At 72.9% G+C, this 57468-nt stretch carries 53 protein-coding genes and 1 tRNA gene (1 of these 54 only partly in view); 40 read left to right on the forward strand and 14 right to left on the reverse strand.

The features are described 5' to 3' along the window. Positions 1-116 precede the first annotated feature (116 nt). The 9 genes from A4V12_RS27645 (at position 117) to A4V12_RS27685 (ending at position 11047) form a co-directional block, all read left to right on the forward strand. Entirely contained in the window at positions 117-1313 is a 1197-nt protein-coding gene (locus A4V12_RS27645; RefSeq protein ID WP_064072222.1) for an acyltransferase family protein, read from the forward strand. Positions 1314-1478: 165 nt separating this feature from the next. Beyond that, positions 1479-2810, forward strand: a complete 1332-nt coding sequence (locus A4V12_RS27650) for a nitrate/nitrite transporter (protein ID WP_064072163.1) — start codon at positions 1479-1481, stop codon at positions 2808-2810. Between the two features lie 89 nt (positions 2811-2899). Beyond that, a complete protein-coding gene (locus A4V12_RS27655; RefSeq protein ID WP_064072164.1) occupies positions 2900-4048 on the forward strand; it encodes a uroporphyrinogen-III synthase in 1149 nt (382 codons plus the stop codon). Between the two features lie 124 nt (positions 4049-4172). Then, the gene (locus A4V12_RS27660) at positions 4173-4718 is read left to right on the forward strand and encodes a CGNR zinc finger domain-containing protein (protein WP_064072165.1); all 546 of its coding nucleotides are present in this window, start codon (positions 4173-4175) and stop codon (positions 4716-4718) included. A 111-nt stretch (positions 4719-4829) separates the two neighbouring features. Next, positions 4830-5423, forward strand: coding sequence for a sigma-70 family RNA polymerase sigma factor (locus A4V12_RS27665; RefSeq protein ID WP_064072166.1), 594 nt, complete (start codon positions 4830-4832; stop codon positions 5421-5423). Continuing rightward, a complete protein-coding gene (locus tag A4V12_RS27670) occupies positions 5420-6238 on the forward strand; it encodes an anti-sigma factor family protein (RefSeq protein WP_064072167.1) in 819 nt (272 codons plus the stop codon). The genes A4V12_RS27665 and A4V12_RS27670 overlap by 4 nt, the downstream gene beginning before the upstream one ends. A gap of 59 nt (positions 6239-6297) precedes the next feature. Then, complete coding sequence (locus tag A4V12_RS27675; protein WP_064072168.1) at positions 6298-8586, forward strand: HelD family protein; 2289 nt, start codon at positions 6298-6300, stop codon at positions 8584-8586. 432 nt (positions 8587-9018) lie between these two features. Beyond that, positions 9019-10452 carry an NAD-dependent malic enzyme gene (locus A4V12_RS27680; RefSeq protein ID WP_064072169.1) on the forward strand — a complete coding sequence of 478 codons (1434 nt, stop codon included), beginning with the start codon at positions 9019-9021 and terminating at the stop codon, positions 10450-10452. Positions 10453-10765: 313 nt separating this feature from the next. Then, on the forward strand, positions 10766-11047 hold the full coding sequence (locus A4V12_RS27685; protein ID WP_017237029.1) for an HU family DNA-binding protein: 282 nt from the start codon (positions 10766-10768) through the stop codon (positions 11045-11047). Positions 11048-11446: 399 nt separating this feature from the next. Here A4V12_RS27685 and murA read toward each other — a convergent pair whose 3' ends face one another. Further along, entirely contained in the window at positions 11447-12787 is a 1341-nt protein-coding gene (gene murA, locus A4V12_RS27690) for a UDP-N-acetylglucosamine 1-carboxyvinyltransferase (RefSeq protein ID WP_064072170.1), read from the reverse strand. A gap of 264 nt (positions 12788-13051) precedes the next feature. Here murA and A4V12_RS27695 point away from each other — a divergent pair, with 264 nt between their 5' ends. The 10 genes from A4V12_RS27695 to A4V12_RS40045 all read left to right on the forward strand — a co-directional run bounded on the left by A4V12_RS27695 (position 13052) and on the right by A4V12_RS40045 (position 24356). Beyond that, a complete protein-coding gene (locus tag A4V12_RS27695; protein WP_064072171.1) occupies positions 13052-13612 on the forward strand; it encodes a YqgE/AlgH family protein in 561 nt (186 codons plus the stop codon). 182 nt (positions 13613-13794) lie between these two features. After that, positions 13795-14082 (forward strand): DUF3039 domain-containing protein, encoded by a 288-nt coding sequence (locus A4V12_RS27700; RefSeq protein ID WP_023588437.1) that lies wholly within the window; start codon positions 13795-13797, stop codon positions 14080-14082. A 189-nt stretch (positions 14083-14271) separates the two neighbouring features. Then, positions 14272-15573 carry an extracellular solute-binding protein gene (locus A4V12_RS27705; protein ID WP_064072172.1) on the forward strand — a complete coding sequence of 434 codons (1302 nt, stop codon included), beginning with the start codon at positions 14272-14274 and terminating at the stop codon, positions 15571-15573. 3 nt (positions 15574-15576) lie between these two features. Next, the gene (locus A4V12_RS27710; protein WP_064072173.1) at positions 15577-16629 is read left to right on the forward strand and encodes a carbohydrate ABC transporter permease; all 1053 of its coding nucleotides are present in this window, start codon (positions 15577-15579) and stop codon (positions 16627-16629) included. After that, a complete protein-coding gene (locus tag A4V12_RS27715; RefSeq protein ID WP_064072174.1) occupies positions 16629-17459 on the forward strand; it encodes a carbohydrate ABC transporter permease in 831 nt (276 codons plus the stop codon). The genes A4V12_RS27710 and A4V12_RS27715 overlap by 1 nt, the downstream gene beginning before the upstream one ends. Before the next feature lie 7 nt (positions 17460-17466). Next, positions 17467-19194, forward strand: coding sequence for a beta-N-acetylhexosaminidase (locus A4V12_RS27720; protein ID WP_064072175.1), 1728 nt, complete (start codon positions 17467-17469; stop codon positions 19192-19194). A gap of 294 nt (positions 19195-19488) precedes the next feature. Further along, on the forward strand, positions 19489-20364 hold the full coding sequence (locus A4V12_RS27725) for an FAD binding domain-containing protein (protein WP_064072176.1): 876 nt from the start codon (positions 19489-19491) through the stop codon (positions 20362-20364). Continuing rightward, entirely contained in the window at positions 20361-21644 is a 1284-nt protein-coding gene (locus tag A4V12_RS27730; protein ID WP_064072177.1) for a (2Fe-2S)-binding protein, read from the forward strand. Before A4V12_RS27725 ends, A4V12_RS27730 begins: the two co-directional genes overlap by 4 nt. After that, positions 21641-23953, forward strand: coding sequence for a xanthine dehydrogenase family protein molybdopterin-binding subunit (locus tag A4V12_RS27735; protein WP_064072178.1), 2313 nt, complete (start codon positions 21641-21643; stop codon positions 23951-23953). Before A4V12_RS27730 ends, A4V12_RS27735 begins: the two co-directional genes overlap by 4 nt. A 97-nt stretch (positions 23954-24050) precedes the next feature. Beyond that, positions 24051-24356, forward strand: a complete 306-nt coding sequence (locus tag A4V12_RS40045) for a hypothetical protein (protein ID WP_199831402.1) — start codon at positions 24051-24053, stop codon at positions 24354-24356. A 7-nt stretch (positions 24357-24363) separates the two neighbouring features. On the opposite strand, the gene A4V12_RS27745 is transcribed toward A4V12_RS40045, so the two are convergent. After that, positions 24364-24438, reverse strand: a tRNA-Cys gene (locus tag A4V12_RS27745). A 162-nt stretch (positions 24439-24600) separates the two neighbouring features. Between A4V12_RS27745 and A4V12_RS27750 the strand changes: the two genes are divergently transcribed. The 6 genes from A4V12_RS27750 (at position 24601) to A4V12_RS27775 (ending at position 30484) form a co-directional block, all read left to right on the forward strand. Next, a complete protein-coding gene (locus A4V12_RS27750) occupies positions 24601-26061 on the forward strand; it encodes an MFS transporter (RefSeq protein WP_064072179.1) in 1461 nt (486 codons plus the stop codon). 35 nt (positions 26062-26096) lie between these two features. Beyond that, positions 26097-26297, forward strand: a complete 201-nt coding sequence (locus A4V12_RS27755) for a ribbon-helix-helix protein, CopG family (protein WP_064072180.1) — start codon at positions 26097-26099, stop codon at positions 26295-26297. Then, on the forward strand, positions 26294-26674 hold the full coding sequence (locus A4V12_RS27760; protein ID WP_064072181.1) for a type II toxin-antitoxin system death-on-curing family toxin: 381 nt from the start codon (positions 26294-26296) through the stop codon (positions 26672-26674). The genes A4V12_RS27755 and A4V12_RS27760 overlap by 4 nt, the downstream gene beginning before the upstream one ends. Positions 26675-26785: 111 nt before the next feature. Continuing rightward, positions 26786-28570, forward strand: a complete 1785-nt coding sequence (locus A4V12_RS27765) for a DEAD/DEAH box helicase (protein WP_064072182.1) — start codon at positions 26786-26788, stop codon at positions 28568-28570. A gap of 282 nt (positions 28571-28852) precedes the next feature. Further along, positions 28853-29494 (forward strand): IclR family transcriptional regulator, encoded by a 642-nt coding sequence (locus A4V12_RS27770; RefSeq protein ID WP_064072183.1) that lies wholly within the window; start codon positions 28853-28855, stop codon positions 29492-29494. Between the two features lie 201 nt (positions 29495-29695). Continuing rightward, entirely contained in the window at positions 29696-30484 is a 789-nt protein-coding gene (locus A4V12_RS27775) for a S16 family serine protease (RefSeq protein ID WP_064072184.1), read from the forward strand. Here A4V12_RS27775 and A4V12_RS27780 read toward each other — a convergent pair. From A4V12_RS27780 to A4V12_RS27815, 7 genes are all read right to left on the reverse strand, one after another. Beyond that, positions 30414-31727: an MFS transporter gene (locus tag A4V12_RS27780; protein WP_064072185.1), complete on the reverse strand. Its 1314-nt coding sequence runs from the start codon at positions 31725-31727 to the stop codon at positions 30414-30416. The two genes, A4V12_RS27775 and A4V12_RS27780, sit on opposite strands and share 71 nt — an antisense overlap. A gap of 181 nt (positions 31728-31908) precedes the next feature. Beyond that, complete coding sequence (locus A4V12_RS27790) at positions 31909-32511, reverse strand: ArsR/SmtB family transcription factor (RefSeq protein ID WP_064072187.1); 603 nt, start codon at positions 32509-32511, stop codon at positions 31909-31911. A gap of 65 nt (positions 32512-32576) precedes the next feature. Beyond that, a complete protein-coding gene (locus A4V12_RS27795; protein ID WP_064072188.1) occupies positions 32577-33554 on the reverse strand; it encodes a glycine betaine ABC transporter substrate-binding protein in 978 nt (325 codons plus the stop codon). Further along, entirely contained in the window at positions 33551-34357 is an 807-nt protein-coding gene (locus A4V12_RS27800; protein ID WP_064072189.1) for an ABC transporter permease, read from the reverse strand. Before A4V12_RS27800 ends, A4V12_RS27795 begins: the two co-directional genes overlap by 4 nt. Beyond that, positions 34354-35544, reverse strand: a complete 1191-nt coding sequence (locus A4V12_RS27805; protein ID WP_064072190.1) for an ABC transporter ATP-binding protein — start codon at positions 35542-35544, stop codon at positions 34354-34356. The genes A4V12_RS27800 and A4V12_RS27805 overlap by 4 nt, the downstream gene beginning before the upstream one ends. Next, complete coding sequence (locus A4V12_RS27810) at positions 35528-36184, reverse strand: ABC transporter permease (RefSeq protein ID WP_064072191.1); 657 nt, start codon at positions 36182-36184, stop codon at positions 35528-35530. The genes A4V12_RS27805 and A4V12_RS27810 overlap by 17 nt, the downstream gene beginning before the upstream one ends. A 15-nt stretch (positions 36185-36199) precedes the next feature. Next, positions 36200-36670 (reverse strand): Lrp/AsnC family transcriptional regulator, encoded by a 471-nt coding sequence (locus tag A4V12_RS27815; RefSeq protein ID WP_064072192.1) that lies wholly within the window; start codon positions 36668-36670, stop codon positions 36200-36202. Positions 36671-36791: 121 nt separating this feature from the next. Between A4V12_RS27815 and hppD the strand changes: the two genes are divergently transcribed. Next, the gene (gene hppD, locus A4V12_RS27820) at positions 36792-37937 is read left to right on the forward strand and encodes a 4-hydroxyphenylpyruvate dioxygenase (RefSeq protein ID WP_064072193.1); all 1146 of its coding nucleotides are present in this window, start codon (positions 36792-36794) and stop codon (positions 37935-37937) included. A gap of 580 nt (positions 37938-38517) precedes the next feature. On the opposite strand, the gene A4V12_RS27825 is transcribed toward hppD, so the two are convergent. Next, the gene (locus tag A4V12_RS27825) at positions 38518-39960 is read right to left on the reverse strand and encodes a tetratricopeptide repeat protein (protein WP_064072194.1); all 1443 of its coding nucleotides are present in this window, start codon (positions 39958-39960) and stop codon (positions 38518-38520) included. Positions 39961-40069: 109 nt separating this feature from the next. Between A4V12_RS27825 and A4V12_RS27830 the strand changes: the two genes are divergently transcribed. Both A4V12_RS27830 and A4V12_RS27835 read left to right on the forward strand, forming a co-directional pair. Continuing rightward, on the forward strand, positions 40070-41437 hold the full coding sequence (locus A4V12_RS27830; protein WP_064072195.1) for an FAD-binding oxidoreductase: 1368 nt from the start codon (positions 40070-40072) through the stop codon (positions 41435-41437). Between the two features lie 289 nt (positions 41438-41726). Next, positions 41727-42110 (forward strand): VOC family protein, encoded by a 384-nt coding sequence (locus A4V12_RS27835; protein WP_064072196.1) that lies wholly within the window; start codon positions 41727-41729, stop codon positions 42108-42110. Positions 42111-42118: 8 nt separating this feature from the next. Here the strand turns inward: A4V12_RS27835 and A4V12_RS27840 are convergent, their stop codons facing one another. Next, on the reverse strand, positions 42119-42529 hold the full coding sequence (locus tag A4V12_RS27840; protein WP_064072197.1) for an SsgA family sporulation/cell division regulator: 411 nt from the start codon (positions 42527-42529) through the stop codon (positions 42119-42121). A 228-nt stretch (positions 42530-42757) separates the two neighbouring features. On the opposite strand from A4V12_RS27840, the gene A4V12_RS27845 reads away from it, so the two are divergent. Further along, positions 42758-44185 carry an RDD family protein gene (locus A4V12_RS27845; RefSeq protein WP_064072198.1) on the forward strand — a complete coding sequence of 476 codons (1428 nt, stop codon included), beginning with the start codon at positions 42758-42760 and terminating at the stop codon, positions 44183-44185. Positions 44186-44247: 62 nt separating this feature from the next. Next, positions 44248-45063 (forward strand): RDD family protein, encoded by an 816-nt coding sequence (locus A4V12_RS27850; RefSeq protein WP_064072199.1) that lies wholly within the window; start codon positions 44248-44250, stop codon positions 45061-45063. On the opposite strand, the gene A4V12_RS27855 is transcribed toward A4V12_RS27850, so the two are convergent. Further along, positions 45049-45297: a hypothetical protein gene (locus A4V12_RS27855; protein ID WP_064072200.1), complete on the reverse strand. Its 249-nt coding sequence runs from the start codon at positions 45295-45297 to the stop codon at positions 45049-45051. The two genes, A4V12_RS27850 and A4V12_RS27855, sit on opposite strands and share 15 nt — an antisense overlap. A gap of 216 nt (positions 45298-45513) precedes the next feature. Here A4V12_RS27855 and A4V12_RS27860 point away from each other — a divergent pair, with 216 nt between their 5' ends. From A4V12_RS27860 to A4V12_RS27870, 3 genes are all read left to right on the forward strand, one after another. Further along, complete coding sequence (locus A4V12_RS27860; protein WP_064072201.1) at positions 45514-47901, forward strand: immune inhibitor A domain-containing protein; 2388 nt, start codon at positions 45514-45516, stop codon at positions 47899-47901. A gap of 209 nt (positions 47902-48110) precedes the next feature. After that, entirely contained in the window at positions 48111-50567 is a 2457-nt protein-coding gene (locus tag A4V12_RS27865; RefSeq protein WP_064072202.1) for an immune inhibitor A domain-containing protein, read from the forward strand. A gap of 123 nt (positions 50568-50690) precedes the next feature. Beyond that, positions 50691-51023, forward strand: coding sequence for a hypothetical protein (locus tag A4V12_RS27870; RefSeq protein ID WP_064072203.1), 333 nt, complete (start codon positions 50691-50693; stop codon positions 51021-51023). Between the two features lie 42 nt (positions 51024-51065). Here A4V12_RS27870 and A4V12_RS27875 read toward each other — a convergent pair whose 3' ends face one another. Both A4V12_RS27875 and A4V12_RS27880 read right to left on the reverse strand, forming a co-directional pair. Continuing rightward, positions 51066-51653 carry a nicotinamidase gene (locus A4V12_RS27875; RefSeq protein ID WP_064072204.1) on the reverse strand — a complete coding sequence of 196 codons (588 nt, stop codon included), beginning with the start codon at positions 51651-51653 and terminating at the stop codon, positions 51066-51068. A gap of 175 nt (positions 51654-51828) precedes the next feature. Next, positions 51829-53157, reverse strand: a complete 1329-nt coding sequence (locus A4V12_RS27880) for a nicotinate phosphoribosyltransferase (protein ID WP_064072205.1) — start codon at positions 53155-53157, stop codon at positions 51829-51831. 90 nt (positions 53158-53247) lie between these two features. On the opposite strand from A4V12_RS27880, the gene clpS reads away from it, so the two are divergent. From clpS to A4V12_RS27910, 7 genes are all read left to right on the forward strand, one after another. Next, positions 53248-53553 carry an ATP-dependent Clp protease adapter ClpS gene (gene clpS / locus A4V12_RS27885; protein WP_064072206.1) on the forward strand — a complete coding sequence of 102 codons (306 nt, stop codon included), beginning with the start codon at positions 53248-53250 and terminating at the stop codon, positions 53551-53553. After that, positions 53553-54128, forward strand: coding sequence for a DUF2017 domain-containing protein (locus A4V12_RS27890; protein WP_064072207.1), 576 nt, complete (start codon positions 53553-53555; stop codon positions 54126-54128). Before clpS ends, A4V12_RS27890 begins: the two co-directional genes overlap by 1 nt. 313 nt (positions 54129-54441) lie before the next feature. Continuing rightward, entirely contained in the window at positions 54442-55866 is a 1425-nt protein-coding gene (locus A4V12_RS27895) for an amino acid permease (RefSeq protein ID WP_064072208.1), read from the forward strand. A gap of 80 nt (positions 55867-55946) precedes the next feature. Then, positions 55947-56369, forward strand: coding sequence for a Mov34/MPN/PAD-1 family protein (locus A4V12_RS27900; RefSeq protein WP_064072209.1), 423 nt, complete (start codon positions 55947-55949; stop codon positions 56367-56369). 86 nt (positions 56370-56455) lie between these two features. Further along, positions 56456-56572 carry a putative leader peptide gene (locus A4V12_RS39835; protein WP_344427954.1) on the forward strand — a complete coding sequence of 39 codons (117 nt, stop codon included), beginning with the start codon at positions 56456-56458 and terminating at the stop codon, positions 56570-56572. Between the two features lie 129 nt (positions 56573-56701). After that, a complete protein-coding gene (locus A4V12_RS27905) occupies positions 56702-56980 on the forward strand; it encodes a MoaD family protein (RefSeq protein ID WP_064072210.1) in 279 nt (92 codons plus the stop codon). Next, positions 56980-57468, forward strand: partial view of a PLP-dependent cysteine synthase family protein gene (locus A4V12_RS27910; RefSeq protein ID WP_064072211.1) — the 5' portion only. It continues 462 nt past the right edge of the window; the window shows 489 of its 951 coding nt (coding positions 1-489); the start codon lies at positions 56980-56982; its stop codon lies beyond the right edge, outside the window. The genes A4V12_RS27905 and A4V12_RS27910 overlap by 1 nt, the downstream gene beginning before the upstream one ends.

The raw sequence follows: 57468 nt of genomic DNA on the forward strand, positions 1-57468 counted from the left end.
ACACCGGCACCGGCCACGCGGCGGCCCACGGGGCCGGCGCCCTGGTGGCGGACGACCCGGGCACGCGCCGCGCCGCCCCGGGGAGCGCCGGCACGACGACCGCGCCGGAAACCGCCCTGGAGACCACCGGAGGCGTACCGCGCGCCCGGCACAAGGCGACCGTCGCGGGCGGCCCCGCCCCGGCGGCCGCGCGGCCCGGCCGTGACCGCTACCTGGACCTGCTGCGGGCGATCGCGCTCCTCCGCGTGATCGTCTACCACATCTTCGGCTGGGCCTGGCTGACCGTCCTCTTCCCGTCCATGGGCGTGATGTTCGCGCTCGCCGGGTCGCTGATGGCGCGCTCGCTGTCGCGGCCCGCGTGGGGCGTGATCCGGGGGCGTGTCCGACGGCTGCTGCCGCCCATGTGGGCGTTCTCCCTCACCGTCGTACCGATCATGCTCTACTTCGGCTGGAAGCCGCTGAAGGAAGAGGGCCTGTGGTGGTTCGCCAAGCTGGCCACCTACATCTTCCCGATCGGCGCCCCGCCGTTCCCCTGGCACAGCGGCAGCCAGTCCGGTCTGCTGGAGGACACCTGGGCCGTGCAGGCCGCCGGGCCCCTCTGGTACATCCGCGCCTACCTGTGGTTCGTCATCGCCTCGCCGCTGCTGCTGTGGGCGTTCCGCAGGCTGCCGTGGGTGACCCTGCTCGCGCCGCTCGGCCTCACCGCGATCGTCGGCTCCGGCCTGATCAAGATCCCCGGTGAGACCGGCAACGCCATCACCGACTTCGCCTGCTACGGCTCGTGCTGGGTGCTGGGCTTCGCGCACAACGAGGGCCTGTTCCAGAAGGTCCCCCGGTACATCTCGGTCTCCGTGTCCGCGCTGATCATGGCCTTCGGCCTGTGGTGGGCGTCCGGGCACCTGGGCCCGGACGGCTGGGACCTCAACGACATCCCGCTCGCCCAGGCCACCTGGTCGTTCGGCTTCTGCGTGATCCTCCTCCAGTACTCGCCGTCCTGGAAGGAACTGCCCGGAAAGCTCGCCGCGTGGGACTCGCTGGTGACCCTCGCCAACAACCGGGCCGTGACGATCTACCTCTGGCACAACCTGCTGATCATGGCCACGATCCCGATCATCGACCTGCTGTGGAAGATCCCGGGCGTCTGGCCGACCTACTCGGGCTACCTGGAGAGCGCGTACACCGTGCTCATGCTGATCGTCGTCTTCCCGCTGATCGGGCTGATGATCATGGCGGTGGGATGGCTGGAGGACGTCGCCGCCAAGCGCAGTCCCCGGCTCTGGCCGAACGGCGCCCCGAAGAAGGCGCGCCGCTGAGCAAGCCCGCGAGCGCGCCGGCGAGCGCGCCGCTCACAGTGAGCCCGAGCCCCGGGTGAGAGCAAGGTTTCAGCCCGGTCACGTCATATGACCGGGCTGAAACGCATCCTCCCTAGCGTCGGTCCTGACGGGATTCAGGACCTGACAGCACAGTGGAGGTACGCGATGAGCGGCCGGTGGATCGAGCAGTGGGACCCTGAGGACGAGACCTTCTGGCGGGAGAAGGGGGAGCGCATCGCCAAACGCAACCTGGCGTTCTCCGTCTTCTCCGAGCACATCGGGTTCTCCATCTGGTCGCTGTGGTCGGTGATGGTCCTGTTCATGGGGCCGGAGTACGGCATCGACCCGGCCGGCAAGTTCTCCCTCATCGCGGTCGCGACCCTGGTGGGGGCCCTGATCCGGATCCCGTACACCTTCGCCGTCGCCCGCTTCGGCGGCCGCAACTGGACGATCCTCAGCGCGCTGCTGCTCCTGCTGCCGACGGGCGCCGCCTACACGGTGATGGAGCCGGGCACGTCGTACACGACCTTCCTCCTCGTCGCCGCCCTCACCGGCGTCGGCGGAGGCAACTTCGCCTCGTCGATGACGAACATCAACGCCTTCTTCCCGCTCCACAAGAAGGGCTGGGCCCTCGGCCTCAACGCCGGCGGCGGCAACATCGGCGTGCCCGTCGTCCAGCTCATCGGCCTGCTGGTCATCGGCACCGCCGGGGCGGCCCAGCCGCGGGTCGTGCTCGGCATCTACCTCCCGCTGATCGTGGTCGCCGCGCTGTGCTCCGCGCTGTACATGGACAACCTGGCGCCCGTGAGGAACGACACCGGAGCCGTCAAGGAGGCCGTCAAGGACGCCCACACCTGGATCATGGCGTTCCTGTACATCGGCACCTTCGGCTCGTTCATCGGCTACAGCTTCGCCTTCGGCCTGGTGCTCCAGACCCAGTTCGGGCGCACGCCGCTCCAGGCCGCGTCCCTCACCTTCATCGGCCCGCTGCTCGGCTCCCTGATCCGGCCGCTGGGCGGCTCCCTCGCCGACCGGCACGGCGGCGCCCGCATCACGGTGGCGACCTTCGTCGCCATGGCCGCCGCGACCGGCGTGGTCGTCTACGCCTCCGTCATCGAGTCGCTGCCGGTCTTCCTCGTCGGCTTCATCGCCCTGTTCGTCCTCAGCGGGCTCGGCAACGGCTCCACCTTCAAGATGATCCCCGCCATCTTCCAGGCCAAGGCCCACGCCATCGGCCTGGAGGGCGAGGAGGCCGCGGCGTACGGACGCCGGATCTCCGGTGCCGCGATCGGCCTCATCGGCGCCGTGGGCGCCATCGGCGGGCTCGCCATCAACCTGGCCTTCCGGCAGTCCTTCCAGACCGCCGGCACCGGCACCGCCGCCTTCGTCGCCTTCCTCCTCTTCTACGCCGCCTGCCTGACCGTCACCTGGGCGGTATACCTTCGCCGTCCGCTGGAGGTGCCCGCCAAGCGGCAGCTCAGCTACTCCGAGGTGTGACGCGAGTGGCACGCCGCGGCGCCGTACGTAACGGGGGAGAAATGTCACCGATCCGGGACTGTCACGGACCCTTGCCACTCTCTGATGTCATGCACGAGCACGAGCATGGTTCCCACGGCCCGCTGGCCGGGTTCACCGTCGGCGTCACCGCGGCCCGCCGCGCGGACGAACTGGGCGCGCTGCTGGAGCGCCGCGGCGCGGCCGTCCAGCACGCCCCGGCACTGCGGATCGTGCCGCTCGCCGACGACGCCGAACTCCTCGACGCCACCAAGGCCCTCATCGGCCACGCCCCGGACGTCGTGGTCGCCACGACCGCGATCGGCTTCCGGGGCTGGCTGGAGGCGGCCGACGGCTGGGGGTACGGGGAGGAACTCCTCGACCGGCTGCGCGCCGCCCAGGTCCTCGCCCGCGGCCCCAAGGTCAAGGGGGCCGTACGGGCGGCCGGGCTGACCGAGGAGTGGTCGCCCGCCTCGGACTCCATGGCCGAGGTCCTGGACCGGCTGCTCGGCCAGGACATGACCGGGCGGCGCGTCGCGCTCCAGCTGCACGGCGAGCCGCTGCCCGGCTTCGTCGAGGCGCTGCGCGCCGCGGGCGCCGAGGTCGTGGTCGTCCCCGTCTACCGGTGGATGCCGCCCGAGGACCTGGCGCCCCTGGACCGCCTCATCGACGCCACGGTCTCCCGGTCGCTGGACGCGGTCACCTTCACCAGCGCCCCGGCGGGCGCCTCGATGCTGGCACGCGCCCAGGACCGGGGCCTGCTGCCGGACCTGCTCGACGCGCTCCGCCACGACGTGCTGGCCGCCTGCGTCGGGCCGGTCACCGCCCTGCCCCTCCAGGCGCACGGCATCGACACCGTCCAGCCGGCCCGCTTCCGGCTCGGCCCCCTGGTCCAGTCGCTGTGCCAGGAACTGCCCTCCCGCGCCCGGACCCTGCCGGTCGCCGGGCGGCGCATCGAGATCCGCGGCCACGCCGTCCTGGTCGACGGCGACCTGCGCCCGGTGCCGCCGGCCGGCATGTCCCTGCTCCACTCGCTGGCCCGCCGCCCCGGCTGGGTCGTCTCCCGCGCCGACCTGCTGCGCGCCCTCCCCGGAGCGGGCCGCGACGAGCACGCGGTGGAGACCGCGATGGCCCGCCTCCGGTCCGCCCTGGGCGCGCCCAAGCTCATCCAGACGGTCGTCAAGCGGGGCTACCGCCTCGCCCTGGACCCCGAGGCGGACGCCAAGTACGCCGACGCGTGAGCCCCGGCGGGCGCTCACGGCACGGGGCCGGCCCTCCCCGTCCGCCCCGCCAGCCCCGCCCGGCCCGCGCCCGGTCGGGCAGGCGGGGTTCCGGTGGCGCGTCCGGACGGGCACTCTGGGGCGCATGGTGGCATGGCGGTTCCACTCCGGGCGGCTCTGCCTGGACCTGATGGCCGACCCGCCGTCCGACGCGGGGCGGCTCGCGCGGTGGCTCCACGCCGCCGGGCTCGTACCGGCCGGCACCCCGCTCGACGGGGTCGACGCGCGGTGGGCGGAACGGTTCGCGGAACTGGCGCGCGACGTGGACCAGTTGGTGCGCGACCAGCTCGCCGGTCACGGACGGTACGCGGCCCCCCGGCTGGACCACCTCAACGCCCTCGCCGCCGCCCCGCCCCCCGCGCCCCTGGCGGTACGGGGCGAGGACGGCGGACTCGTACGGGCGTTGGCGGTGCCGCCCGACTGCGGCGCCCTCCTCGCGGCCGTCGCCCGCGACGCCGTCGACCTGCTCACCGACCCCGTCACCCTCTCCCGGCTGCGCCAGTGCGCCGGGGAGGGCTGCCGCCGTGTGTATCTCGACACATCCCGGGGGCGCCGCCGCCGCTGGTGCTCCAGCGAGATGTGCGGCAACCGGGAGCGCGTCGCACGCCACCGGGCGCGTACACACGGGTAGTTACGAAACTTCCTGAGAAAAAAATCTCCCCGCGTTGAGTAAACCTTCCCGCCCCCCACGTAGTGATGGGGGACAGCGAGTCAGATCAAGGTCTCGACCGGGAGGTTCCAGGTGCGCAAGGATGCCGCCGTGGCCGATGACCGTCGTGGGACGCATCGCGCCCGGCACAGAGCGGTGCCCGCACGCACCCAACCGGACGTCCCGGACGAAGAGTTGATGCGTGCTCTCTACCGTGAACACGCCGGGCCCCTGCTCGCCTATGTACTGCGCCTCGTCGCCGGCGACCGCCAGCGCGCCGAGGACGTCGTACAGGAGACGCTCATCCGTGCCTGGAAGAACGCCGGTCAGCTCAATCGGGCGACCGGCTCTGTCCGACCCTGGCTGGTGACGGTCGCCCGGCGCATCGTCATCGACGGCCACCGCAGCCGGCAAGCCCGGCCGCAGGAGGTCGATCCGTCGCCGCTCGAGGTCATGCCCGCGGAGGACGAGATCGACAAGGCGTTGTGGCTGATGACGCTCTCTGATGCGCTCGACGATTTGACCCCGGCTCACCGGGAAGTCTTGGTCGAGACATATTTCAAGGGGCGTACGGTCAACGAGGCTGCCGAAATCCTCGGCATACCCAGCGGGACCGTGCGGTCCCGCGTGTTCTACGCACTGCGTTCCATGAAGCTCGCGCTGGAGGAGAGGGGGATCTCGGCATGACGTCGCACCACGCTCCGCAGGGGAACGAGTCGGTGCACGACGCAGTCGGCGCGTATGTGCTCGGCATTCTGGACGGCGCCGAAGCCACCGCCTTCGAAGCGCATCTGGCGGGCTGCGACCTGTGCGCCCACCACCTGGAGGAGTTCTCCGGGATGGAGCCGATGCTGGCCATGCTCGCCGAGGCCCCCGGCCCGGCGTCCCGGCCCGTCGTGCTGCCGATGCCCGAACGGCCCGGGGCGCCGGGCGCCCCACCGGCACCGATGCTCGACCGCCTGGTCGACGAAGTCGCGCTCAAGCGCGCCCAGCGCCGCCGCCGCAGCCGATTCCTGGTCGCGGCGGCTGCCGCGCTGATCATCGCCGGTCCGGCGACCGCGTTCGTCGCCACCTCCGGCGACGACCCGGCCAACCGGACCAACCAGGCGCTCGACCCGCACCCCACCAGTCCCGCCGAGGACGCCTTCTTCAACCACATGGCCGAGAAGGTCCAGCACACCGACGCGTCGACCAAGGTCAGCGCGACCGTCGGCATGGAGAAGAAGGCCTGGGGCACCCACACGGTCCTGGAGCTCAGGAACGTCAAGGGCCCGCTCAAGTGCAACCTGATCGCCGTCTCCAAGACCGGCGAGGAGGAGGTCGTCACGTCCTGGGCGGTCCCGAAGTGGGGCTACGGCATCCCGGGCAGCACCCACGAGACGGGCAAGAACCCGCTGTACGTCCACGGAGGTGCCGCCATGGACCGGAACGACATCGATCACTTCGAGGTCCGCACCTTCGACGGGGAGCGACTGGTGGAGGTCCCCGCGGCCACCGCCTGACATATGCCCCTCCTGTGGCGTACGCTCGACGGCTGCCCAGCACGTCAGAAGGGGGCCCGGTGGCCGCGCAGGAAGCCGACCGTGGTGTGGACACGATCCGGGACCGCGAGATCGGTGTCGAACAGGACCACCTGGACCAGGTGTACCGCCGCCTCGAGGAGAAGATCCACGAGGCGGAGTTCCTGATGAACGACGCCGCCAAGCGCGGCCAGGTGGGCACGCCCGGCGCGCTCGCCGAGCGGGACGCCCAGGTGTTCCGGGCCGGTATCCACCTCAACCGGCTCAACAACGAGTACGAGGACTTCCTCTTCGGCCGGATCGACCTGCTGTACGGCAAGGACGGCAAGAAGGGCCCCGACGGCGCGTACACCTCCGTCGAGCCCGCCGACGACGCCGTACGGCAGGACGGCACCGCCGACATCGGGGAGACCCTCCACATCGGCCGCATCGGGGTCCTGGACTCCGACTACGCGCCGCTCGTCATCGACTGGCGCGCCCCCGCCGCCGCGCCGTTCTACCGCTCCACGCCGGTCGAACCCGGCCGGGTGGTGCGCCGCCGGGTCATCCGCTCGCGGGGCCGCAAGGTCCTCGGCGTCGAGGACGACCTGATGCGCCCCGAGCTGAAGGCCCGCCTCGGCGGCGAGGACCTGGCCGTGATCGGCGACGGCGCGCTGATGGCCGCCCTCGGGCAGGCGCGCAGCCACACCATGCGCGACATCGTCTCCTCCATCCAGGCGGAGCAGGACCTGGTCATCCGCGCGCCCGCCGCCTCCGTCACGTACGTCGAGGGCGGCCCCGGCACCGGCAAGACCGCCGTCGCGCTGCACCGCGCGGCCTACCTGCTCTACCAGGACCGGCGCAGATACGCGGGCGGCATCCTCATCGTCTCGCCGACCCCGCTGCTGGTCGCCTACACCGAGGGCGTCCTGCCCTCGCTGGGGGAGGAGGGCCAGGTGGCGATCCGCGCGGTCGGCAGCCTGGTCGACGGGGTGGAGGCCACGGCGTACGACGAGCCGGCCGTCGCCCGCGTGAAGGGCTCCTCCCGGATGCGGGCGGTGCTGCGCAAGGCCGTGCGGGGCGCCCTCGAACTGGGCGACGCGCCCGAGCGGCTGCGGGTGGTGGCCTTCGGGCGGCGCCTGGAGCTGGAGGGCGAGGAGCTGACCCGTGTCCGGCACGCCGCCCTCGGCGGCACGGCGCCGGTCAACCTGCTGCGCCCGAGGGCCCGCAAGCTGCTGCTCGACGCCCTGTACGCCAAGTCGGGCGCGGGCTCCCGGCACCCGGGCGACCCGGAGCTCGCCGCCGAGCTGCGCTCCTCGTTCGACGAGGACGTGACCACCGAGGACAGCTTCATCGCGTTCCTGGACGCCTGGTGGCCCGAGCTGACCCCCCGGCGGGTCCTGGAGGCGATGGCCGACGAGAAGCGGCTGGGCCGCTGGGCGCGCCGGGTGCTCAACCAGGGCGAGGTGCGGCGCCTCGCGCGCTCCCTGCGGCGCGACGGGTTCTCCGTGCACGACGTGGCCCTGCTGGACGAGCTCCAGACCCTGCTGGGCGCCCCGGCACGGCCGCGCCGCAAGCGGGAGCTCGACCCGCTGGACCAGCTCACCGGCCTGGAGGAGCTGATGCCGGTGCGCGAGGAGTCGCAGTGGGAGCGGGCCGAGCGGCTGGCCCAGGAGCGGACCGAGTACGCCCACGTCATCGTGGACGAGGCGCAGGACCTCACGCCCATGCAGTGGCGGATGGTCGGCCGGCGCGGGCGGCACGCGACGTGGACGGTGGTGGGCGACCCGGCCCAGTCGTCCTGGTCGGTGCCGGAGGAGGCGGCCGAGGCGCGGGACGAGGCGCTGGGCAGCCGGCCGCGCCGACGCTTCGAGCTGACCGTGAACTACCGGAACCCGGCCGAGATCGCCGAGCTCGCCGCCAAGGTGCTGGCGCTGGCGATGCCGGGCATGGAGGCGCCGCGGGCGGTCCGCTCCACGGGCGTGGAGCCCCGCTTCGTCGCCGTCCGGGACGGGGACCTGGCCGAGGCCGTGCGCGAGGAGGCGCGGCGCCTGCTGGACCGGGTGGACGGCACGGTGGGCGTCGTGGTCGCGATGAACCGGCGCGAGCAGGCGGCGCGCTGGCTGGCGGACCTGGGCGACCGGGTGGTGGCGCTGGGCAGCCTGGAGGCGAAGGGGCTGGAGTACGACGCGACGGTCGTCGTCTCCCCGGCCGAGATCGCCGACGAGTCCCCGGCCGGCCTGCGGGTGCTCTACGTGGCGCTCACCCGCGCCACCCAGCAGCTGACGGTCCTGTCGGGCCGCCGGGACGACCCGGACGAGGCCGGCGTCCCCGACCTGCTCCGGGACTGACGCCCGCTCCGCGCCGGACGCCCGGGCGGGGGCCGATCGGGGGCGGTCCGGCGAGGAGGGAATCACTTTCCGGGGCGGTTTGTTAGCCTGGGTGTTGGCACCGGCCCGATCCAAGCCCCCGGGCCCAACCTTCGTCGCTACGAGCGACCACTTGCCGCGAGGCGAGCATGGCGGGTCGGTGCCACTCAAGTCGTACACAGCAGGTCCGTGTCATCGTCCGATGGCACGGACCTGCTGTCGTTTCATGCCCCGGGACTTCCGCCGGAGCCATGATCTCTCGTATGGTGGAAAACAGTTTCCGAAATGCGTACGACCGAAACGACCGCTATTACCTGCTACTCGCAGGTAGGTGCGACCATCGGAGGGCTCCGCCCCGGCCACCCGCCGGACGCGGGGCGGCAACGAAACCAGGGAAAGCAGAGGAACACGGCCATGGCAACGGCGCCCAGCGTCTCGTACTCGATGACGGTCCGGCTGGAGGTGCCCGCGAGCGGAACAGCGGTCTCCCAGCTCACCACGGCTGTGGAATCCTCCGGCGGCTCGGTCACCGGCCTCGACGTCACCGCGTCCGGCCACGAGAAGCTGCGGATCGACGTCACCATCGCCGCGACCTCCACCGGCCACGCCGAGGAGATCGTCGGGAAACTCCGCGGCATCGAGGGCGTCGTCCTCGGCAAGGTCTCCGACCGTACGTTCCTGATGCACCTCGGCGGCAAGATCGAGATGGCGTCCAAGCACCCCATCCGCAACCGTGACGACCTCTCCATGGTCTACACGCCCGGTGTGGCCCGGGTCTGCATGGCCATCGCCGAGAACCCCGAGGACGCCCGCCGCCTCACCATCAAGCGCAACTCCGTCGCAGTCGTGACGGACGGCTCCGCCGTGCTCGGTCTCGGCAACATCGGCCCCAAGGCCGCGCTGCCGGTCATGGAGGGCAAGGCGGCCCTCTTCAAGAGGTTCGCCGGCATCGACGCCTGGCCCATCTGCCTGGACACCCAGGACACCGACGCCATCGTCGAGATCGTCAAGGCGATCGCCCCCGGCTTCGCCGGCATCAACCTGGAGGACATCTCCGCGCCCCGCTGCTTCGAGATCGAGGCGCGGCTGCGGGAGGCCCTGGACATCCCGGTGTTCCACGACGACCAGCACGGCACCGCGATCGTCGTCCTGGCCGCCCTGACCAACGCGCTGCGCGTGGTGGGCAAGGCCGTCGGGGACGTCCGCGTCGTCATGTCGGGCGCCGGGGCGGCCGGCACGGCCATCCTCAAGCTGCTGATCGCGGCGGGCGTCAAGCACGCCGTCGTCGCCGACATCCACGGCGTCGTGCACGCCGGCCGCGAGGACCTCGTCTCCGCCGACCCCGAGTCCCCGCTGCGCTGGATCGCCGACAACACCAACCCCGAGGGCGTCACCGGCACCCTGAAGGAAGCCGTGCGCGGCGCCGACGTCTTCATCGGCGTCTCCGCCCCCAACGTGCTCTCCGGCGACGACGTCGCGGCCATGGCCGACGGTGCGATCGTGTTCGCGCTCGCGAACCCGGACCCGGAGGTCGAGCCCGCAATCGCCCGCCAGACGGCGGCAGTTGTGGCCACCGGCCGGTCGGACTTCCCCAACCAGATCAACAACGTCCTGGTCTTCCCGGGCGTCTTCCGCGGTCTGCTCGACGCGCAGTCCCGCACGGTCAACACCGAGATGATGCTGGCGGCGGCGGCCGCGCTGGCGGACGTCGTCACCGAGGACGAGCTGAACCCGAACTACATCATCCCGTCGGTGTTCAACGACAAGGTCGCCGGCGCGGTCGCGGGCGCGGTCCGCGACGCGGCGAAGGCCGCCGGTGCCGGTGTGACGGCGCCCACGTCCGCCTGACCTCCGGCGCGTCGCGGGTCCCCGGGCCGTGAAGCCGCCTTTAGGGTGGCGGTTCGGCTCCGGGGAGTCCCGGCACAGTCGACTCAACGTCACCACGGCGGGGCTGTGGCGCTTTTCGTGTGACTCCGGAGGGTGCCGGATTGGCTTTCCCGCCGCTGGTGGGGGCAGGATGCGTATTCGGGCGCGAGGGTCTGACAGCAGACCCGGGTCCGGGGACTGTCCAAGGGCCCTGGCAGCATCGGCTTCGCTGTGCCCACTATGCGGCTTCGCCGCGTGGCACGCCTCAACAGCAAGAAGAACACGGGAGTACAACATGAACCGCAGTGAGCTGGTGGCCGCCCTGGCCGACCGTGCCGAGGTGACCCGCAAGGACGCCGACGCCGTGCTGGCCGCGCTCGCCGAGACCGTCGGCGAGGTCGTCGCCAAGGGCGACGAGAAGGTCACCATCCCCGGCTTCCTGACCTTCGAGCGCACCCACCGTGCCGCTCGCACCGCTCGTAACCCGCAGACCGGCGACCCGATCAACATCCCGGCCGGCTACAGCGTGAAGGTCTCCGCGGGCTCCAAGCTCAAGGAAGCCGCCAAGGGCAAGTAAGTCCCCAGGCGCTCGAGAAGGGCGGTCACCCCACCGGTGGGTGACCGCCCTTCCGCGTGTCCCGCCGCGTGCCCCCGCCGGCCGCCCGCCCGCGAGGCGCGTGGAGGCGGTGTGGAGACGGTGCGGCGGACGGGGCGGCCCGTTGGGGTGCGGTACGCCCTGTACGTCCCGTACAGGGCCTTCTGGGGCCCTCCGCGGGCCGGTCCGCCGCCGCCCGGCGGTCCCGGCCCGGGGGCGGGGCCGGCCGGCGGGGCGCGCGACCGCCGTCAACGGCCCCCGCGGGTCGCGCGGGTGGCCCGCGCAACGGCTTCCGGACGCCCGTACGGCCGTGCACGGGCCCGGGAACGCCCGACGGCCCCTCGCACGGGGCGAGGGGCCGTCGGTACGGCTCACGGGGCGTCAGACGATCGCGCTGCCCGGGAGTTCGACCTTCGCGCCGAGTTCCACGAGCTTCTCCATGAAGTTCTCGTAGCCGCGGTTGATCAGGTCGATGCCGTGCACCCGCGACGTGCCCTGCGCCGCCAGGGCGGCGATGAGGTACGAGAACCCGCCCCGCAGGTCCGGGATGACCAGGTCGGCGCCCTGCAGCTTCGTCGGGCCGGACACGACCGCCGAGTGCAGGAAGTTGCGCTGGCCGAAGCGGCAGTCCGAGCCGCCCAGGCACTCCCGGTACAGCTGGATGTGCGCGCCCATCTGGTTCAGCGCGGAGGTGAAGCCGAGCCGCGACTCGTACACCGTCTCGTGGACGATGGACAGGCCGGCGGCCTGCGTCAGGGCCACCACCAGCGGCTGCTGCCAGTCGGTCTGGAAGCCCGGGTGCACGTCCGTCTCCAGGGCGATGGCGTTGAGCGCGCCGCCCGGGTGCCAGAAGCGGATGCCCTCGTCGTCGATCTCGAAGGCGCCGCCCACCTTCCGGAACGTGTTGAGGAAGGTCATCATCGAGCGCTGCTGGGCGCCGCGCACGTAGATGTTGCCCTCGGTGGCCAGGGCCGCGCTGGCCCAGGAGGCCGCCTCCAGGCGGTCGGGGAGCGCGCGGTGCGTGTAGCCGCCGAGCTTGTCGACACCGGTGATCCGGATCGTCCGGTCGGTGTCCATGGAGATGATGGCGCCCATCTTCTGCAGGACGCAGATGAGGTCCTCGATCTCCGGCTCCACCGCCGCGTTCGACAGCTCGGTGACGCCCTCGGCAAGGACGGCCGTCAGCAGCACCTGCTCGGTCGAGCCGACCGAGGGGTAGGGCAGCCGGATCTTCGTGCCGCGCAGTCGCTGCGGGGCCTCCAGGTACTGGCCGTCCGCGCGCTTCTCGATCGTCGCGCCGAACTGGCGCAGCACGTCGAAGTGGAAGTCGATCGGCCGGCCGCCGATGTCGCAGCCGCCCAGGCCCGGGATGAAGGCGTGGCCGAGGCGGTGCAGCAGCGGGCCGCAGAACAGGATCGGGATGCGCGACGAGCCCGCGTGGGCGTCGATGTCGGCGACGTTGGCGGACTCGACGTGGGTCGGGTCCAGCACCAGCTCGCCCGGCTCCTCACCGGGCCGCACGGTCACGCCGTGCAGCTGGAGCAGTCCGCGGACGACGCGGACGTCACGGATGTCGGGCACATTGCGCAGCCGGCTCGGCCCGCTGCCGAGCAGGGCGGCGACCATCGCCTTGGGCACGAGGTTCTTCGCGCCGCGGACGCGGATCTCGCCCTCCAGCGGGGTTCCGCCGTGGACAAGCAGTACATCGTCTGTGCCGGTCATGAATCTCGCGTTCCGGAGAGGTCGGGCAGGGGGCCAGGGAAAAGGGTAAGGGGGCGGGGCGGCCTTTCCGGTAGCCCGGGGACGCCCGGCAGATGTAATGAATTCGGCACAACACCCTCCGTCCTCCACTCCTTGCGGACGGTTACGATCCGCTTTCGGCCAGGGGGGCCCACGGGTGCCTCATGAGCTGCGGTTCGCCGCCGGCCGTGGCCGAGTCGGCCGCTCGCCCCCCGCGAAGCGCCGGGATGCGGGATCATGTCTGGCATGACCGAGGTGTCCTCGCTCACAGGACGGCTGCTCGTGGCCACCCCCGCGCTGGCGGATCCGAACTTCGACCGCGCGGTGGTGCTGCTGCTCGATCACGACGACGAGGGCTCGCTCGGCGTGGTCCTCAACCGCCCGACACCGGTCGGTGTCGGCGACATCCTCGAGGGGTGGGCCCCGCTGGCCGGGGAACCGGGCGTGGTGTTCCAGGGCGGCCCGGTGTCCCTCGACGCCGCCCTCGGGCTCGCCGTCATCCCCGGTGACGAGGGCCCCCTGGGCTGGCGGAGGGTGTACGGCGCCATCGGCCTGGTCGACCTGGAGACCCCGCCGGAGCTGCTGGCCGCGGCCCTGGGCAGCCTGCGGATCTTCGCCGGGTACGCGGGGTGGGGGCCGGGTCAGCTGGAGGACGAGCTGGCCGAGGGGGCGTGGTTCGTCGTGGACTCCGAGCCGGGGGACGTCTCCTCGCCGCGGCCGGAGAGCCTGTGGCGCGAGGTGCTCAGGCGCCAGCGGAGCGAACTGGCGATGATCGCCACGTACCCGGACGACCCGTCGCTGAACTGAGCCCGGCCGGGGCGGACGTACGGTAATACGATGAATTTCGGCCATCTGCCGGACATGCGCACCGGGGGAGCGCGGGGCGCCCCGCGCGTGAGCGGCTTCACACCCCGTGCGCCGGCGGACACCGGTGGGGTGCGCGGGGCCTCGCTCCCGGGACGGCGCCGACGTGGGTACCCTTGGAGCTCATGAGCACTCTTGAGCCCGAGCGCGGGGCAGGTACGGGGACCCTCGTAGAGCCGACGCCGCAGGTGTCGCACGGCGACGGCGACCACGAGCGCTACGCCCACTATGTCCAGAAGGACAAGATCATGGCGAGCGCCCTCGACGGCACTCCCGTGGTGGCGCTGTGCGGGAAGGTCTGGGTGCCGGGCCGGGACCCGAAGAAGTACCCGGTCTGCCCCATGTGCAAGGAGATCTACGAGTCCATGGGCGCCGGTGGCGACAAGGACAAGGGCGGCAAGGACAAGAAGTAGGTCCACGGCCGCCGAGCCACGAAGGCCCCCGGGCCGCGTACACGCGTACGCGGCCGGGGGCCTTCGTCGTTCGATCACGGATGGTCGAGACCTCTTGTGGGCGTTCCCCGGCCCGTTCTAACCTCCTGCTGTTGTGCAGCACGAAACGACCGTTGCGTATGCTGCAACGCCTTCGGAGGGGAACCCGCCATGAAGCTTCCTGCCCGACTCGTCGCCCCCGTCGCCGCAGCGCTGGTCCTGGTGGCGGCCGCGTGCGCCCCGCAGACCTCCGACAACGGCGCCGAGGGGGACGACCGGACCGGCACGCTCCGCGTCTGGCTCTTCCAGGAGGTGGACAACCGGCCGAAGGAACAGGTCGTCGACGCCGCCGTCACCGCCTTCGAGAAGCGGCACCCGGGCGCCGACGTCCAGGTCGAGTACATCCCCGTCGACACCCGCGCCCAGCGGGTCAAGGCCGCCTTCAACGACCCCGCGAGCGCGCCGGACGTCATCGAGTACGGCAACACCGACACCGCCGGGTACGTCGAGGACGGCGGACTGGCGGACGTGAGCGCCGAGTTCGCGGCGTGGCCGGACGCCCGGGACACCGACCCCGCCGCCCGGGCGTCGGTCACGGTGGACGGCAAGGTGTACGGCGCGCCGCTCTTCGTCGGCGTACGGGCGCTGTACTACCGCACCGACGTGTTCCAAGAACTGGGCCTGAGGCCACCCAGGACGCAGACCGAACTGATAGCGACCGCGAAGAGGATCCGCGCGGCGAAGCCCGGCCTGTACGGCATCGCGGTCGGCGGCGCGTACACCTACGGAGCGCTGCCCTTCCTGTGGGCGCACGGCGGTGAACTCGCCACCCCCGGCGGCGGTTCGTACACGTCGGCCGTCGACGGCGCGGCCGCCCGCAGGGGCATCGCCGCGTACACCTCGCTCTTCGGCGACGACAACTGCCCGGCCGCCAAGTGCGCCTCGATGGGCGGCAACGCGACCGTCACCGCCTTCGCCTCGGGCAGGGCGGCCATGGCGATCGGCGGCGACTTCAGCCACGCGGCGGTGGAGGCGGGCGCGGCGAAGGGCAGGTACGCCGTCGTCCCGCTGCCCGGGGTGACGGAGGGGTCGATCGCCCCGGCGTTCGCGGGCGGCAACAACGTCGGCGTACTGCGCAGCAGTTCGCACCGGACGCTGGCGGTGGACCTGATGAAGTCGCTGGCCGGCAAGGACACGCAGCGCCGACTGTTCGACGCGATGGGCTTCCTGCCGACGTACACGGACGTGCGGGCCGAGGCGGCGCGCAAGCAGCCGTTCGTGAAGCCGTTCATCGACACGCTCGCCGCCGGGGCCAGGTTCGTCCCCGCCTCGCCCGCCTGGGGGCGGATCGACGCCTCGCTGGTGCTGCCGACGATGTTCCAGGAGATCGTGAGCGGCCGGAAGGACGTGGCGACGGCCTCCCGGGACGCGGCGCAGAAGATGGACGCGGCCTTCGCCTCGGCGGCGGGCTGACCCATGACGCACGACACCGGGCGCACCGCGCCCACCGCGCGACGAGGCCCCGGCCCCGGCCCCGGCCCCGGTTCCGGAACGGCGCCGGGCCCGTCGCCGGGACGGCCGCTCCCGACCGCGACCGCGTCCCCGTTCCCGTCCTCGTCCCGCCGCCGCCCCCGTCGGAGGCCGGCACGGGGCCTGGACGGGGGACGCGCTCCGTGGATCTACCTGGCACCCGCGCTCGTGGTGCTGGGCGGCCTCCTGGTGTACCCCGTCTACCAGCTCGGGCTCATCTCGCTGCTGGAGTACACCCAGGCCCAGGTCAGCGGCGGGGAGCCCACCTCCTTCCAGGGGCTCGGCAACTACGCCGCCCTCCTGCGCGACCCGCAGTTCCGGCAGGTGCTCCTCGCCACCGTCGTGTTCGCCGCCGCGTGCGTCGTCACCACCCTGGCCGTCGGCTGCGCCCTCGCCGTCCTGCTCACCCGCATCCGCGCCCTGCCCCGCCTCGTCCTCATGCTCGCCGCGCTCGGCGCGTGGGCGACGCCCGCCGTCACCGGGTCCACCGTCTGGGTGTTCCTCTTCGACCCCGACTCCGGCCCCGTCAACCGGATGCTCGGGCTCGGCGACTTCTCCTGGACGTACGGGCGCTACAGCGCCTTCGCGCTCGTCCTGTTCGAGGTCGTCTGGTGCTCGTTCCCGTTCGTGATGGTCACCGTCTACGCCGGCATCAGGGCCGTCCCCGCCGAGGTCCTGGAGGCCGCCGCGCTCGACGGCGCCTCCCAGTGGCGCACCTGGCGCTCCGTCACCGCGCCCATCCTGCGCCCCGTGCTGCTGGTGGTCACCATCCAGTCGGTCATCTGGGACTTCAAGGTCTTCACCCAGATCTACGTGATGACGAACGGCGGCGGCATCGCCGGCCAGAACCTCGTCCTCAACGTCTACGCGTACCAGACGGCCTTCGCGTCCTCCCAGTACAGCCTGGGCGCGGCGATAGGCGTCGTCATGCTGCTGATCCTGCTGGCGATCACGCTGGTCCACCTCCGGATCGTGCGGCGGCAGGGAGAGGAACTGTGATGCGTACGCACCGCCCCCGGCGCCTGGCCGCCGAGGCCGCCGCGCTCCTGATCGCGGCCGTCGTCGCCTTCCCGCTGTACTGGATGGCGCTCTCCGCGCTGAAGCCGGCGGGCGAGATCCAGTCCACCGACGCCCGCCCCTGGACCCTCTCCCCGTCGCTCGACTCCTTCCGCCGCGTCTTCGAACAGCAGGACTTCGGCCGCTACTTCCTCAACAGCCTGTTCGTCGCCGGGGCGGTGGTCCTCGCCTCCGCGCTGATCGCGTTCCTCGCGGCGACGGCGGTCACCCGCTTCCGCTTCCGGTTCCGCACCACGCTGCTGGTGATGTTCCTGATCGCGCAGATGGTGCCGGTCGAGGCGCTGACGATCCCGCTGTTCTTCCTCATGCGGGACCTGGGCCAGCTCAACACGCTCGGCTCGCTGATCCTGCCGCACATCGCCTTCTCCCTCCCGTTCGCGATCTGGATGCTGCGCGGCTTCGTCAGGGCCGTGCCCGAGGCGCTGGAGGAGGCCGCGTACGTCGACGGCGCGAGCCGCGCCCGGTTCCTGTGGCAGATCCTCTTCCCGCTGGTCCTCCCCGGGCTCGTCGCGACCAGCGTCTTCTCGTTCATCTCGACGTGGAACGACTTCCTGTTCGCCAAGTCGTTCCTCATCAGCGACACGTCGCAGTCGACGCTGCCCATGGCCCTGCTGGTCTTCTTCAAGCCGGACGAGAACGACTGGGGCGGCATCATGGCCGCGTCCACCGTCATGACCGTCCCCGTGCTGGTCTTCTTCGTACTCGTACAGCGCCGCCTGGTCTCCGGGCTCGGCGGCGCGGTGAAGGACTGACGCCCCGATGGATCGCCTGGACCTCGTCCCCGCCCCGTCCTCCCTCCGCTGGTCGCCGCCCGCCGGACACGTCCGCATCGACGGCGGGACGCCGCTGGAGGCCCGGCCCGGCACGGAAGGCGTCGCCCGCTGGTTCCGCGCGACCGTCGGGGCCGCCACCGGGCTGCCGTTCCCGAACGGCAACAGCAACGGCAACAGCAACGGCAGCAGCGACGGCAGCGGCGACGGCGACGGCAGCGGCGACGGCACACGCGCCACAGGCCACCACGGCGCCGGCAGCCGCATCGTGCTGGACATCGACCCCGGGCTGGCCCCCGAGGGCTACCGGATCGCCATCGACGGGCACGCCCAGCGCATCACCGGCGGCAGCGCGGCCGGCGTCTTCTGGGGCGCCCAGACCTACCGTCAGCTCCTCGGGCCCGACGCGTACCGCAGGGCGCCGGTCGGACCGCCCGGCCGGCCCTGGGAGGTCCCCGCGGCCGTCGTGGCGGACGAGCCCCGCTTCGCCTGGCGGGGCCTGATGCTCGACGTGGCCCGCCACTTCCGCCCCAAGGACGACGTGCTGCGCTACGTCGACCTCCTCGCCGCCCACAAACTGAACGTCCTCCACCTGCACCTCACCGACGACCAGGGCTGGCGCATCGAGATCAAGCGCTACCCCCGGCTCACCGAGGTCGGCGCCTGGCGGGCGCGCACCAGGCGCGGCCACCGGGCCTCCACGCTCTGGGACGACCAGCCGCACGGCGGCCACTACACCCAGGACGACATCCGCGAGATCGTCGCGTACGCCGCCGAGCGGCACGTGCGCGTCGTCCCCGAGATCGACGTCCCCGGCCACTCGCAGGCCGCCATCGCCGCCTACCCCTGGCTCGGCAACACCGACGTCGTCGACACGGCGGCCCTCTCCGTCTGGGACACCTGGGGCGTCAACCCGAACGTCCTCGCCCCCACCGACGAGACCCTCCGCTTCTACGAGAACGTCCTGGAGGAGGTCCTCGACCTCTTCCCCGCCGGCACGTCCCCCTTCGTCCACCTCGGCGGCGACGAGTGCCCGAAGGACCAGTGGCGGGCCTCCTCGGCCGCCCGGGCGCGCATCGAGGAACTGGGGCTCGCCGACGAGGACGCCCTCCAGTCCTGGTTCATCGGCCACTTCGACCGCTGGCTCACCCGCCGGGGGCGCCGCCTGATCGGGTGGGACGAGATCCTGGAGGGCGGCCTCGCGCCGGGTGCCGCCGTGTCCTCCTGGCGCGGGTACGCCGGCGGGATCGCCGCCGCCGAGGCGGGCCACGACGTCGTGATGTGCCCCGAGCAGCACGTGTACCTGGACCACCGGCAGGACGGCGGCCCCGACGAGCCGGTGCCCATCGGATACGTCCGCACCCTGGAGGACGTCTACCGCTTCGAGCCCGTACCGCCCGGGCTCTCACCGGCGGCCGCCGCGCACGTCCTCGGCACCCAGGCGAACGTCTGGACCGAGGTGATGGACTCCCGCTCCCGCGTCGACTACCAGGTCTTCCCGCGCCTCGCCGCCTTCGCCGAGGTCGCCTGGTCCACCGGGCTCCCCACCGACCCGGCCGCGCGGGACTTCGCCGGGTTCGAACGCCGGATGGCCGCCCACTACCGGCGTCTCGACGCGCTCGGCGTCGACTACCGCCCGCCCGGCGGCCCGTTGCCGTGGCAGAAGCGCCCGGGGGTGGTCGGACGCCCGATCGACGGGCCGCCCCCGAACGTGTGAGCCCCGAGGGGGCGCCCGCACCGCGGCGCCCCCCGCTCCCCCCGTCAGCCGCCTGGAATAAGTCGTACAAGGTCGCCGAGAAGTGGCAATCCGTACGTGCCTCCGAAGGTGTGGCAAACCGGTTCATCTCGCAGGTCACGGGATGTCCGGGGCGGATGTGTGCTTCGCGGACCCTCGCGCCGACCGGCCCGGAAGATGTGCCAGAGTTGCCACGTCGGGGCTGTGAGCACGTACGGTACGGCAACACAGGCGGGACAGCCGGGACAGCCGGGACACCGGGAAGGGGCAGCTGGGTTGACCACGCACGCACCGCAGGCGGCGCAGTCCGTGACGCTGCCGGCCACGCTCGGCGAGGCCGTGGCGGCGCTCAGCGCCATGCCCGCCGCCGTGCCCGTGGCGGGCGGTACGGACTTGATGGCCGCCGTCAACAAGGGCCAGTTGCGCCCCGCCGGCCTCGTCGGCCTCGGCCGCATCAATGAGATCCGGGGCTGGCAGTACCAGGACGGCCACGCCCTGCTGGGCGCCGGCCTCACCCACGCGCGCATGGGCCGCCCGGACTTCGCGGCGCTCATCCCCGCCCTGGCCGCCGCCGCCCGCGCGGCCGGTCCGCCCCAGATCCGCAACGCGGGCACCCTGGGCGGCAACATCGTCACGGCCGCGCCCACCGGTGACTCCCTGCCCGTGCTGGCCGCCCTGGAGGCGGACCTCGTCGTCGCGGGCCCGGGCGGCATGCGGGAGGTCCCGGTGACGCACCTGCTGGCCGGCCGCGAGCTGCTCGGCCCCGCCGAACTGATCGGCCACGTCCGCGTACCCCTGCTGCACGCCCCGCAGGTGTTCCTGAAGGCCACCGGCCGGACCGGGCCCGGGCGGGCCACCGCGTCCGTCGCGGTCGTGCTGGACCCGGCGCGGCGCGGCGTGCGCTGCGCGGTCGGCGCCATCGCCCCGATGCCGCTGCGGCCGCTGGAGGCGGAGCGCTGGATCGCGTCGCTGATCGACTGGGACGCCGACCGGGGCCTGGCGCCCGAGGCGCTCACGGCGTTCGGCGAGTACGTGGCGGCGGCCTGCATCCCGGACCCGCCGGGCGAGGAGCAGTTGCCGCCCGCCGTACTGCACCTGCGGCGCACGGTCGCCGCGCTGGCCCGACGGGCACTGGGGAGGGCGCTGTCGTGACCACCGACGAGAACGAGAACCCGCAGGGGCAGGGCGGCTGGCAGCCGACACCCCAGGGCGAGTACGACAGCGACGCGACCGCCTTCGTGCAGCTGCCGCCGGACATGTCGACGACCGGCGCCCCGCTGGAGGCCCCCGGCCACGGCTATGTGCCGCCGGAGGCCTGGGCGCCGCACGACCCGCACGCCACGGCCCAGTGGTCCTTCCAGGCCCCGCCCGCACCGGCGCCCGCGCCCACGGAGCTGACCGGCCAGTGGACGATCCCGGTCGCCCAGGGCGACCTTCCGGACGAATCGGGCGAGTTCACCACGTCGGCGCTCGCCTCCCAGTGGTCCGGCGGCAACCCGCCGGCCACCCTCCCCGGCGGCGCCCCCGCCCCCTGGGCGACGCCCGAGCCGCAGCCCGCGCACGAACCGGCCCCGCACGACGGCGCCGACACCCCGGAGCCCGCGCCCGCCGGCCCCGGGCAGGCGGACCCCGACCCGCGCCCCCACCCCGCTCCCGGCACGGACCCGGCCCACGACCCCGCCCACGCCCCCACGACCGCCCAGGGGCCCGCCGAGGGCCCCGACGGCACCCCGGCGCACCCCGGGCACGAGGGGCACTCGCACGACAACGGCGGCCCGCAGGAGGCCGGCGGCCCGCACGAGGACGCCGCCGCCCCCAGCCACGCCACCGACAGCGAGGAACACCCGCACATCTCGTACGTGCTGCGCGTCAACGGCACGGACCGCCCCGTCACCGAGGCGTGGATCGGCGAGTCCCTGCTGTACGTGCTGCGCGAGCGGCTCGGCCTCGCCGGCGCCAAGGACGGCTGCTCGCAGGGCGAGTGCGGCGCCTGCAACGTCCAGGTCGACGGCCGGCTCGTCGCCTCCTGCCTGGTGCCCGCGGCGACCGCGGCCGGCAGCGAGGTGCGCACGGTCGAGGGGCTCGCCACCGACGGCGAACCCTCCGACGTGCAGCGCGCCCTCGCCGCCTGCGGAGCCGTCCAGTGCGGGTTCTGCATCCCCGGCATGGCCATGACGGTCCACGACCTGCTGGAGGGCAACCACGCCCCCAGCGAGCTGGAGACCCGCCAGGCGCTCTGCGGCAACCTCTGCCGCTGCACCGGCTACCGCGGGGTCCTCGACGCCGTGCGCGAGGTCGTCGCCGGACGCACCGCGAGCGCCGCCGCCTCCGCCGAGGCCGCGGCCGAGGCCGCCGACGCAGCCGGGGCCACCGCACCGCAGCCCCGTATCCCGCACCAGATCCCCCACCCGCACGACGGAGGCACGGCGTGAGCAACGACGCGGCCACCGCCATCCCGGCGGTCGACGGCCCCCAGGGGCCCCAGCAGGAGCAGCCGGCCCACGGGCTCGGCGCGTCCCTCCCGTCCGCCGACGCCCGCGCCAAGACGGAGGGCACCTTCCCCTACGCCTCCGACCTGTGGGCCGAGGGCCTGCTGTGGGCGGCCGTCCTGCGCTCCCCGCACGCACACGCGCGCGTGCTGTCGATCGACACCTCGGCCGCCGCCGGGATGCCCGGCGTGCGGACCGTGGTGACCCACGCCGACGTCCCCGGCGAGGCGACCTACGGCCGGACGGTCGCCGACCGCCCCGTCTTCGCCTCCGACCTGGTGCGCCACCACGGCGAGGCCATCGCCGCGGTCGCGGCCGACCACCCGGACACGGCCCGCCTGGCCGCCGCGGCCATCGCCGTCGAGTACGAGATCCTCGACCCGGTCACCGACCCGGAGAAGGCCTTCGCCGCCCCGCCCCTGCACCCGGACGGCAACCTCGTCCGCCACATCCCGCTCCGCTACGGCGACCCGGACGCCACGGGCGAGGTCGTGGTCGAGGGCCTGTACCGCATCGGCCGCCAGGACCCCGCGCCGATCGGCGCCGAGGCCGGGCTCGCCGTGCCCCGCCCGGACGGCGGCGTCGACATCTACACCGCCTCCACCGACCCGCACACCGACCGGGACCTCGCCGCCGCCTGCTTCGGCCTCGGCCCCGAGCAGGTCAAGGTGGTCGTCACCGGCGTCCCCGGCGCCACCGGCGACCGCGAGGACCCGGGCTTCCAGATCCCGCTGGGCCTCCTCGCCCTGCGCACCGGCTGCCCCGTCAAGCTGGCCGCCACCCGCGAGGAGTCCTTCCTCGGCCACGCCCACCGCCACCCGACCCTGCTGCGCTACCGCCACCACGCGGACGCGGACGGCCGTCTGGTCAAGGTCGAGGCGCAGATCCTCCTCGACGCCGGCGCCTACGCCGAGGCCTCCTCCGAGTCGCTCGCCGCCGCCGTCGCCTTCGCCTGCGGCCCCTACGTCGTCCCGCACGCCTTCGTCGAGGGCTGGGCGGTACGCACCAACAACCCCCCCTCCGGCCATGTGCGCGGCGAGGGCGCGATGCAGGTCTGCGCCGCCTACGAGGCGCAGATGGACAAGCTCGCCGCCCGCCTGGGCCTGGACCCCGCCGAACTGCGGCTGCGCAACGTGCTCGCCACCGGCGACATCCTGCCCACCGGCCAGACCGTCACCTGCCCCGCCCCCGTCGCCGAACTCCTCCAGGCCGTACGCGACTTCCCGCTGCCCGCGCTCCCCAAGGACTCCCCGGAGGACGGCTGGCTGCTGCCCGGCGGCCCGGAGGGCGCGGGGGAGCCCGGCGCCGTGCGCCGCGGCGTCGGCTACGCGCTCGGCATGGTCCACATGCTGGGGGCGGAGGGCACGGACGAGGTCTCCACGGCCACGGTCAAGGTCCACGACGGGATGGCGACCGTCATCTGCGCGGCGGTCGAGACCGGCCAGGGCTTCTCCACCCTCGCCCGCCAGATCGTCCAGGACACCCTGGGCATCGACGAGGTCCACGTCGCCTCCGTCGACACCGACCAGCCCCCCGCGGGCCCGGCGACCCACGGCCGCCACACCTGGGTCTCCGGCGGCGCCGTCGAGCGGGCCGCCAAGATGGTCCGGACCCAGCTCCTCCAGCCGCTGGCCCACAAGTTCGGCATGTCCACCGAACTGCTCCAGATCACCGACGGGAAGATCACCTCCTACGACGGCGTCCTGTCCACCACCGTCACGGAGGCGCTGGAGGGCAAGGAGCTGTGGGCCACCGCCCAGTGCCGCCCCCACCCCACCGAACCCCTCGACGGCGCCGGCCAGGGCGACGCCTTCGTGGGCCTGGCCTTCTGCGCCATCCGCGCGGTCGTCGACGTCGACGTCGAACTCGGCTCGGTCCGGGTCGTCGAGATGGCGGTCGCCCAGGACGTCGGCCGGGTCCTCAACCCGGCGCAGCTCGCCACCCGCATCGAGGCGGGCGTCACACAGGGCGTCGGCGCGGCGCTCACCGAGAACCTGCGCACCGCCCGCGGCCTGGTCCGCCACCCCGACCTCACCGGCTACGCGCTCCCCACCGCCCTGGACGCCCCGGACATCCGCATCGTCAAGCTCGTCGAGGAGCGGGACGTGGTCGCCCCGTTCGGCGCCAAGGCCGCCAGCGCGGTCCCGGTGGTCACCTCCCCGGCCGCGGTGGCCGCCGCCGTGCGGTCCGCCACGGGCCGCCCCGTCAACCGGCTCCCGATCCGCCCCCAGGCGGCGGTCGCGGCGCCGTAGCCGGTCGCCGTGCCCGCCGTCGTGCTGGTCACCGGCATCATGGCCGCCGGGAAGTCGACCGTCGCCCAGGCGCTCCTCGTCCGCGTACGCGTCGGCGGTGGCGTCCGGGAGCGGTGCGAGGACCACGACGTACCGGAGCCGGGTCCTGACGAGGCGGGTGTACGCGGCGAGTTCGGGGCCCAGCACCACGTCCTGGACGACGGCGGAGAAGCCCGTGGTCGCCGCCCGCGAGGCGGGGCGCGGCAAGTCCGGCTACGGCGGCGGCCGGACGCCCGAGCGGCTGGACCGGGGGCTGCGCGAGGAGACCGCGCGGATCGGGCTGTGGCTCGACACGTCCGAACTGACGGTGGAGGCCACGGTGGACGCGATCCTGGCGGACCTGGACCGCGCCCTCGTGCCGTAGGGCGGTGTGGAGACCGTGGCGGGATTCGAACCCGCGTCACCGGAGTTGCAGTCCGGCCCCTGAGCCTCTCGGGCACACGGTCGTGGGTGGTGCTCGCGGTACGACCGTAGGGTGCGCTCCCGCGGGGGCGGAAGGGATGCAATCCGACTGCCACACGCTGTTCACGGACGTACGACCAAGGGCGGAGGCACGTCCGGCCCCCGGACAGGGGCCATATCCCTTGTCGCCCCTTACGGTTGGGTCCATGACCCTGGACGACCCCAGCCGCACCGGGACCCCCGCCGCCGGGCCGCAGGAACCCGGTGGTGTCCTCGACCGCGACCACCGCGCGCTCAGCGTCGGCATCGTCTCCGTCGTGATGCTCATCGCCTTCGAGGCGATGGCCGTCGGTACGGCGATGCCGGTCGCCGCACGGGAGTTGCACGGCGTCCCGCTGTACGCGTTCGGCTTCTCCGCGTACTTCACCACCAGCCTCTTCGCCATGGTGCTGTCCGGCCAGTGGTCCGACCGCGCCGGGCCCCTGGCGCCGGTCACCACCGGTATCGCCGCCTTCGGGGCGGGGCTGCTGCTGTCGGGGACGGCGGGGGCGATGTGGCTGTTCGTCCTCGGGCGGGCCGTGCAGGGGCTCGGCGGGGGCATGGTGATCGTGGCGCTGTACGTGGTCGTCAGCCGGGCCTACGAGGAGCGGCTGCGGCCCGCGATCATGGCGGCGTTCGCCGCCGGCTGGGTCGTCCCCTCGATCGTCGGGCCCCTCGCCGCCGGGACGGTGACCGAGCGGCTGGGGTGGCGGTGGGTGTTCGTCGGCATCCCCGTCCTGATCGTCCTGCCGCTGGCCCTCGCGCTGCCCGCGATACGCCGGACGGCGTCCGGGCCGGCCGACCCGGGGGAGCCCAGGCCGCCGTTCGACGGGCGGCGCATCCGGCTGGCGCTGGGCATCTCGCTCGGCGCGGGCCTGCTCCAGTACGCCGGCCAGGACCTCCGGTGGGCGTCGCTGGTCCCGGCGGCGGCCGGCGCGGCGCTGCTCGTGCCCGCCGCGCTGGGGCTGCTGCCGCGCGGCACCTACCGGGCGGCGCGGGGGCTGCCGTCGGTGGTGCTGCTGCGGGGGCTGGCGGCAGGGGCGTTCATCTCCGCCGAGTCGTTCGTACCGCTGATGCTGGTCACCGAGCGGGGACTGAGCCCGACCCTGGCCGGGCTGTCGCTGGCGGTGGGCGGTGCGACGTGGGCGCTGGGCTCGTACCTCCAGTCGCGGCCGCGCGTGGAACCGTACCGGGAGCGGCTGATGGTCCTCGGGATGCTGCTGGTCGCCGGGGCCGTCGCGGCCGCGCCGGGCGTGCTGCTCCCGGCCGTACCGGTGTGGACCGTGGGCGTGGCGTGGGGCGTGGGCTGCCTCGGCATGGGCATGGTGATCGCCTCGACGAGCGTCCTGCTGCTCCAGCTGTCGGCGCCGGGGGAGGCGGGGACGAACTCGGCGGCCCTCCAGATCTCGGACGGGCTCTCCAACGCGGTGCTCCTCACGCTGGGCGGTGCCGCCTTCGCCGCGCTGGGCGGCGGGTCGGCGGCCGGCCACGCCGCGGCCGGACCGGCCGCCGCGGGCGGCTCGCACCCGGCGGCCTTCGCCGCGGTGTTCCTGCCGATGGCGGCGGTGGCGCTGGTGGGGGCGTGGGTGGCGACGCGGCTGGGCAAGCCTGCCGCCGGCAAGAAGTAGTACCAGAATGACCCCATACGTGGTACCGTTCTGGTATGGCTATGAATCTCCGTCTCCGTGACGACCAGGCCGACGCACTCAAGCAGCGTGCCGAGCAGGAGGGCGCCAGCATGCACGCCATAGTCCTGCGGGCGATCGACGACTACCTGGCGCGTACCGCCCAGGAGGCCATCGTGCGCAAGACGGCCAAGGACCAGGCGGCCAAGTGGCATGAGCTCATGGAGAGGCTCAAGTGACGTTCCTCTACCTGTCCTCCGAGGACGTCCTGGTCATCGCCGAGTACGCGGTCGATGACCAGGTCGTCGTCGTGCGGGACGCGGGGCTCCTCGAATCCGCGGTGCACCGGCCCGCGGCGGCCATGTTCGGCGAGGAGGCGTACCCCGACCTGGTGGACAAGGCGGCCGCGCTCCTGCAGTCGCTCGCCGTCAATCACCCGCTCGTCGACGGGAACAAGCGCACCGCGTGGCTGTCCTGTGTCACGTTCCTGGCCATGAACGGTGTGGAACTGCGTCCGGACATCGACGCCGCCGAGCGGCTCGTCATCGCCGTTGCCACGGGCGAGGCGGACGAAGTGAAGGTCATCGCCCAGGGCCTGCGCGATCTGGTCGTGTGACGCCGGTCTCAACCGCGGCCGGTCCCGCCCGGTGCGGACCGGGCGCGGCCGGCGGCACCGGTAGGGTGGCCCGGTTGTCGTACGTACCGCCGAGAGACCGAGTCGGAGACCGTGACCACTACCGCCTCCCATCACCTCTCACCCGCCTTCCCCGGCCGCGCCCCGTGGGGCACCGCCAACAAGCTGCGCGCCTGGCAGCAGGCCGCGATGGAGAAGTACGTCCAGGAACAGCCGCGCGACTTCCTCGCCGTCGCGACACCCGGCGCCGGCAAGACCACCTTCGCCCTGACGCTCGCGTCCTGGCTGCTGCACCACCACGTGGTGCAGCAGATCACCGTCGTCGCGCCCACCGAGCACCTGAAGAAGCAGTGGGCCGCCGCCGCCGCGCGGATAGGGATCAAGCTCGACCCGGACTACAGCGCCGGGCCGCTGAGCAAGGAGTACCACGGGGTCGCGGTCACCTACGCCGGCGTCGGCGTGCGGCCGATGCTGCACCGCAACCGCAGCGAGCAGCGCAAGACGCTCGTCATCCTCGACGAGATCCACCACGCCGGTGACTCCAAGTCCTGGGGCGAGGCCTGCCTGGAGGCCTTCGAGCCGGCGACACGTCGCCTGGCGCTCACCGGTACGCCGTTCCGGTCCGACACCAACCCGATCCCCTTCGTCACGTACGAGGAGGGCAACGACGGCATCCGGCGGTCCTCCGCCGACTACACGTACGGATACGGCAACGCGCTCGGCGACGGCGTCGTCCGCCCGGTCATCTTCCTGAGCTACAGCGGCAACATGCGCTGGCGCACCAAGGCCGGCGACGAGGTCGCGGCCAAGCTGGGCGAGCCGATGACCAAGGACGCGATCTCGCAGGCCTGGCGCACCGCGCTCGACCCGCGCGGCGACTGGATGCCCAACGTGCTCCGCGCCGCCGACCAGCGGCTCACCGAGGTCAGGAAGGGCATCCCGGACGCGGGCGGCCTGGTCATCGCCTCCGACCAGGACTCGGCGCGCGCCTACGCCAAGCTCATCCGGGAGATCACCGGCACCAGGGCGACCGTCGTGCTCTCCGACGACGCGGGCGCGTCCAAGCGGATCGACGAGTTCAGCGAGGGTGACGACCGCTGGATGGTCGCCGTCCGCATGGTGTCGGAGGGCGTCGACGTGCCGCGCCTGGCGGTCGGCGTCTACGCGACCACGATCTCGACGCCGCTGTTCTTCGCGCAGGCCGTGGGCCGTTTCGTGCGTTCCCGCAGGCGCGGCGAGACCGCGTCCGTGTTCCTTCCCACCATCCCGACCCTGCTGACCTTCGCGAACGAGATGGAGGTCGAGCGCGACCACGCCCTCGACAAGCCCAAGAAGGAGGGCGAGGAGGACCCGTACGCCGAGTCCGAGAAGGAGATGGACGAGGCGAACAAGGAGCAGGACGAGGACACCGGCGAGCAGGACATGCTGCCCTTCGAGGCGCTGGAGTCCGACGCCGTCTTCGACCGGGTCCTCTACGACGGGGCCGAGTTCGGCATGCAGGCCCACCCGGGCAGCGAGGAGGAGCAGGACTACCTCGGCATCCCCGGGCTGCTGGAGCCCGACCAGGTGCAGCTGCTGCTCCGCAAGCGCCAGGCGCGGCAGATCGCGCACAGCAGGCAGAAGCCCGCCGAGGAGGCGGACCTGCTGGAGCTGCCGGCCGAGCGGCGGCCCGTCGTCTCGCACAAGGAGCTGCTGGAGCTGCGCAAGCAGCTCAACACGATGGTCGGCGCGTACGTCCACCAGAGCGGCAAGCCGCACGGCGTCATCCACACCGAGCTGCGCCGGGTGTGCGGCGGCCCGCCGAGCGCGGAGGCCACGGCGGGCCAGATCCGCGAACGGATCAAGAAGGTGCAGGAGTGGGCCACCCGGATGCGCTGAGCGGAAACCGCCGGTCCGCCCCGCGCCACAGGGGTGCATAACGGGGCGAAGTCTCCGTACCGAAAACGCTTGCGCCCGGATTCTGGACGAGGCCTTCCGCTGAGCGGAGCGGGTCGCTACTGTCCCGGCAATCGCAATGCAACGCCCCGTGGCAGCGCCGCCGCGGAGCGCAGCCGGTGTGCCATGGCCTGCCGGCGGCCTCTCCGTGCGTCGCCGATGGGACCGGTGGCGCGTCCGCCCTTGAGAGTGTCCGCCGTCACTCACTCCGAAGGAGAGGGCGTCGTGACCGCGGAGACATCCCAGACGCTCGACCGAGGACTGCGCGTCCTCAAGCTGCTCGCCGACACCGACCACGGGCTGACCGTCACCGAGTTGTCCAACAAACTCGGGGTCAACCGGACCGTGGTCTACCGTCTGCTCGCCACCCTCGAACAGCACGCCCTGGTCCGCCGCGACCTGGGCGGCCGCGCCCGCGTCGGCCTCGGCGTGCTGCGGCTCGGCCGCCAGGTGCACCCGCTGGTGCGGGAGGCCGCACTGCCCGCCCTGCGGTCGCTGGCCGAGGACATCGGCGCCACCGCCCACCTGACCCTCGTCGACGGGGCGGAGGCGCTCGCCGTCGCGGTCGTCGAGCCGACCTGGACGGACTACCACGTGGCCTACCGGGCCGGCTTCCGTCACCCGCTGGACCGGGGTGCGGCCGGCCGCGCGATACTCGCCGCCCGGCAGGGCGCGCTGAGCGAGCCGGGCTACACGCTGACGCACGGCGAGCTGGAGGCCGGCGCGAGCGGCGCGGCGGCCCCGCTGCTGGGCGTGACGGGCGTCGAGGGCAGCGTGGGCGTGGTCATGCTGGCGGACGCCGTACCGGAACGGGTCGGCCCCCGCGTGGTCGACGCCGCCCGCGAGGTCGCCGACGCCCTGCGCTGACGCCCGCGGCACCGCGCCGCCCCCGCGGCGCCCCGCCCTGCCTGCGCCGCACTCGCCGCAACCGCCCCGCGGCCTCCGCCGCGACCCGCCGCCCCCCGCCTCCGCCGCGACCGCCACGCCGCGGCCCCGCCCACCGCGCCCCGCCCGCCGCGCCGCACCCGCCCCGGCACGGGGCCGGCGGGCGGCGGATAGATTGGCACCGTGCTCTCCCGTCTCACGCGCCCCCGCGCCCTCGCCCTGTGCGCCCTGCCCGTCGTCGGCCTGTTCGTGGCCGCGGCGGTCGCGCCGCTGCCGTTCACCCTCGCGCAGCCGGGGTCGACCAGTGACGTCCTGGGGAAGCACAGGGGCCGGCAGGTCATCACCGTCTCCGGCACCCCCGTGCGGGCGACGGAGGGCAAGCTGCTGATGACGACCATCGTCGCCACCGGCCCGCGCACCGACGTCGACCTCGGGGACGTCGTGGACAGCTGGTTCCGGGGCGACCGGGCCGTGCTGCCGCACGGTTCCGTCTACCCGCCGGGCAAGTCCGACGCCGAGATCGAGAAGCGCAACATCGGCCAGATGCGCGAGTCGCAGAACACCGCGGTCGAGGCCGCCCTCGGCTACCTCGGCAAGAGCCCCGAGCAGGTGAAGGTCGACCTCGAACTCGCCGACGTCGGCGGGCCCAGCGCCGGGCTGTTCTTCGCGCTCGGGATCGTCGACAAGATCCAGGGCGACGGCGCGGGCGGCGACCTCACCGGTGGCCGCACCGTCGCCGGGACCGGCACGGTCGAGGCCGACGGCACGGTCGGCGCCGTGGGCGGGGTGTCCCTCAAGACGCAGGCCGCCCACCGCGACGGCGCGTCGGTCTTCCTCGTACCGAAGGACGAGTGCGGGGACGCCCAGGCCGAGAAGCCGGAGGGCCTGCGGCTCGTCCCCGTCACCTCGCTCCAGGACGCGGTGTCGTCGCTGCGCGCTCTGGAGCGGGGGAAGAAGGTCCCGAGCTGCTGACCGCGGAGGCGGCCGGACGGTCCATCTCCCGCCAGCAGGGGAACACCGCCGGCGCCAGCGTCACCACGAAGTACAGGGCGCCCACCGCCAGCAGCGTCGGGGCCAGACCGGCCTGCTCGACCAGGAAGCCCGCGCCCACCGCGCCCAGCGGCATGGCCATCAGCGCCCCGGCCGTCGTCACCCCCGCCACCCGGCTGCGGAGGGCGTCCGGGACCCGCTCGTACAGCACGGTCGTGAGGATCGGGTTGAGCGTTCCCGAGCCCACTCCGCCGACCGCCGCGGTCACCACCAGCGGCCACACGCCGTCCGTCGCCGCCGCCGTGACGAACGGGGGCGCCCCGCTGAGCAGGGACGCGACCGTGAACACCGTCCGGCGCCGGAAGCGGTGCCCCACCGCCCCGTACAGCAGGGCGCCCAGCAGCGCGCTCCCGCCCCACACCGCCGAGATCAGGCCGATCGCGGCCGCGCCGCCCAGGGCGCGCTGGGCGTGCACCGGCAGGAGCACCGCGCTCCAGCCCTGGCTCAGGCCGTTGGTGGCCATCACCATCAGCGTGATGCCCAGCAGCAGCCGGGAGCGCAGCAGGAAGGCGTACCCCTCGCGCAGCTCGGCCCGGTAGCGGCGCGGGGAGACCGGGGCGCCGTCCCGCTGCGGCTCGGCGGCCTTCACCCCCCGGACGCCGCCGAGGACCAGTAGCGCGGAGAGGCCGAAGGACGCGGCGTCCAGCACCAGCACGGTCTCCGCGCCCACCAGGGCGATCAGGACGCCCGCGAGGGCCGCACCCGTCATCCGCGCCCCGCGCGACACCGCGTCGAAGAGGCTGGCCGCCCGCGCGAGGGTGGTGCCGGCCCGTTCCGCGAGGTCCGGGACGAGGACGTGCCGGGCCGTTTCGCCGGGTGCGTGGAACAGCCCGGTGACGCCCATCAGGGTGCACAGCAGCCAGAAGTCGAGCCGGCCCGCGTGGTGCAGCAGCGGGATCGTGCCGAGGGCGAGGGCGCAGACCAGGTCCGAGACGACGCTGACGCGCCGGCGGCCGATCCGGTCGATGACCGGCCCGCCGGCGAGCGCCGAGACGACGACCGGCAGGGTGGCGCAGAAGGCGACGAGCCCCGCCTTGCCGGGGCTGCCGGTGGTCTGGAGGGCGAACCAGGGGACTCCGATGAGGGTCAGGGCGTTGCCGCTGATCGATATCGCGTTGGCCGCCAGCACGGTGGCGAGCGGCCGGCGGTCCGGGGCCCCGGTCATGCGGCCGGGGCGGTACGGGGCGGGGGAGCGACGGCCAGCCGCAGACCCAGCTCGACGAGCGTCCAGCCCAGGCGGGCGCGGACGGGGCGGTGGCGGGCGGCGGGCCGCCGGGGTGCCCGGTCCCTTAAGTCGGCGGCGCGCAGGGCGTGCAGGCTCAGGTGTATGTCGGGGTGCATGGCGGTCAGCGGTCCTTCCGGTCGTCGGCCTGCGGGAACGCGTGCAGGTGGAGGCGTACCTTGGCGGCGTCGTCGTCCGGCTCGACGTCGCGGTAGCCGTTGATGAGTTCGTGGAGCTTCTCGCCCAGCTCGCGGACCTGACGGGGGCCGAGGCGCAGGGTGAAGTCGCTCAGGTCCGCGTTCTTGGCCCACTCGGCCGGCCAGTCGCGCATCGTGCCGATCCAGGTGGACAGTTCCTGGCCGTGGATGGTGGCGATCTCGTGCATGAACACGTTGACCGCGCCGCGCGTCTCGGCGTCCTCCTCGTCGAAGAGCGACGCGTCCCAGGAGGTGCCCTGGTGCACGGCCTGCCACCAGCGTTCGCGCCCCTTGCCGCGCTCGGGGGCGTCCTCGACGAAGCCGTACGAGGCGAGTTGCCGCAGGTGGTAGCTGGTGGCTCCGCTCGACTCGCCGAGCCGTTCGGCCAGTTGGGAGGCGGTCGCGGGGCCGTGATGGCGCAGGGTGCTGAGCAGCCGGATGCGCAGCGGGTGGGCGAGGCCCCGCAGCGAGCGCGGGTCGAGCTGCCGGATGGGCGGGGTGCCGGGGGCGGTGCTGTCGGGCTCGGGCATGCCCCCACCCTAGAGTTGCAAAGGAAGCGTTGCAAGCACTTCTTTGCAACTCGCGGAGGCTGTGGTCACGGCTCCCTGATGAACCCCTGTTCCAGCAGCCACTCCTTCGCCACCTCGTGCGGGTCCTCGCCGTCCACGTCCACCCGCGCGTTCAGCTCCCGCGCCACCGCCGTGTCCAGCCGGGCGCTCAGCGGGTCGAGCAGTTCGGCGATCACCGGGTACTTCGCGAAGGTCGCCGCGTGCAGGGCGGGCGCCGCGTTGTAGTTCGGGAAGAAGTGCCGGTCGTCCGCCATGGTGTCCAGCCCCATGGCCGCGATCCGGCCGTCCGTCGTGTAGACCTCGCCCAGCAGGCACGAGCCCGACCCGGCCACCTGCGTGTAGATGATCCCCGCGTCCATCTTGCGGATGTTGGCCGCCGGGATGTCCATCCCGTACGCCCGTCGCATCCCCGGCAGCCCGTCCTCCCGGGACGCGAACTCGTTCTCCACGCACAGCGTCACCGCCGACGGGTCGCGGCGGGACAGCTCCGCCACGTCCGAGAGCGTCCGCAGCCGGTACGCGGCGTTGTTCCGCCTGCTGATCGCCAGCGTGTACGTGTTGTCCAGCGCCGAGGGCGGCAGCCAGGCGACGCCGTTGCGCACGTCCGCGTCCCGCACCGCCTCCCACTGCGCGCGCGGGTCGGCGATCGGCTCCTGCCTGCCCTGGTACGTGATCCACGCCGTGCCCGTGTACTCGTAGATCGCGTCGGCGTCGCCCTTGACGATCGCCTCCCGGCCGCTGAGGGACCCCGGCAGGTTCGTCCTGTCCAGCACCTCGGCACCCGCCGCCTTGAAGATCAGGCCGATCATGTGGCCGAGCACCAGGTTCTCGCTGAAGTTCTTGGACGTGACCGTCAGCGAGGCGCCCCTGAGCGGCTGCCCGCGCCCCACCGAACCGGGCAGGACGTCGTCGGCCATCGGCGAGCCGCTCTTCAGCCCGCACCCCGCGAGCACCAGCACCAGCGCCAGCGCCGTGCACCCCGCCGCCCTCCCGCGGTGCCTCATGCGTCCTCCAGCCCGCGCGGCGTCAGCACCAGCTCCGCCAGCGACGCCAGCCAGTCGACCAGCAGCGCCAGGGCGACGGTGAGGACGGAACCCAGCACCAGCACCGGCATCCGCTGCGTCTGGATGCCCGTCGTGATCAGGTCGCCGAGCCCCCCACCGCCCACGAACGTCGCCAGCGTCGCCGTCCCCACGTTCAGCACCAGCGCCGTGCGCACCCCCGCCAGGATCAGCGGCACCGCCAGAGGCAGTTCCACCCGCAGCAACCGGCCCGCCGCCGACATGCCGACGCCCCGCGCGGCCTCCACCATCAGCGGGTCGATCGTCCGCAGTCCGGCCATCGTGTTGGACAGCACCGGCAGCACCGCGTACACGACCATGCCGGTGATCGCGGTCGACGGCCCGATGCCCAGCCCGATCACCAGCAGCGCCAGCAGGCCGATCGCCGGGGTCGCCTGGCCCACGTTCGCCAGCGCCGTGGCGGCCGGCGCCGCCCGCCGCAGCCCCCGGCGGGTCAGCGCGACGCCGAGCGGCACCGCGACGAGGAGCACCCAGAACGTGGACACGGCCGTGAGCACGACGTGCTGCCGCAGCCGCAGCTGCACGTTGCCGCCCGCCAGCGCGTTCCGGGCGATCGCGTCCAGCTGGACGTGCGAGATCCACAGGTACGTCGCCGACAGCAGCACGGCCACCACGGCGGGCACGACCACCAGCTTCGCCGGCGGTACGCGCCGCCCGGGCGCGTCCCGCCGCGCGGTGCGCGGCCCGGCGCCGCGGACGTCCCGCGTCCCCGCCCCGGCCGTCACGCGCCGCGCTCCCGCTCCGCGCGGTGCGGGCGCCCCTCCCTCGGGCGCCCGGCCGCGGCCGCCCGGTCAGCCTCCAGCATCCCGTGCACCGCGGCCATCAGCGTCCCCATGTCGACGATCCCCGCGTACTCGCCGCGCCGCCCCGTCACCGCGACCCGGCCCGCCGGGTCGAGGAGCACCGCCTCCAGCGCGTCGCGCAGCGTCGCGTCACGCGTCACCGTGCCGCGCACCGCCCGCCCCGCCCGCGCCGGGAAGCCCTCGGCGCGCGCCAGGTCCCCGCGCCGCAGCCAGGTGCGGGGCCGCCGGTGCCGGTCCAGCACCAGCAGCTCGCCGTGCGGGCCGTCGGCCGGCCGGCCGAGGACCGTCCGCCGCGGGTCGTCGACGGACACGGTGGGGAAGGCGCCGATCCGCACGTCCCGCAGGCGCGTCAGGTTCAGCCGCTTCAGCGCGGCGCCCGCGCCCACGAACCCGGACACGAAGTCGTCCGCCGGGCCGGTCAGGATCGCCTCCGGCGTGTCGAACTGGGCGATGCGCGAGCGCTCGCGCAGCACGGCGATCCGGTCGCCCAGCCTGATCGCCTCGTCGAGGTCGTGGGTGACGAAGACGATCGTCTTGCGCAGCTCCCGCTGCAACCGGACGAGCTCGTCCTGGAGGTGGTCGCGGGTGATCGGGTCCACCGCCCCGAACGGTTCGTCCATCAGCAGCACCGGGGGGTCCGCCGCCAGCGCCCGCGCCACCCCGACCCGCTGCTGCTGGCCGCCCGACAACCGGCGCGGATAGCGCCCGTGGAACTCGCCGGGGTCGAGCCCCACCAGGACCAGCATCTCCTCGACCCGCTCCCGCACCCGCGCCCTGGACCAGCCCAGCATCCTCGGTACGAGGGCGATGTTCTCGGCGACCGTCATGTGCGGGAACAGCCCCGAGGACTGGATCGCGTACCCCACCTCGCGGCGCAGCCGCACCGGATCGATGCGGGTGACGTCCTCGCCGTCGATGCGGATGCGCCCCGACGACGGTTCGATCAGCCGGTTGATCATCCTCAGCGTGGTCGACTTCCCGCACCCCGAGGGCCCGACGAGGACCACCGTCTCACCCGGCCGGATCTCCATCGAGACGTCGTCCACGGCCGGTGACTGGCTGCCGGGGTACCTCTTCGACAGGTTCTCCAGCTCAATGCGCGCGCTCACGGATCCCCCTCGGAATCGTCAGCCGCCCGAGCAGGACGTACGCGGCGTCGAAGGCGAGCGCCAGCAGCACGATCCCCAGCGTCCCCGCCAGCACCTGGTTGAGCGCGTTGGCGCTGCCCAGGGAGGCGATCCCGCGGAAGATCTCGTTGCCGAGCCCCGGCCCCGAGGCGTAGGCGGCGATCGCGGCGATCCCCATGAGCATCTGCGTGGACACCCGGATCCCCGTCAGGATCGGCGGCCAGGCGAGCGGCAGCTCCACCCGCACCAGCCGGGCCGCCGGGGACATCCCGATGCCCCGGGCGGCGTCCACCAGCGCCGGGTCGACGCCCCGCAGCCCCACGATCGCGTTGCGCACCACCGGCAGCAGCCCGTACAGCACCAGCGCGATCACCGTGGGCGGCACCCCGAGGCCCACCACCGGGATCAGCAGGCCGATCAGCGCCAGGGAGGGAACGGTGAGCGCGGTCGACGTGCACGCGACGGCGAGGTCGCCCGCCCAGCCGCTGCGGTAGGTGGCCAGGGCGATCGCCACGCCCAGCGCGGTGGCGATCACCATGCACTGGAAGACGGCGCCGACGTGCTGCAACGCGTCCGTGAGCAGCTGCTGGTGCCGGGCGGCGACGTACTCCCAGAAGCCCACGCGCGCTCCCTCGTCTCACTCCTCCGACGCGGCCTGCTCCACCAGCGGGATGATCCGCAGGGGTACGGGGTTCTCCATGACGATCGCCGTGGACGCCCGCACGATGCCATCGAAACCGACGACCCGGTCGATCACCCGCTGGAGATCGGCGTTCGACCGGGCCACCAGCCGGCACAGCATGTCCCCGTGCCCGGTCGTGGTGTGCAGTTCCAGCACCTCCGGAACACCCGCCAAGTGCTCCCGCACGTCGGCGCCTTGCCCCTGCTTGATCTCCAGCGTGGCGAACGCGGTGACGGGGTATCCCAGTGCCGCCGGATCGACCTCGGGACCGAATCCCCGGATGACTCCGTTCGACTGAAGCCGGTCCAGCCGGGCCTGCACCGTGCCGCGGGCCACGCCCAGCCGGCGCGAGGCCTCCAGGACCCCTATGCGCGGCTCGCGCGCCAGCAGGGCGATGAGCCTGCCGTCCAGATGATCGATCGCCACAGCGGCCCTCCAGTGGTCACCCTGTACAGAACGTCCGCCCATCCTGCCCATCCACTGGTCGGATTGCCCAGTCCCCGCGCGAACTATTGCGCACCTTGCCGATCGGAGAGAGCCTGCCGCCATGACTGAGACCATCTCCCACACCCCCGACACCGCCCGGCAGGCCGACCCCTTCCCGGTGAAGGGGATGGACGCGGTCGTGTTCGCCGTCGGCAACGCCAAGCAGGCCGCGCACTACTACTCCACGGCCTTCGGCATGAAGCTCGTCGCCTACTCCGGACCGGAGAACGGCAGCCGCGAGACCGCCAGTTACGTCCTGGCCAACGGCGGCGCGCGCTTCGTGTTCACCTCCGTCATCAAGCCGTCCACCGACTGGGGCCGCTTCCTCGCCGAGCACGTCGCCGAGCACGGCGACGGCGTCGTGGACCTCGCCATCGAGGTGCCGGACGCGCGCAAGGCGTACGCCTACGCCGTCGAGCAGGGCGCCACCGGCCTCACCGAGCCGTACGAGGTGAAGGACGAGCACGGCACCGTCGTCCTCGCCGCCATCGCCACGTACGGCAAGACGCGCCACACCCTCGTCGACCGCTCCGGCTACGACGGCCCGTACCTCCCCGGCTTCGTCACCGCCTCCCCGATCGTCGAGCCGCCCGCCAAGCGCACCTTCCAGGCCATCGACCACTGCGTCGGCAACGTCGAGCTCGGGAAGATGAACGACTGGGTGGCCTTCTACAACAAGGTCATGGGCTTCACGAACATGAAGGAGTTCGTGGGCGACGACATCGCGACCGAGTACTCGGCCCTGATGTCGAAGGTCGTCGCCGACGGCACCCTGAAGGTGAAGTTCCCGATCAACGAGCCGGCGATCGCGAAGAAGAAGTCGCAGATCGACGAGTACCTGGAGTTCTACGGCGGCGCCGGTGTCCAGCACATCGCCCTCGCCACGAACGACATCGTCCACACCGTCCGCACCATGCGGGCCGCGGGCGTCCAGTTCCTCGACACCCCCGACTCGTACTACGACACCCTCGGCGAGTGGGCCGGCGAGACCCGCGTGCCCGTGGAGATCCTGCGCGAGCTGAAGATCCTCGTCGACCGCGACGAGGACGGCTACCTGCTGCAGATCTTCACCAAGCCGGTCCAGGACCGCCCGACGGTGTTCTTCGAGATGATCGAGCGCCACGGGTCGATGGGCTTCGGCAAGGGCAACTTCAAGGCGCTCTTCGAGGCGATCGAGCGCGAGCAGGCGAAGCGCGGCAACCTGTAGCACCCGGGTACACCGACCGCCCGGTACGGGGTGCCGGGCGGCCGGCGCCCCAAGGGGGCGCCCCCGCGACCACAAGCGGCCCGGCGCCCCCGCAAGGCCCCACCGCCCCAGCCGCCCCACGGCACCGGGCACAGCCCCCCGCGGCCCGCACAACGGCCCCCGGCGACGCCCCGGCCCTCCGGCCCGCAGCCGCACGACGGCCGGGCGGGGCCGTACAGGGGCGCCCCTGTCCCACAGCCGCGCGACGGCCCCCGTCCCGCAGCCGCGCGACGGCACTCGGCGACATCCCCGCCCCCGCTCCGCAGCCGCACGACAGCACCCGGTAATGCCTCGCCCTCCGGCCCGCAGCCGCGCGACGACACTCGGTGACGTCACCACCCCCCTTCCCGCAGCCGCGCGACGGCCGGGCGGGGCCGTGCAGGGTCGCCCCCGCAGCGGTTGGCGGCGTCGGGCGGTGCCCATCCGCGCACGGGTTCCCCGCCGACCGCGAGGAGGTGAGCCCGGAGGGGCCCCGCCCCGCCCCACCGGCGCCGAGCGCACACCCGGGGCGTCACCGCTCCCCTCCGGACGACGGCGACCGCTAAGGCGACGGCGACCGCCACGCGGACGCCCCGCCCCGCGGCGCCCCATCCCCCCGCCCCGGCCCCCCGGCGGCGTACCCGCCCTCCGCCGGCTCGCCCAGCGCGGCCAGCGCCCGGCGCGCCTTCGGCGCCAGCAGCGGCGAGAAGTGCGGGTTGATCCGCAGCGCCTCGGCGAGGTGCCGCCGTGCCGGCCCCCACTCGCCCAGCTCCCGCTCGATCCGGCCCCGGTGGTAGGCGAACAGCGCGCTCCGCAACCCCTGTTCCGTCGCCCTCGTGGCGTACGGCAGGGCCTCTTCGTGCCTCCCCGCCCGGTACAGCGCCCAGCCGAGCGCGTCTGCGACGTGCACCGACCGGTGTCCCTTCGCCCACTCGGCGCGCAGCCGCCGCACGGCGGCGTCCGGGCTGCCGTGGTCCGCCTCGTAGCGGGCCAGCACCAGCGCCCCGTTCACCCCGTGTGCCGCCGCCTCGGTGGCGCGCACGCGCAGCACCTCGTACTGCGTCCGCGCGTCCTCGTCCAGGCCCAGCGACTCGTACAGCTCGCCCGCCTCCAGGGCGTACTGCGGCAGCGGCTGCGCCTTCAGCGCGGCCCCGTAGTCCCGCAGCGCCTCGTCGGTCCGGCCCAGCGCGGCCAGCGCGCGCGCCCGTCCGGCCAGCGCCGGGGCGTGCCCGGGCACCAGCCGCAGCGCCGGGCCGTAGGAGGCCAGCGCCTCCGCGGGCTCGCCGCGCTCCCACGCGAGGTCGCCGAGCCGCACCAGGCACGCGGCCTTCTCCGCCGGGGTGGCGGCCAGCGCCACGGCGTCGTACGCCAGCGCCGACGCGTCCTCGCGCCAGCCCCGGTCGCGGAAGACCAGCGAGGCGCGGGACAGCGCGGGTGCGCCCGACCGCAGTGTCCGGAGCCGCTCCATGGCACGCCCGGCCGACACGTAGTCGCCGAGCCCGTTGTAGGCGTCGATGAGCACGGGGTACGCCTGCCACCGCCGCGGCGAGGACTTCCGCACCGCCTCGCCCCACTTCCGCGCCGCCCGGAAGTCGCCCCGCGCGTTCGCCAGGGAGCCCAGACCGAGCTGCGCGTCCACGTTCCCCTTCCGGGCCGGCCAGGCGGCCAGGGACCGCTCCAGCGCCTTCTCGGCGCGTGCGAACGAGGCGGTGTCGCCGCTGCGGGCGCCCCGCTCGACGTACGCGCCGCCCAGTACCGCCCACGACGCGTCGTCGCCCGGGTGGGCCCGCAGCCACTTCTCGCGGTCTCCGATGAGCGCGGCCAGCTCGGGCAGCGACGCCTGCGCGCCGGCCCGCGCCGCCGACACCGCCCGGGCGACGGCGCCGGGGGCGGGGGCGGGCGCCTGCCCGCCGAGGCCGGCCGGCACGAACAGGGCGACGGCGCCGACCAGCGCCGCGCCCGCGCCCGCACCGAGGACGATCCGTGGGACCCGTTCCGTCTTCATGCGGTCACTGTGCGGCACGGGGCGCGTCGGGACGACGAGCCACCCGGCGGATGCGGAGCCGATCGCCCGGCGGGTTCACACCGATGGCCCCGGGTGCCAGGCTGGGATCATGGACGACCTGCTGACCCGCCTCCGGGCCGGCCTCCCGCCGGAGGCCCTCCTGACGGACCCGGACGTCACCGCCTCCTACGCCCACGACATGGCGAGCTTCTGCGAAGCGGGCTCGCCCGCCGTGGTGGTCCTGCCGAGCACCACGGAGCAGGTCCAGCACGTCATGCGCACGGCGACCGCACTGCGCGTGCCGGTCGTCCCGCAGGGTGCCAGGACCGGCCTGTCGGGTGCGGCGAACGCCTCCGAGGGCTGCGTCGTGCTCTCCCTCACCCGGATGGACCGGATCCTGGAGATCGACCCGGTCGACCGGATCGCGGTGGTCGAGCCGGGCGTCGTCAACGCCGCCCTGTCCCGCGCGGTCGGCGAGCACGGGCTGTACTACCCGCCGGACCCCTCCAGCTGGGAGATGTGCACCATCGGCGGCAACATCGGCACCGCCTCGGGCGGCCTGTGCTGCGTCAAGTACGGCGTGACGGCGGAGTACGTCCTGGGGCTGGACGTCGTCCTCGCCGACGGCCGGCTGCTGTCCACCGGCCGCCGTACCGCCAAGGGTGTCGCCGGGTACGACCTGACCCGGCTGTTCGTCGGCTCCGAGGGGACCCTCGGCATCGTCGTGCGGGCCGTGCTGGCGCTGCGCCCGAAGCCGCCGCGGCAGCTCGTCCTGGCGGCGGAGTTCCCGTCGGCGTCCGCCGCCTGCGACGCCGTCTGCGCGGTGATGGAGCGCGGCCACACCCCCTCGTTGCTCGAACTCATGGACCGTACGACGGTACGGGCGGTCAACCGGCTGGGCCGGATGGGCCTGCCCGAGTCGACCGAGGCCCTGCTGCTCGCCGCGTTCGACACCCCCGACCCGGCCGCCGACCTGGCCGCCGTGGGCGAGCTGTGCACGGCCGCCGGCGCGACGCAGGTGGTGCCGGCCGAGGACGCGGCCGAGTCGGAGATGCTGCTGAAGGCCCGCCGGATGGCGCTGACCGCCCTGGAGGCGGTCGCGTCGGCCACGATGATCGACGACGTCTGCGTACCGCGTTCCCGGCTCGCCGCGATGCTCGACGGCACGGCGGCCATCGCGGCGAAGTACGACCTGACCATCGGCGTCTGCGCGCACGCGGGCGACGGCAACACCCACCCCGTCGTCTGCTTCGACCACACCGATCCCGGTGAATCGCGGCGCGCCCGCGAGTCGTTCGACGAGATCATGGCGCTCGGTCTGGAGCTGGGCGGGACCATCACGGGCGAACACGGCGTCGGCGTACTGAAGAAGGAGTGGCTGGCCCGAGAACTGGGGCCGGTCGGCCTTGAGTTGCAGCGGGGCATCAAGCACACCTTCGACCCTCTCGGCATCCTCAACCCCGGCAAGGTCTTCTGAGGCTCCACTGCCGTGCAATGGCACCGCCCACCAAGCCCCCGCCCACCAAGCCCCCGCCCCTCCGGGCACCCGCCCCTCCGCCAGTGCCACGCACAGGAGCGACCCGCCCGGGACTCATCCCCACCCCGGCCCAAGTGCACCGCGCCGGAGGCGCGTTGGCGGCGCGCGGACGGCGGGGGCCGGTCCGCCGGACGACCGGCTCCCGCCGGGACCGCGGGCCTAGGCCGGATGTCCGATGGAACGGACACGGCCGTCCGCATAGCGTGAGGGCACCGCCGAAGGAGGAGCCGTGCCAGCACGCCTTGACCACACCATCGTCCGCAGCCGCGACCGCTTCGCCGCCGCCCGCTTCCTCACCGGACTGATCGACGCGCCGGAGCCGAAGCCCTTCGGTCCCTTCGCCAGCGTTCCCCTGGAGAACGGCGTCACCCTCGACTACCTCGACGACGACGCGCCCCGGATCGTCCCGCAGCACCTCGCCTTCCTCGTCGCGGAGGACGAGTTCGACGCGATCTTCGGGCGGATCCAGGAGCGCGGACTGCCGTACTGGGCGGACCCGCACCATCATGAACCGCAGCGGATCAACCACCACTTCGGCGGCCGCGGCGTCTACATCGACGACCCCGACGGCCACTCGATCGAATTCATCACCCACACCTACGTGATCGATTGACCGCTCCCTCAGGCGAGCAGTTCGGCCAGCCCGTCGTCCAGGCCGAGCTGCTCCGCCTCCGAGCCGGGCGGCACCGCCAGCAGCGCCCGCTCCAGCCAGGCGGACACCGTGCACGCCGGGGCCTCCAGCAGCGCTTCGCCGTTCGGTGAGGACAGCGCCAGCAGGACGACGCGCCGCCCGTCGAGGGTGGTCGGCCAGATCCGCACGTCGCCGTGGCCGCACGGCCGGAACACCCCCTCGACCAGCAGCTCGCGGGCGAAGGTCCAGTGCACGGGGTGTTCGGAGCCGACGTGGAAGACGATGTGCACGGCGTACGGGTCGTCCGTGCGGTAGGTCAGCCGTGCGGGGACGGGGACGCTGCGCTCGGGCGACAGCACCAGGGCGAGTTCCAGGTCGCGTTCGACGAGGGTGTGCTGCATGGGACGGTTCCCTTCTCTCCACGGGGCCCTGGGGCGGGCCGCACCCTGGGAGAGGGGCTTCGCGGCCCGTCATGACGCGACTTTTTGGAAAAGAACCGGGCCTGCCTCTCCGTAACACAGGTGTGATCGGAACGTGGTCGTTGTGGACGGACCGGTTCGGGGTTGCTCGGCGGTCTGGTAGATGTGGTGCCTTGAATTGAGGCCTCGAGGAGATACGGGACCACGGTGATGAGCGCCCCAACCCCGGCAACCGGCGACGGCAGCCCCACGCCCGGCTACTACCCCGACCCGTCCATTCCGGGATATATCCGGTTCTGGAACGGTGCCGCCTGGGTGCCCGGGACGAGCCGTCCCGCGCCCAAGGACGGTGAGGCGACGCCGCCGGTCCCTGCCGCTTCCGTCCCGTCGCAGGCACCCGCACCCGTCCCGGCCGCCGCGCCGACGCCTTCGGTGGAGGAGACCGGGCCGGTCTTCTTCGACGAGGAGGAGCCCGGCGCCGACGGCCGGCCGGAGCCGGAGCCCGCGTCCGTGTGGCAGGCGGACGCCTCGCGCCAGACCGGGTTCGGCGGCGACCGCGACCGCCGCGTCTCCTGGGGGGCCGAGACCGGCCAGGACCCGCGCCGCCCGGCCGCCGACCCGACCGGCGGCGCGCTGCCCGGCGTACGGAACGTGGAGCCCGAGCCGGCGAAGGCGGCGGGCCCCGAGGGCACGGTCACCATCCGCGCGGTGAAGCCGCAGCCGGCGCCCGGGCCCGAGCGGCCCGCCGACGGCACGATGACCATCCGCGCCCTCGCGCCCGAGGCCCCGGGCACCCCGCAGGCCCCGGCGCAGCCGCACCCGGCGGCCCCGGCAGCCCCGGCCGCGCACCCCGCACCCGCCGCCCAGGCGCCCGCGGCCGTCCCCATGCCCGCGCCCGCCCCCGCCGCCCAGGCACCAGCCCAGGCCCCTGCCCCGGCTCCCGCGGCCGCCCCCGTCGCCCCCGCCGCGCCGGTCACCGACGGCCCGGGCGGCGGCGCGTCGTCCTGGGCGCAGCAGGTGCACCAGCTCGCCCGTCCGGAGGCCCAGGCGCCGGACCGGGCGGCTGTCCCGCAGGCGCACTCGCAGCAGCCGGTCCTGCCGTGGAAGCCGCCGGTCGACGACCCGTTCCTGGCGGCCGCGCAGGCCCAGGCCGCCGCGCGCCCGGCCGGGCTCGGCAAGCGGTTCGCGGCCCGGCTGATCGACACGCTGGTCCTCGGGGCCGCCGTGGGGGCCGTCGCCGTGCCGTTCGTCTCCAAGGCGCTCGACCACATCGACGGCAAGATCGAGCAGGCCAAGCGGTCCGGCGAGACGGTCACCGTCTGGCTCCTGGACGGCACGACCTCGACGTACTTCGGCATCGCGCTCGCCGCGCTGCTGGTGCTGGGCGTGCTGTACGAGGCGTTGCCGACCGCCAAGTGGGGCCGGACGCTGGGCAAGAAGCTGATGGGGCTCGAGGTGCGGGACATCGAGTCCCACGAGCCTCCGCCGTTCGGTGCCGCGCTGCGGCGGTGGCTGGTCTACGGGGTGCTGGGAGTCCTGGTGGTCGGTGTGGTCAACGTGGTGTGGTGCCTGTTCGACCGCCCCTGGCGGCAGTGCTGGCACGACAAGGCCGCCCACACCTTCGTGGCCGGGCGGTAGGGGGTAGCCCGAACGGCCGGTGATCGTTTGCGGGGGCCCGCCGGCCGGGATGCACTGCCCACATGAGCCACGAACCGCCGGCGTCCGGTCAGCAGCCCCCCGACGACGATCCGTTCCGCAAGAAGCCGCAGGAAGACGGCCCCCAGCCGCCGCCCGCGCCGCCGCCCCCACCCCCGGGCGGCGGCGACCCGTACGGCGGACAGGGCCCGTACGGGGGCGGCGGCGACCCGTACGGCGGAGGCCCCGGCGCCCCCGGCCCCGGCGCCCCCGGCAGCGGCGGCCCGTACGGAGGCGGCCCGTACGGCGGCGGTGGTCCGTACGGCGGAGGCGGTCCCGGCGGTCCCGGCGGCGGTCCGTACGGCGGCGGGCCCTACGGCTACGGCGGGGCCGACCCGCTCGCGGGGATGCCGCCGCTCGCCGACTCGGGCCGGCGCATCCTCGCCCGGCTGATCGACTGGATCATCATCGCCGTACCCCTGGCGCTCATCGGCATCCCGTTCAACATCTATGCCAGGGTGTCCGACCAGGACGATCTGGCGGAGGTGTGGCAGAACACCAACGACGGTGGGCAGTGGGTCTTCCAGCTCATCACGATCGTGGCGTACGTCGCCTACGACACCCTCATGACCAGCAAGCGGCACGGCCAGACGATCGGCAAACGGCTGCTGGGCCTGCGGGTGGCGATGCTCAACGACGGCAGCGTGCCGAACACGAGCGCGGCGCTGACCCGGGCGGTGGTGCTGTGGCTGCCCGCGCTGATCTGCTGCGCCTGCCTGTGGCCGCTGCTGCTGCTGATCCTCATCCTGGTCGACAAGCCGTACAAGCAGGGCCTGCACGACAAGGCGGCCAGAACCGTCGTCGTGTCAGCGACGCAGTGAGTGCTCCCTGCGCTCGGCCGGGACCGGCGGCCGGGCCGGGGTGTACGTCGTGCGGCGGCGGGCGGCGGGCACGGGCAGCGTCACCGCGACCAGCAGGCCGAGCGCGAGCGCGGCCAGCCCGATCAGCGCGACACCCACCGCGGTGGTGGTGCCGGAGAGCAGCAGCATGGCGACGGTCGCGAAGACGACGGTGGCCGAACCGTAGGCGAGCTGTGCGGCGGTCGGACGCGGCATGGCGGGTTCCGTCCTCGAAGCTGGAGCACCGGATGGGGATCACGCTCGGTCGCACTGACATATGACTCTACGACGGTGGATGCCCGAGAGGAACCGGTAGTAAGCGTGACCTAACCCACGGTACCGGTGCATGGGGGGCGCACAGCATCACGGCCTATGCCATATGGCCTGAAGTCGGCGCCCGTTGACGCGATACGCAGGGGAGGACCGTATCAAGTGACGTATTTCAAGGCCGTGTTGGGCGTCGTCGCCGTGCTGGCCGCGGTGGCCGTGGCCACACCCGCCGCGTCGGTCCCCTCCACCACCGCACCCGTGCACGACGAAGCCGCGTACGGCGCGGCCGAGGGGAGGCACGACGGGCACGTGATCGACGGGCCGTTCAGCGCCCGGCAGCGGCAGCAGCGGCAGGTGGCGCTGGAGCAGGTGCTGAGCGGGCGGGCGAAGGTGGAGCGGCGCGGCGGCTCGAAGGTGGTGAAGCTCGGCGACCGCAAGTACGTGGAGCTGGGGCGGGAGCGCACGGACAAGATCTTCACGATCCTGGTGGAGTTCGGGGACCGGGTCGACGACACCACGATGTACGACCCGGACGGCCCGGGCGGCCCGAAGCCCCCCGTCGTCAAGTACGGCGGTACGCCGGGGCCGCTGCACAACCGGATCCCCGAGCCGGACCGCCGGAGCGACAACTCGACCGACTGGCGGGCGGACTACGACCGCGAGCACTACCGGCGGCTGTACTTCGGGGAGGGTGAGGGGGTCGAGTCGCTGAGGACGTACTACGAGAGGGCTTCGTCGGGGCGTTACTCCGTGGAGGGCGAGGTCTCCGACTGGGTGCGCGTCGAGTACAACGAGGCGCGGTACGGCTCGAACTACTGCGGCGGCAACAACTGCCCCAACGTGGAGGACCTGGTCTTCGACGGGGTGGCCGCCTGGGTCGCCGGCCGCCGGGCCGAGGGCCGGACCCCCGCCCAGATCCGGGCGCAGGTGGCGCGGTACGACGAGTGGGACCGTACGGACCACGACAACGACGGGAACTTCAACGAGCCGGACGGCTACATCGACCACTTCCAGATCGTGCACGCGGGCGAGGACGGTTCGGCGGGCGGCGGCGCGCAGGGGCCGGACGCGCTGTGGGCGCACCGGGGCTACGCGTACGGCAGGGACGACGGGGACACGGGCCCGGCCGGGTTCCGGGCGGGCGGCGTGGCCATCGGCGACACGGGCGTCTGGGTGGGGGACTACACGATGCAGCCGGAGAACGGCGGGCTCGGGGTCTTCGCCCACGAGTACGCCCACGACCTGGGGCTGCCGGACCTGTACGACACCAACAACGTGGCGGGTGTGGAGAACTCGGTCGGCTTCTGGTCGCTGATGTCGTCCGGCTCGTGGCTCGGCAGGGGCGAGCAGGCGATCGGGGACCTGCCGGGGGACATGACGGCCTGGGACAAGCTCCAGCTGGGCTGGCTCAACTACGAGCGGGCCGAGGCGGCCACCCCGTCGTCGCACACGCTGGGCGTCTCCGCGTACAACACCGATCTGCCGCAGGCGCTGGTGGTGGAGCTGCCGTCGAAGAGGGTGACCACGCCGGTGGTGCGGCCGGCCGGGGGAGCGGGGCAGTGGTGGAGCGACCACGGCGACAGCCTGTCGCACACGCTGACCCGGACGGTCGACCTCACCGGCCGGAAGGGGGCCGAGCTGAGGCTGGACGGCTGGTGGGACATCGAGAAGGACTACGACTACCTGTACACGCAGGTGTCCGCGGACGGCGGGGAGAGCTGGAAGGCGCTCGACGGTACGGCCGACGGGGAGGCGATCACCCGGGACGGCGGTGACAAGCCGGCCCTCACCGGGGTCTCGGGGGCGTACCGGAAGCTGGTCTACCCCCTGGACGCGTACGCGGGGAAGCGGATCGTCCTGCGGTTCCGCTACCGGACGGACGGCGGGGTGGCCGGCAAGGGGTTCGCGGCGGACAACATCACGGTGCGGGCGGACGGTGCCACGCTGTTCGCGGACGACGCCGAGACACGGGACGGGGCGGGCTGGACGGCGCGCGGCTTCGCGCGGGTGGGCGAGGCGGTCACCGGTGACTACCCGCAGTACTACGTCGCGGAGAACCGGCAGTACGTCTCCTACGACAGGACGCTGGAGACGGGGCCGTACCACTTCGGCTTCCCCAAGCCCCGGGACAACTGGGTGGAGCACTACGCCTACCGGCCGGGTCTGATGATCTGGCAGTGGGACACCTCCCAGCGGGACAACAACGTCACCGACCACCCGGGCCAGGGGCTGCTGTTGCCGGTGGACGCGCATCCGCGGCCGATGACGTGGGCGGACGGCACCCTGATGTCGAACAAGATCACTCCGTACGACGCGGCGTTCAGCCGCCACCCGGCGCCCGGCTTCACCCTGCACAAGCGGGGTGTTCCTCAGCAGATCCCGCCGCACCCGGGCAATCCGACCTTCGACGACCGTACGGGGGTGTACTGGTACGCCGAGAACGAGTTCGGCGGGGTGCGGACCACGGACACCAACACCCGGATCACGATCGCGGACCAGCCGCCGAACGGTTCGTCGCTGACGGTGCACGTGGGTCCCTCGGCCGGGTGACCTGGCCGTTCCTCGCCGTCACCGGGCCGGCCGGGCTGTTCGCAATGCGGATCGGTCTGTTCACATAGAGCACTTGGCCTGTGCAAGTCAAGATCTGTCTTTTCGCGTCATTCTCCGGTCGAATGTCGTCACTTGTGGCGCGACACCGCACGCGGATATCACATCGACCCCCCATCCGCGGTTCGCGGGCGCGGGGAGGACAAGATCAAGTGACCAGCAGACGACGGGCCTTCAGGGCCTCAGCGGTGTTCGTGGCGCTGGCCGCCACCGCCGCGACGGCCTCGGCCTTCACGACGGCCCAGGCCGACAACCGCCCCACCAACGGCATCGAGCGCCATGACCCGGCTCCGGGCGCGCACGACGCGGGGCACGGTGCCCCCGGGCACGACCACGCCGCCAAGGTCGACCACGACCTCGACGGCCCGTTCAGCAAGCAGCAGGCCCAGGCGCGCGAAGCGGCTCTGGAGCAGGTGCTCGCGGGCGACCTCACGGTGGAGCGCAGGGGTGCCTCCAAGGTCGTCAAGCTCGACGACAAGAAGTACGTCGAGCTGGGCCGCGAGAAGACCGACAAGATCTTCACGATCCTGGTCGAGTTCGGCGACAAGGTCGACAACACCACGCTCGTCGACCGCGCGGACGACGGCGACGACCACACGCTCAAGCCGAAGTTCGGCGGCACGCCCGGTCCGCTGCACAACCGGATAGCCGAGCCGGACCGTTCGAAGGACAACTCGACGGCCTGGCAGAAGGACTACAACCAGCAGCACTTCCAGGACCTGTACTTCGGCACCGGCAAGGACAAGAAGACCGGTCAGCAGAAGCAGTCCCTCACGACCTACTACGAGAAGACCTCCTCCGGCCGCTACTCGGTCGACGGCGCGGTCTCCGACTGGGTCAAGGTCGAGTACAACGAGGCCCGTTACGGCTCGAACTACTGCGGCAACAGCAACTGCTCCAACGTCTGGGACGCCGTCCGCGACGGTGTGACCGCGTGGACCGCGCAGCAGAAGGCGGCCGGCAAGACCGACGCCGAGATCAAGGCGCAGCTGGCCCAGTACGACCAGTGGGACCGCTACGACTTCGACGCCGACGGCAACTTCAACGAGGCCGACGGCTACATCGATCACTTCCAGATCGTCCACGCGGGCGAGGACGAGTCCGCGGGCGGCGGCGCCCAGGGCGGCGACGCGCTGTGGGCCCACCGCTGGTACGCGTACGGCACCGACGCCGGCAAGACCGGCCCGGCGCAGAACAAGGCCGGCGGCACCCAGATCGGCGACACCGGCATCTGGGTCGGCGACTACACCATGCAGCCCGAGAACGGCGGCCTCGGCGTCTTCGCGCACGAGTACGGCCACGACCTGGGCCTGCCGGACCTGTACGACACCTCCGGCCGCCCCGGCGCCGAGAACTCGACCGGTTTCTGGTCCCTGATGTCGTCCGGCTCCTGGCTGGGCACGGGCAAGAACGAGATCGGCGACCTGCCGGGCGACATGACCGCCTGGGACAAGCTGCAGCTGGGCTGGCTCAACTACGAGAAGGCCAAGGCCGCCACCAAGTCCAAGCACACGCTGGGCGTCGCGGAGTACAACACCAAGAACCCGCAGGCGCTCGTCGTCGAGCTGCCGAAGAAGAAGGTCTCCACCGCGGTCGTGAAGCCCGCCGAGGGCTCCAAGCAGTGGTGGAGCGACATGGGTGACGACCTCAAGAACACCCTCACCCGCTCCGTGGACCTCACCGGCAGGAGCAAGGCCGAGCTGACGCTCGACGGCTGGTGGGACATCGAGAAGGACTACGACTACCTCTACACCGAGGTGTCGACCGACGGCGGCAAGCAGTGGACCGCCCTGGCGGGCACGGCCGACGGCAAGGCCATCCCGGCCGACGCCAGCGGCGCCCCGGCCCTGACGGACGTCTCCGGCGGCTTCCAGAAGCTCGTGTACTCGCTCGACGCGTACGCCGGCAAGAAGTTCGACCTCCGCTTCCGCTACCAGACCGACGGCGGTGCGGGCGGCAAGGGCTTCACGGCCGACTCCATCACGCTGACCGCCGACGGTGCCGCGGTCTTCGCGGACAACGCCGAGGGCGACGACAACGGCTGGACCGCGAAGGGCTTCTCGCGGATCGGTGAGTCCTTCACCAACGAGTACGAGCAGTACTACATCGCCGAGAACCGCCAGTACGTCTCGTACGACAAGACCCTGAAGGTCGGCCCGTACAACTTCGGCTTCGCGGCGCCGATGGACTCCTGGGTGGAGCACTACCCGTACCAGACCGGTCTGCTGGTCTGGCAGTGGGACACCTCCCAGAAGGACAACAACACCGCCGTCCACCCGGGCCAGGGCCTGATCCTGCCGGTCGACGCGCACGCCACCCCGACGAAGTGGGCCGACGGCACGCTGATGCGCAACCGCATCCAGGCCTACGACTCGCCGTTCAGCCTGTACCGGACGAACGGGATCACCCTCCACAAGGCGGGCGTCGAGGCCAAGATCGCGTCGCAGCGCGGTGTGCCGGTGTTCGACGACCGCAAGGGCGTCTACTGGTACGACTCGAACCCGCGTGCGGGCGTCAAGGTCACTGACACCAACACCAAGATCGCGATCGTGAAGCAGCCGACCAACGGCCAGACGATCACGGTCCAGGTCGGACCTTCGACCAAGTAACCGGCATCGCAGCAGGTCACAGCATGATCGGCCGTCGCCCCCTAGCGGGCGGCGGCCGATTCTGTTTAGGTGCGTGGTGACCCATTCTTATTGACACACCATCTCACGGGGGAGTTGTTCAGCATGCCCGGCGGAGGTTTCACCAAGCTGCCCGGAGGCAAGGTCGTGGTCGCGCTCAGCCTGCCCAACCCGGTCGGCGACGGCTCCACGGTCCGCGTCCTGGTCCACGCCGCGAACCGCGCCCGCGCCCTGACCCGGCTGCGGAACCTCGGACTGCGCGCGGTCTACCTGCGGGGCAACACCCACCCGCCCACGCCGGACGAGGTCACGGCGGTGCTCCACCACCCCGACGGGCTGCTCTGGCGCACGGTCCCGGAGGCCCACACCGAGCTCTGGCACCCCATCCGCGCCCTGCTGCCCCAGTCCCGTGCCTGGGGCGCCCCCAGCGCCTCCTGACCGCGCTGCCGGCGGGCGCCCCGCCACCGGCGGGGCGCCCGGTCAGACCACCGGCTTGCCGGTCAGCTCGACGCCCGCCGCCCGCAGCTCCCGCAGCGCCCGCGCGGTGGTCTCCTCCGCGACACCCGCGGTCAGGTCCAGCAGCACCTGGGTGCGGAAGCCCTCCCGGGCGGCGTCCAGGGCGGTGGCGCGCACACAGTGGTCGGTGGCGATGCCCACCACGTCCACCTCGGTGACCTCCCGCTCCCGCAGCCAGTCGGCCAGCCGGACGTCGTTCTCGTCGGTGCCCTCGAAGCCGCTGTAGGCCGCCGCGTACGCACCCTTGTCGAACACCGCGTCGATCGCGCCCGAGGCGACCGCCGGCGCGAAGTTCGGGTGGAAGCCCACGCCCTCCGTACCGGCCACGCAGTGCCTCGGCCAGGAGTCCACGAAGTCCGGCTCCTCCGAGAAGTGGGCGCCCGGGTCGATGTGGTGGTCCCGGGTGGCCACCACGTGCTGGTACACCGCCCCGGCCGCCTCGCCGACCAGGTCCGTGATCGCGGCGGCGACGTCCGCGCCGCCCGTCACCGCGAGGCTGCCGCCTTCGCAGAAGTCGTTCTGTACGTCGACGACGATCAGTGCGCGGTGCATGGCGGTTGTCCTTCGGTGGGGGATCGGTCGGTCGGGCGTTCGGGCGTCGTTCCCGGGGATGGCACCGAGCGTAGAGAGTTACCCGGCCCGGCGGGAGGGGGTCGCCCCTTCCCGCCGGGCCCGGTCCCGGACGGCCGGGCCGCCCGCGGGCCCCGGCCGCCCCGCGGCCCCGGGGTCAGACGTACTCGGTGGGGATGACGGCCTCGCCCCGCGACAGCTGGATCGCGGACATCGGCAGCCTGGCGAGGGCCGCCAGGTGCCGCTCCCGGGCGGCGTCCAGCGGCTCGCGCGCCACCACGTCGCCGCCCTTGACCAGCTCGACCAGCAGCTGCCGGTCCGCGAGAGCGGCCGGCACCGGACCGGTGCCGACGACCTCCGCCTCGGCCACCCCGTCCGCGTCGACGCGCCGGGCCGCCCACTTGCGGCCGCCCACGGACGCCTTGCCGCCCAGCGACTTCTTGGCCACCGAGTGCAGCGGCGCCCTCGGGTCGGCGGACTCGGCGCGGGCGACGAGCTTGTAGACCATCGAGCACGTCGGGTGCCCGCTGCCGGTCACCAGCTGCGTCCCGACGCCGTACGCGTCCACCGGCGCGGCCGCCAGCGACGCGATGGCGTACTCGTCGAGATCCGAGGTGACGACGATCTTCGTGTCGTGCGCGCCCAGCTCGTCCAGCTGCTGCCGCACCCGGTGCGCGACCAGCAGTAGGTCGCCCGAGTCGATGCGCACCGCGCCCAGCTCCGGACCGGCCACCTCCACGGCCGTGCGCACGGCCTCGGCCACGTCGTAGGTGTCGACGAGCAGCGTCGTGCCCCGGCCCAGCGACTCGACCTGCGCCCGGAAGGCGTCCCGCTCGGTGTCGTGCAGCAGGGTGAACGCGTGCGCGGACGTGCCGACCGTCGGGATGCCGTAGCGGAAGCCCGCGGCGAGGTCGGAGGTGGAGGAGAAGCCGCCCACGTACGCGGCGCGGGCCGCGGCGACGGCGGACAGCTCGTGGGTGCGCCGGGCGCCCATCTCGATCAGGCGCCGGTCCCCGGCCGCGGCGGACATCCGGGAGGCGGCGGCGGCGATCGCCGAGTCGTGGTTGAGGATCGACAGGACCACGGTCTCCAGCAGCACGCACTCCGCGAAGGAGCCCTCGACCCGCAGGATCGGCGAGCCGGGGAAGTACACCTCGCCCTCGGGGTAGCCCCAGATGTCGCCGCCGAAGCGGTAGTCCGCGAGCCAGGCCAGCGTCGGTTCGTCGACGATGCCCCGCTCCCGGAGGAAGCCCAGGACGCCCGCGTCGAAGCGGAAGTTCTCCACGGCGTCGAGGACCCGGCCGGTGCCGGCGACCACGCCGTAGCGCCGGCCCTCCGGCAGCCGCCGGGTGAACACCTCGAAGACCGACCGCCGGTCGGCCGTGCCGCCCCGCAGCGCCGCCTGCAGCATCGTCAGCTCGTACTGGTCGGTGAAGAGCGCCGTGGACGGCACGTCCACCGGCAGCCCGAGATCCGCAGCATTCATACGACGATGCTACCCCGAATACTCGTCACTCTGACGATTTCTCGGACCCTGTTTGTGCGACCCCCCACCCCGAGTGGCAGCATTGGCTGGGTGAGTGTTGCTCCCGCAGAGATCGAACGCACCGAAGCGGCCGAAGAAGGTTTCGCCGTCACCGAACCCGACGTGCCCTGGGTGACGATCGTCCACAACGACCCGGTCAACCTCATGAGCTACGTCACCTACGTCTTCCAGGCGTACTTCGGCTACTCAAAGGACAAGGCGCACAAGCTGATGCTGGACGTGCACCACAAGGGCAGGGCCGTGGTCTCCAGCGGCACCCGCGAGGAGATGGAACGGGACGTGCAGGCCATGCACGGCTACGGCCTGTGGGCGACCCTCTCCCAGGACCGCGGCTGATGAGCGGGCACTTCGAGGCGCTGCCCGGCGGCGGCGCGGCCGTCCCGCTCGACGAGGTCGAGATCTCCATCCTCCGCTCCCTGGCGGTCCAGCTCCTGGAGCTGATCGGCCCCGGCGAGGTGCCGCCCAAGGGCGAGGACCCGCTGGCCGAGCTGTTCCGCGAGGGCCCCAGCGAGCCGCCCGCCGACCCGGCGCTGGCGCGCCTCTTCCCCGACGCGTACGGGGACGGCGACGACGAGCTGCGGGCCGCCTCCGCCGAGTTCCGCCGCTACACCGAGAACGACCTCCGCGCCCGCAAGCGCGAGGACGCCCTCGCCGTCGTGCGCAGCCTCGACCTGCTCGACGCGGCCGGCGGGCGCGGCGCGGTCCTGGAGCTCACCGCCGACGAGGCCCGCCACTGGCTGGGCGCCCTCAACGACCTGCGGCTGACCATCGGCACCCGGCTGGAGGTCAAGGACGACGACGAGAACGAGGCGCTCTACCGGCTGCCCGACTCCGACCCCCGCAAGCCGATGGTCATGGCGTACCTGTGGCTGGGCGCCCTCCAGGAGACGCTCGTCGAGACCCTGATGTGACCTTCGTTCGCTCAGCGGACGCTCAAATCCGGATAACGATCGGATCACCAGCACGCCCCGCCTCGTGGGTGTATGGGCTGCTTGTCCGCTTCTTCCTGTGTGGTGCGCCACACCCGCCCGCGTCGATCACTGTTGCGACCGTGATAAATCTTCACGACCGCCCGGGGACGCCACCCCTGTCTCCCGGGTGCGCGCAGGCCGGCAGACCGCCGGCGGCACTCCATCCATATCCGGGGGGATCAGGACCTGGTCCGCAGTCACGCGCAGTCCAGTGCGAGCGACGCGGAGCAGCGTGGAGAAAGGCGCACCAACCATGACCTCAGTGCAGGTCGATCAGCACCACGACGGCAGTGAGGCCGCGGAGTCCGCGTCCGGCGAGGGCTACCAGCGGGGCCTCGGAGCCCGTCAGATCCAGATGATCGCGATCGGCGGAGCCATCGGCACCGGGCTCTTCCTCGGCGCGGGCAAGGCCATCTCCAAGGCCGGACCGAGCCTCATCCTGGCGTACGCCATCGCGGGTCTCGTCATCTTCTTCATCATGCGGGCGCTGGGCGAGCTGCTCATGTACCGCCCCGTCTCGGGCTCCTTCGCGGAGTACGCCCGTGAGTTCGTCGGCCCCTTCGCGGGGTTCGTCACCGGCTGGACGTACTGGCTCTTCTGGGTCGTCACCGGCATCACCGAGGTCACCGCCGCGGCCACGTACATGACGTACTGGTGGGACATCCCGCAGTGGATCTCGGCCCTGGCCTTCACCGTCATCCTCTTCGGCGCCAACCTGATCTCCGTGAAGCTCTTCGGCGAGCTGGAGTTCTGGTTCTCGATGATCAAGGTCACCGCCATCATCGGCATGATCCTGATCTGCGCCGGCATCCTCACCATCGGCTTCTCCGACGCCGCGGACACCGCCTCCATGACCATGCTCTGGTCCGAGGGCGGCTTCTTCCCCAAGGGCATCGGCGGCACGCTGATGACCCTCCAGATCGTGATGTTCGCCTTCCTCGCGGTGGAGCTGGTCGGCGTCACCGCCGGCGAGTCCAAGGACCCCAAGGTCACCCTGCCGAAGGCCATCAACACCGTCCCGTGGCGCATCGCCGTCTTCTACGTCGGCGCGCTGATCATGATCCTGTCGGTCGTGCCGTGGACGCACTTCCAGCCGGGCGTCTCGCCGTTCGTCGCCGCCTTCGAGAAGATGGGCCTCGGCGTCGGCGCCGCGATCGTCAACTTCGTGGTGCTCACCGCCGCCCTGTCCTCCTGCAACTCGGGCATGTACTCCACCGGCCGCATGCTGCGCGACCTCGCCCTCAACGGCCAGGGTCCGAAGGTCTTCACCCGGCTGACGAAGTCCGGCACCCCGCTGATCGGCACCGCCTTCTCGGCGGCGCTGATGCTCGTGGGCGTGTGGATCAACTACGTCGCCCCCGGCAAGGCCTTCGAGTACGTCGTCTCGTTCGCCACCATCTCCGGCATGTGGGCCTGGATCATGATCCTGGTCTCCCAGATCCGCTACCGCGCCGCCGTCAAGCGCGGTGACGCCCCGGAGTCGGAGTTCAAGGCCCCCGGTGCCCCCTTCACCAGCTGGTTCGCCCTGCTGTTCATCGGCATGGTCATCGTGATGATGGGCATCGACGAGGGCGCGCGCGTCTCCCTGTACTGCGCGCCGCTGTGGGCCCTGCTGCTCGGTGTCTCCTACCTGGTCCTGAAGTCCCGGAACCCGGAGAACGCCGCGTTCAAGCGGTAGCCACCACGGCTCGTCCAGCATGTGGGCCCGCCCGTACCACCACTCGGTACGGGCGGGCCCCTCTGCTTATCCTGATGCCCATGCTGACCATCACACGGGCTCTGTACGACCAGATCGTCGCGCACGCGCGCGAGGACCACCCGGACGAGGCCTGCGGCGTGGTCGCGGGCCCGGCCGGCACCGGCCGCCCCGAGCGCTTCGTCCCCATGCTCAACGCGGCCCGCTCGCCCACGTTCTACGAGTTCGACTCCGGCGACCTGCTGAAGCTCTACCGCGAGATGGACGACCGCGACGAGGAACCGGTCGTCATCTACCACTCGCACACCGCGACCGAGGCCTACCCGTCCCGTACCGACGTCACCTACGCCAACGAGCCCGGCGCCCACTACGTGCTGGTCTCCACCGCGGACACCGACGACGCCGGACCGTTCCAGTTCCGCTCGTACCGCATCGTCGACGGCGAGATCACCGAGGAAGAGGTCCAGGTCGTCGAGGCCTACTGAGCGCCGGTCCCGCATGATGGGCGGAAAACGTCCACGATGCGGGATCACACTCCGAATGGCGGAGCGGGAATCGATACGATGACCGCATGGTTTCCATCGACGTGAGCGAACAGACGCCGGGCACCGTGCTGCTCGTGGCGCGGCTGCACGTCGACCTGTGCCGCCTCGCCAGCGCGATCTGTCCGCGCTGCGCCGCCGTTTGAGCGCCACCACCCGGCACGACCCCGGTACGCCCGCACCACCCCCGCACCCCGTGCGCGCACCCGTCCGCACGCGCACGCAGCACGGCCCGCACTCCCGCTGACACAGCCCTTCCGACAGGAGCCCACGCCATGGCCATCGAGGTCCGCATCCCGACCATCCTCCGCACCCACACCGGCGGCGCCAAGGCCGTCGAGGGCAGCGGGGACACCCTCGCCGACCTCTTCGCCGACCTCGAGACCCGGTACGCCGGCATCCAGGAGCGCATCGTCGACGGCGGCGAGCTGCGCCGCTTCGTGAACGTCTACCTCAACGACGAGGACGTCCGCTTCCTGGAGGGCATCAACACCAAGCTGTCCGACGGCGACAACGTCACGATCCTCCCGGCCGTGGCCGGCGGAATGCGCTGATGCGCTACGACTCGCCCCTCGCCGCGGTCGGCAACACCCCTCTCGTCCGGCTCCCGCGCCTGTCCCCCTCGGCGGACGTGCGCATCTGGGCCAAGCTGGAGGACCGCAACCCGACCGGCTCGATCAAGGACCGTCCCGCCCTGCACATGATCGAGCAGGCCGAGAAGGACGGCCGGCTCACCCCCGGCTGCACCATCCTCGAGCCCACCAGCGGCAACACGGGCATCTCGCTCGCGATGGCGGCCAGGCTCAAGGGCTACCGCATCGTGTGCGTGATGCCCGAGAACACCTCCCAGGAGCGGCGCGACCTGCTCGCCATGTGGGGCGCCGAGATCATCTCGTCCCCCGCCGCCGGGGGCTCCAACACGGCCGTACGGGTCGCCAAGGAGCTCTCCGCCGAGCACCCCGACTGGGTGATGCTCTACCAGTACGGCAACCCCGACAACGCGGGCGCGCACTACGCCACCACGGGGCCCGAGATCCTGGCC

Source organism: Streptomyces noursei (genome assembly GCF_001646665.1).
Lineage (GTDB): Bacteria > Actinomycetota > Actinomycetes > Streptomycetales > Streptomycetaceae > Streptomyces > Streptomyces lavendulocolor.

Excerpts from the sequence above, each read along its gene's own strand:
- A4V12_RS27695 (WP_064072171.1), top strand. The coding sequence starts at position 13,052 with ATGACCGAGGTGTCCTCGCTCACAGGACGGCTGCTCGTGGCCACCCCC.
- A4V12_RS27660 (WP_064072165.1), top strand. The coding sequence starts at position 4,173 with ATGGTGGCATGGCGGTTCCACTCCGGGCGGCTCTGCCTGGACCTGATG.
- A4V12_RS27890 (WP_064072207.1), top strand. The coding sequence starts at position 53,553 with ATGAGCGGGCACTTCGAGGCGCTGCCCGGCGGCGGCGCGGCCGTCCCG.
- A4V12_RS27710 (WP_064072173.1), top strand. The coding sequence starts at position 15,577 with ATGACGCACGACACCGGGCGCACCGCGCCCACCGCGCGACGAGGCCCC.
- A4V12_RS27655 (WP_064072164.1), top strand. The coding sequence starts at position 2,900 with ATGCACGAGCACGAGCATGGTTCCCACGGCCCGCTGGCCGGGTTCACC.
- A4V12_RS27790 (WP_064072187.1), bottom strand. The coding sequence starts at position 32,511 with ATGCCCGAGCCCGACAGCACCGCCCCCGGCACCCCGCCCATCCGGCAG.
- murA (WP_064072170.1), bottom strand. The coding sequence starts at position 12,787 with ATGACCGGCACAGACGATGTACTGCTTGTCCACGGCGGAACCCCGCTG.
- A4V12_RS27680 (WP_064072169.1), top strand. The coding sequence starts at position 9,019 with ATGGCAACGGCGCCCAGCGTCTCGTACTCGATGACGGTCCGGCTGGAG.
- A4V12_RS27830 (WP_064072195.1), top strand. The coding sequence starts at position 40,070 with ATGGACGACCTGCTGACCCGCCTCCGGGCCGGCCTCCCGCCGGAGGCC.
- A4V12_RS27670 (WP_064072167.1), top strand. The coding sequence starts at position 5,420 with ATGACGTCGCACCACGCTCCGCAGGGGAACGAGTCGGTGCACGACGCA.
- A4V12_RS27715 (WP_064072174.1), top strand. The coding sequence starts at position 16,629 with ATGCGTACGCACCGCCCCCGGCGCCTGGCCGCCGAGGCCGCCGCGCTC.
- A4V12_RS39835 (WP_344427954.1), top strand. The coding sequence starts at position 56,456 with ATGGTTTCCATCGACGTGAGCGAACAGACGCCGGGCACCGTGCTGCTC.
- A4V12_RS27855 (WP_064072200.1), bottom strand. The coding sequence starts at position 45,297 with ATGCCGCGTCCGACCGCCGCACAGCTCGCCTACGGTTCGGCCACCGTC.
- A4V12_RS27900 (WP_064072209.1), top strand. The coding sequence starts at position 55,947 with ATGCTGACCATCACACGGGCTCTGTACGACCAGATCGTCGCGCACGCG.
- A4V12_RS27850 (WP_064072199.1), top strand. The coding sequence starts at position 44,248 with ATGAGCCACGAACCGCCGGCGTCCGGTCAGCAGCCCCCCGACGACGAT.
- A4V12_RS27685 (WP_017237029.1), top strand. The coding sequence starts at position 10,766 with ATGAACCGCAGTGAGCTGGTGGCCGCCCTGGCCGACCGTGCCGAGGTG.
- A4V12_RS27880 (WP_064072205.1), bottom strand. The coding sequence starts at position 53,157 with ATGAATGCTGCGGATCTCGGGCTGCCGGTGGACGTGCCGTCCACGGCG.
- A4V12_RS27650 (WP_064072163.1), top strand. The coding sequence starts at position 1,479 with ATGAGCGGCCGGTGGATCGAGCAGTGGGACCCTGAGGACGAGACCTTC.
- A4V12_RS27845 (WP_064072198.1), top strand. The coding sequence starts at position 42,758 with ATGAGCGCCCCAACCCCGGCAACCGGCGACGGCAGCCCCACGCCCGGC.
- hppD (WP_064072193.1), top strand. The coding sequence starts at position 36,792 with ATGACTGAGACCATCTCCCACACCCCCGACACCGCCCGGCAGGCCGAC.
- A4V12_RS27705 (WP_064072172.1), top strand. The coding sequence starts at position 14,272 with ATGAAGCTTCCTGCCCGACTCGTCGCCCCCGTCGCCGCAGCGCTGGTC.
- A4V12_RS27780 (WP_064072185.1), bottom strand. The coding sequence starts at position 31,727 with ATGACCGGGGCCCCGGACCGCCGGCCGCTCGCCACCGTGCTGGCGGCC.
- A4V12_RS27795 (WP_064072188.1), bottom strand. The coding sequence starts at position 33,554 with ATGAGGCACCGCGGGAGGGCGGCGGGGTGCACGGCGCTGGCGCTGGTG.
- A4V12_RS27875 (WP_064072204.1), bottom strand. The coding sequence starts at position 51,653 with ATGCACCGCGCACTGATCGTCGTCGACGTACAGAACGACTTCTGCGAA.
- A4V12_RS27905 (WP_064072210.1), top strand. The coding sequence starts at position 56,702 with ATGGCCATCGAGGTCCGCATCCCGACCATCCTCCGCACCCACACCGGC.
- A4V12_RS27825 (WP_064072194.1), bottom strand. The coding sequence starts at position 39,960 with ATGAAGACGGAACGGGTCCCACGGATCGTCCTCGGTGCGGGCGCGGGC.
- A4V12_RS27755 (WP_064072180.1), top strand. The coding sequence starts at position 26,097 with ATGGCTATGAATCTCCGTCTCCGTGACGACCAGGCCGACGCACTCAAG.
- A4V12_RS27840 (WP_064072197.1), bottom strand. The coding sequence starts at position 42,529 with ATGCAGCACACCCTCGTCGAACGCGACCTGGAACTCGCCCTGGTGCTG.
- A4V12_RS27700 (WP_023588437.1), top strand. The coding sequence starts at position 13,795 with ATGAGCACTCTTGAGCCCGAGCGCGGGGCAGGTACGGGGACCCTCGTA.
- A4V12_RS27870 (WP_064072203.1), top strand. The coding sequence starts at position 50,691 with ATGCCCGGCGGAGGTTTCACCAAGCTGCCCGGAGGCAAGGTCGTGGTC.
- A4V12_RS27895 (WP_064072208.1), top strand. The coding sequence starts at position 54,442 with ATGACCTCAGTGCAGGTCGATCAGCACCACGACGGCAGTGAGGCCGCG.
- A4V12_RS27720 (WP_064072175.1), top strand. The coding sequence starts at position 17,467 with ATGGATCGCCTGGACCTCGTCCCCGCCCCGTCCTCCCTCCGCTGGTCG.
- A4V12_RS27750 (WP_064072179.1), top strand. The coding sequence starts at position 24,601 with ATGACCCTGGACGACCCCAGCCGCACCGGGACCCCCGCCGCCGGGCCG.